The organism is Helicobacter aurati (assembly GCF_003364265.1).
Classification (GTDB): domain Bacteria; phylum Campylobacterota; class Campylobacteria; order Campylobacterales; family Helicobacteraceae; genus Helicobacter_A; species Helicobacter_A aurati.
The window spans coordinates 1-42,235 of the sequence record NZ_NXLW01000018.1; the positions used below are offsets into that span (position 1 = coordinate 1).

General features: G+C 35.0%; 37 protein-coding genes and 1 pseudogene. 21 read left to right on the forward strand and 17 right to left on the reverse strand.

The window, feature by feature from the left end:
* Positions 1 to 24: 24 nt before the first annotated feature.
* The 6 genes from CQA66_RS07810 to CQA66_RS07835 form a co-directional block, all read right to left on the reverse strand.
* Positions 25 to 399: an acyl carrier protein gene (locus CQA66_RS07810; protein ID WP_115582587.1), complete on the reverse strand. Its 375-nt coding sequence runs from the start codon at positions 397 to 399 to the stop codon at positions 25 to 27.
* 8 nt (positions 400 to 407) lie between these two features.
* Positions 408 to 1,472, reverse strand: a complete 1,065-nt coding sequence (locus tag CQA66_RS07815; RefSeq protein ID WP_115582588.1) for a 3-oxoacyl-ACP synthase III family protein — start codon at positions 1,470 to 1,472, stop codon at positions 408 to 410.
* Between the two features lie 23 nt (positions 1,473 to 1,495).
* Positions 1,496 to 1,759: an acyl carrier protein gene (locus tag CQA66_RS07820; protein WP_115582589.1), complete on the reverse strand. Its 264-nt coding sequence runs from the start codon at positions 1,757 to 1,759 to the stop codon at positions 1,496 to 1,498.
* 2 nt (positions 1,760 to 1,761) lie between these two features.
* Entirely contained in the window at positions 1,762 to 2,442 is a 681-nt protein-coding gene (locus CQA66_RS07825) for an acetyltransferase (RefSeq protein ID WP_115582590.1), read from the reverse strand.
* 144 nt (positions 2,443 to 2,586) lie between these two features.
* Entirely contained in the window at positions 2,587 to 4,731 is a 2,145-nt protein-coding gene (locus tag CQA66_RS07830; RefSeq protein WP_115582591.1) for a formyltransferase family protein, read from the reverse strand.
* A 4-nt stretch (positions 4,732 to 4,735) separates the two neighbouring features.
* On the reverse strand, positions 4,736 to 5,491 hold the full coding sequence (locus tag CQA66_RS07835) for a NeuD/PglB/VioB family sugar acetyltransferase (RefSeq protein ID WP_104763408.1): 756 nt from the start codon (positions 5,489 to 5,491) through the stop codon (positions 4,736 to 4,738).
* Positions 5,492 to 5,842: 351 nt separating this feature from the next.
* Here CQA66_RS07835 and CQA66_RS07840 point away from each other — a divergent pair, with 351 nt between their 5' ends.
* The 8 genes from CQA66_RS07840 to CQA66_RS07875 all read left to right on the forward strand — a co-directional run bounded on the left by CQA66_RS07840 (position 5,843) and on the right by CQA66_RS07875 (position 12,061).
* Positions 5,843 to 7,060 (forward strand): Gfo/Idh/MocA family protein, encoded by a 1,218-nt coding sequence (locus CQA66_RS07840; RefSeq protein ID WP_104763407.1) that lies wholly within the window; start codon positions 5,843 to 5,845, stop codon positions 7,058 to 7,060.
* A 14-nt stretch (positions 7,061 to 7,074) separates the two neighbouring features.
* Positions 7,075 to 8,244: a class I SAM-dependent methyltransferase gene (locus CQA66_RS07845; RefSeq protein ID WP_104763406.1), complete on the forward strand. Its 1,170-nt coding sequence runs from the start codon at positions 7,075 to 7,077 to the stop codon at positions 8,242 to 8,244.
* Positions 8,237 to 8,461: an FkbM family methyltransferase gene (locus tag CQA66_RS07850; protein WP_104763405.1), complete on the forward strand. Its 225-nt coding sequence runs from the start codon at positions 8,237 to 8,239 to the stop codon at positions 8,459 to 8,461. Before CQA66_RS07845 ends, CQA66_RS07850 begins: the two co-directional genes overlap by 8 nt.
* A gap of 72 nt (positions 8,462 to 8,533) precedes the next feature.
* Entirely contained in the window at positions 8,534 to 9,505 is a 972-nt protein-coding gene (locus CQA66_RS07855) for an FkbM family methyltransferase (protein WP_104763404.1), read from the forward strand.
* A 23-nt stretch (positions 9,506 to 9,528) separates the two neighbouring features.
* Positions 9,529 to 9,744, forward strand: a complete 216-nt coding sequence (locus tag CQA66_RS07860; protein WP_104763403.1) for a hypothetical protein — start codon at positions 9,529 to 9,531, stop codon at positions 9,742 to 9,744.
* 3 nt (positions 9,745 to 9,747) lie between these two features.
* Positions 9,748 to 11,025, forward strand: coding sequence for a radical SAM/SPASM domain-containing protein (locus tag CQA66_RS07865; protein WP_104763402.1), 1,278 nt, complete (start codon positions 9,748 to 9,750; stop codon positions 11,023 to 11,025).
* Complete coding sequence (locus CQA66_RS07870) at positions 11,022 to 11,876, forward strand: radical SAM family protein (RefSeq protein WP_104763401.1); 855 nt, start codon at positions 11,022 to 11,024, stop codon at positions 11,874 to 11,876. The genes CQA66_RS07865 and CQA66_RS07870 overlap by 4 nt, the downstream gene beginning before the upstream one ends.
* Positions 11,837 to 12,061, forward strand: a complete 225-nt coding sequence (locus CQA66_RS07875) for an SPASM domain-containing protein (protein ID WP_158657029.1) — start codon at positions 11,837 to 11,839, stop codon at positions 12,059 to 12,061. The genes CQA66_RS07870 and CQA66_RS07875 overlap by 40 nt, the downstream gene beginning before the upstream one ends.
* Before the next feature lie 107 nt (positions 12,062 to 12,168).
* On the opposite strand, the gene CQA66_RS07880 is transcribed toward CQA66_RS07875, so the two are convergent.
* The 6 genes from CQA66_RS07880 to CQA66_RS07905 all read right to left on the reverse strand — a co-directional run bounded on the left by CQA66_RS07880 (position 12,169) and on the right by CQA66_RS07905 (position 21,500).
* Positions 12,169 to 12,804 (reverse strand): outer membrane beta-barrel protein, encoded by a 636-nt coding sequence (locus tag CQA66_RS07880; RefSeq protein ID WP_104763399.1) that lies wholly within the window; start codon positions 12,802 to 12,804, stop codon positions 12,169 to 12,171.
* Between the two features lie 140 nt (positions 12,805 to 12,944).
* The gene (locus tag CQA66_RS07885) at positions 12,945 to 13,766 is read right to left on the reverse strand and encodes a hypothetical protein (RefSeq protein WP_104763398.1); all 822 of its coding nucleotides are present in this window, start codon (positions 13,764 to 13,766) and stop codon (positions 12,945 to 12,947) included.
* 7 nt (positions 13,767 to 13,773) lie between these two features.
* The gene (locus CQA66_RS07890; protein ID WP_104763397.1) at positions 13,774 to 18,723 is read right to left on the reverse strand and encodes a two-partner secretion domain-containing protein; all 4,950 of its coding nucleotides are present in this window, start codon (positions 18,721 to 18,723) and stop codon (positions 13,774 to 13,776) included.
* A 410-nt stretch (positions 18,724 to 19,133) separates the two neighbouring features.
* Entirely contained in the window at positions 19,134 to 19,649 is a 516-nt protein-coding gene (locus CQA66_RS07895; RefSeq protein ID WP_244910960.1) for a DUF4149 domain-containing protein, read from the reverse strand.
* Positions 19,650 to 19,909: 260 nt separating this feature from the next.
* The gene (hisG, locus tag CQA66_RS07900) at positions 19,910 to 20,554 is read right to left on the reverse strand and encodes an ATP phosphoribosyltransferase (RefSeq protein ID WP_104763106.1); all 645 of its coding nucleotides are present in this window, start codon (positions 20,552 to 20,554) and stop codon (positions 19,910 to 19,912) included.
* Positions 20,555 to 20,576: 22 nt separating this feature from the next.
* On the reverse strand, positions 20,577 to 21,500 hold the full coding sequence (locus CQA66_RS07905; protein WP_104763107.1) for a class II fructose-bisphosphate aldolase: 924 nt from the start codon (positions 21,498 to 21,500) through the stop codon (positions 20,577 to 20,579).
* Positions 21,501 to 21,845: 345 nt separating this feature from the next.
* On the opposite strand from CQA66_RS07905, the gene CQA66_RS07910 reads away from it, so the two are divergent.
* The 5 genes from CQA66_RS07910 (at position 21,846) to CQA66_RS07930 (ending at position 28,782) form a co-directional block, all read left to right on the forward strand.
* Positions 21,846 to 23,807, forward strand: a complete 1,962-nt coding sequence (locus tag CQA66_RS07910) for a hypothetical protein (protein ID WP_104763108.1) — start codon at positions 21,846 to 21,848, stop codon at positions 23,805 to 23,807.
* 228 nt (positions 23,808 to 24,035) lie between these two features.
* A complete protein-coding gene (locus CQA66_RS07915; protein ID WP_104763109.1) occupies positions 24,036 to 24,470 on the forward strand; it encodes an acyl-CoA thioesterase in 435 nt (144 codons plus the stop codon).
* Between the two features lie 87 nt (positions 24,471 to 24,557).
* Complete coding sequence (locus CQA66_RS07920) at positions 24,558 to 25,778, forward strand: M48 family metallopeptidase (RefSeq protein WP_104763110.1); 1,221 nt, start codon at positions 24,558 to 24,560, stop codon at positions 25,776 to 25,778.
* Complete coding sequence (gene prmC / locus CQA66_RS07925; protein WP_104763111.1) at positions 25,775 to 26,779, forward strand: peptide chain release factor N(5)-glutamine methyltransferase; 1,005 nt, start codon at positions 25,775 to 25,777, stop codon at positions 26,777 to 26,779. The genes CQA66_RS07920 and prmC overlap by 4 nt, the downstream gene beginning before the upstream one ends.
* A 26-nt stretch (positions 26,780 to 26,805) precedes the next feature.
* Positions 26,806 to 28,782, forward strand: a complete 1,977-nt coding sequence (locus tag CQA66_RS07930) for a mechanosensitive ion channel family protein (protein ID WP_158657012.1) — start codon at positions 26,806 to 26,808, stop codon at positions 28,780 to 28,782.
* Between the two features lie 41 nt (positions 28,783 to 28,823).
* Here the strand turns inward: CQA66_RS07930 and CQA66_RS07935 are convergent, their stop codons facing one another.
* Genes CQA66_RS07935 through CQA66_RS07950 form a run of 4 tightly spaced genes read right to left on the reverse strand, consistent with a single transcriptional unit; the run spans position 28,824 to position 32,734 of the window.
* Positions 28,824 to 30,179 carry a 3-deoxy-D-manno-octulosonic acid transferase gene (locus CQA66_RS07935; protein ID WP_104763113.1) on the reverse strand — a complete coding sequence of 452 codons (1,356 nt, stop codon included), beginning with the start codon at positions 30,177 to 30,179 and terminating at the stop codon, positions 28,824 to 28,826.
* 19 nt (positions 30,180 to 30,198) lie between these two features.
* Positions 30,199 to 30,996, reverse strand: a complete 798-nt coding sequence (locus CQA66_RS07940; protein WP_104763114.1) for a zinc ribbon domain-containing protein — start codon at positions 30,994 to 30,996, stop codon at positions 30,199 to 30,201.
* 17 nt (positions 30,997 to 31,013) lie between these two features.
* A complete protein-coding gene (locus CQA66_RS07945; RefSeq protein ID WP_104763115.1) occupies positions 31,014 to 31,772 on the reverse strand; it encodes a Nif3-like dinuclear metal center hexameric protein in 759 nt (252 codons plus the stop codon).
* Positions 31,773 to 31,804: 32 nt separating this feature from the next.
* Positions 31,805 to 32,734: a ribose-phosphate pyrophosphokinase gene (locus CQA66_RS07950; protein ID WP_104763116.1), complete on the reverse strand. Its 930-nt coding sequence runs from the start codon at positions 32,732 to 32,734 to the stop codon at positions 31,805 to 31,807.
* A gap of 141 nt (positions 32,735 to 32,875) precedes the next feature.
* Between CQA66_RS07950 and CQA66_RS07955 the strand changes: the two genes are divergently transcribed.
* From CQA66_RS07955 to ftsY, 8 genes are all read left to right on the forward strand, one after another.
* Entirely contained in the window at positions 32,876 to 33,094 is a 219-nt protein-coding gene (locus CQA66_RS07955) for a DNA-directed RNA polymerase subunit omega (RefSeq protein WP_104763117.1), read from the forward strand.
* 163 nt (positions 33,095 to 33,257) lie between these two features.
* Complete coding sequence (locus CQA66_RS07960; protein ID WP_104763118.1) at positions 33,258 to 35,405, forward strand: RelA/SpoT family protein; 2,148 nt, start codon at positions 33,258 to 33,260, stop codon at positions 35,403 to 35,405.
* Positions 35,406 to 35,448: 43 nt separating this feature from the next.
* Positions 35,449 to 36,687 carry a tyrosine--tRNA ligase gene (gene tyrS / locus CQA66_RS07965; RefSeq protein WP_181882259.1) on the forward strand — a complete coding sequence of 413 codons (1,239 nt, stop codon included), beginning with the start codon at positions 35,449 to 35,451 and terminating at the stop codon, positions 36,685 to 36,687.
* Positions 36,688 to 36,721: 34 nt separating this feature from the next.
* On the forward strand, positions 36,722 to 37,813 hold the full coding sequence (locus CQA66_RS07970; RefSeq protein ID WP_104763119.1) for a nitronate monooxygenase: 1,092 nt from the start codon (positions 36,722 to 36,724) through the stop codon (positions 37,811 to 37,813).
* A gap of 10 nt (positions 37,814 to 37,823) precedes the next feature.
* Positions 37,824 to 39,038 carry an N-acetylmuramoyl-L-alanine amidase family protein gene (locus CQA66_RS07975; RefSeq protein ID WP_115582593.1) on the forward strand — a complete coding sequence of 405 codons (1,215 nt, stop codon included), beginning with the start codon at positions 37,824 to 37,826 and terminating at the stop codon, positions 39,036 to 39,038.
* Positions 39,039 to 39,164: 126 nt separating this feature from the next.
* Positions 39,165 to 40,415 carry an alanine racemase gene (gene alr / locus CQA66_RS07980; RefSeq protein ID WP_104763121.1) on the forward strand — a complete coding sequence of 417 codons (1,251 nt, stop codon included), beginning with the start codon at positions 39,165 to 39,167 and terminating at the stop codon, positions 40,413 to 40,415.
* Positions 40,416 to 40,562: 147 nt separating this feature from the next.
* Entirely contained in the window at positions 40,563 to 41,195 is a 633-nt protein-coding gene (locus CQA66_RS07985; protein ID WP_104763122.1) for a TlpA family protein disulfide reductase, read from the forward strand.
* Positions 41,196 to 41,204: 9 nt separating this feature from the next.
* The gene (ftsY, locus tag CQA66_RS07990) at positions 41,205 to 42,074 is read left to right on the forward strand and encodes a signal recognition particle-docking protein FtsY (protein ID WP_104763123.1); all 870 of its coding nucleotides are present in this window, start codon (positions 41,205 to 41,207) and stop codon (positions 42,072 to 42,074) included.
* Positions 42,075 to 42,137: 63 nt separating this feature from the next.
* On the opposite strand, the pseudogene CQA66_RS09695 reads toward ftsY, so the two are convergent.
* Positions 42,138 to 42,235, reverse strand: a pseudogene (locus CQA66_RS09695) (hypothetical protein); the annotation flags it as partial.

The following is a 42,235-nucleotide window of genomic DNA, read 5'->3' on the forward strand; positions in this document are numbered from 1 at the left end:
CCCCTTAAAAAGAAAAAAAAACACTTAAAAAAAAAAAAAAAAAAAAAATTTTTGAAACCCCTGCAAAAAAAAAAAAAAAAAGCTAAAAATTTTTTCAAAAGCAAAAAAACCAAATTGCCATAGCAATACAGAAATACTAAAGGGGCTGCCCCCCCCCCCCCCGTATTTGCGGGATTCTTTTGCTTGTATCAATAACGCAATATCTTGTAATGTTTTTGTATCGTTTAGTTCGTTAAGGCTTAAAGACACTTGATAGGTTTTTTCTACAAAGGCAATAATGGCAATTTTGCTTAAGCTATCCCATTCTTTAGAATCTTGCAACAGCTCCGTTTGATTAAGAGATTCTTTATCAAGCAAATCAGTAAGCCTTGCTTGCAGTTGTTCTATTTTCTTTTGCATGTTTCTCCTTATATTTCCATAATGGTAAGATAGGGAATCTTTTCTACTTCCATGATGATTCCAGATAATGTTAGCCCTACCCCGAATCCGCCCAAACAAATGGTGAGATTCTGTGTAGATAAAATGTTGGCGAGATTAAAACAGATATTAAGAGGAATGGTAATACCACTACCATTACCAAAGTTTTCTACGATATTGTTGGGCATTTTATAGTGAGGAATTTGTAGTTTGTCCGCTAATTTTTGCAACATAAATTTATTTGGCTGATGAAACATATAGTAGTCTATTTGCTCTTTTGTATATTGCGAGAAAGTCAAAAGCTCTTCTAGCATTAAGGGCACTTGTGCTTGTACAAAGCTAAAAACTGAAGCTCCCTGCATAATGAGATTATCAAGGCTCCTTATATTCCCGTCGCTATCTTCTCGTTCGATACAAGTCTCTTTACTGCTTGGAAGTTTAAATCCTCCTGCTGGAACGTGAATGGCTAATGCTTGCTCTCCAAATGTCTTGTTGTAACAATAAATAGTTTGTTGTGTTTGCGTCTTCTCTAGCACAGTGATACTGCCACCATCGCCCACTAATGGATAGCTATTTCTGTCTCTAATGTTGACTTTTTTACTAAGAACATCTGAATTTGCTAAGACAACCTTAGTAATACTTGGGTTTTCTAAGAGGCTAAAGCCCAAGAACAGCCCATGTAAAAACCCTGCGCAGCCTTGATTTATATCAAAACACAGCATATCTTTCTTAAGTCCAGCTTTGTCTTGGATAAGTACTGAAGTTTGTGGTATCAGATAATCCGGCGATTGCGTTACATAAATCAAAGCGTCTATGGAATCTGGTGTAATGACTTTATCTGCAAAGAGCTTGTGTAATCCTGCAATGATAAAATCCGAAGCGAGCATGTCTTCGCTTGCGATATTATGCGCGTTATATCCCATAAGCTCTTTGAGAACAAGAGACTTTTTAGCGGGGAAGTTGTAGCGCGAGATTTCATCATCAAAATAGCTTTTTTGTTTGGGAAGGATACTAAGAATGGAGGATATCTTTTTGTTAGAGAATGTGAAAGTCATGATGTCGCCTTATCAGTGGTAGTTTAACTGCTTGAATCCCCATAGCTTTGCGCAACAAGCAAGACAATATTCTCTAGGGTATTGAAGTTTTCCGCGATAATTTTGCTGCCATCTATGGAAATGGTAAATTCCTTATCAAGCGCACTAACAAGCGAGATAATGTCAAAGGAATCAAAAATGCCGTCTTCGATAAATGCTAGATTATTGTTTTCATTGAGAGCTTTTTGAAGTTCTATATCTGGACGAAGTTCTTCAATCACTTTAATAACTCTTTGTTGTATGTCCATTATTATGTCCTTTCGTGGGGTTCATTTTCGCCAATAATCGTAGCCGGGTTGCCAAGAGCGATTTTGTTGCTTCGTAGTTTTTTGGAGATGACGCTGTTTGCTGAAACCGTGCAGTTGTTTTCAATATGGGTATGCGGGGTAAGTGTTACTTTGTGCGCGAGAAAATTGCAATTACCTATGCGGGAAAAACCACCAAATGAGACGTAGGAACTAATGAAGTTGTAGCTTCCTACTACGCAATCATGCCCGACTATTGCGTAATTACCAATAATATTTGCGTTGCCAATTTGCGTATTCAGTCCAATGGTTGCAAACGGTGCAATCACATTACATTCCCCAATATATTCTGTATGTGTAATAAAAGCTTTAGGAGAAATAAGATTATAGAATCTTGTTTTATGCTTCAACTCATGATAGATTCTATATCTTGCCTTTGGTTCACCTATGGCTATTACACAATATTCATTATTCTCTTTACTAAACTCATATTCATCATAATATCCCAAGAATAAATGCTCTAACTTATAAGGAGCAAGATTATTGCTTGTAGAAACAAATCCTTTGAATCTAATCGTATTATCAAGACTCATCACATCTAAAAGATATTGATAACACTCACTAGCGAATCCTCCTGCTCCTATAAAGAGTATTTGTTTTATACAAGATGGCGTAGTATCACTCATAAGCTCTTCCTCTTAGAAAGAGATAACAACACTTCAAAAGCATAAAAACAATAAGATTCTTGAATCCTCTGCAAACAACAAGAAATAAAGCTAGATATTTTTTCAAAAGCATAAAAACCATATTGCCATAGCAATACAGAAATACTAAAGGGACTGCCCCCCCCCCCCCGTATTTGCGGGATTCTGAAGAGCAAAGCGATAAAGAGGAAATACGTTTTGAAAGTGCGGAGTGTTTGCGCAAAGTGCTTGATAGATAGCAGTGTTATAGATTTTGCCGCCGATACAGAATCGTTTTATATTGGTGGCGAATTGCTTTTTGAAAGCAAATAAAGAATCTTCGTTATTAAGAGTTTGTCCACCACCCAAAAGGCAATACTGCAGTCCACGTGCATTGGCAATTTCAAAGAATCTTTCAAACAATGCGCTCATTGCATTGAGGTTTTTATTGAGTGTTAAGGGGGCATTAGCCCCTAAGTGATAATACCCGCACAGTGAGTCAAATAAAAAGATTCCCATAGCGCATACTACGTTTTTATAGCGAGCCTCAAGCATAACGCATTCTGGCATGCTGATTAGATTCTGAAAATAGGAATAATCAAAAAAGTAAAATGGATTTGCTTGTTTTTGCTGCATTGCATTGTTATAAAGCGTATAGAACATTTGTGTGTCATAGCTTTGTGTAATATGCAACATTTCTAATGATTTGCGTAATTTGCCTCTCAAACGCGAAGAGTAATTTTGCCAACGTAATGCCGACTTCGTGCTAACTTCAATAACTGCCTTTTGCATACAAAAAAAGTCAAGCACATCTCTAAAGAATACATTATGAGGATAATGAGGATGGAAACGTATAAATTCAGCTACGACACCATGTTTTTTGGCTTGTATGCTCTGCGAAGTGATGGCACGAGATAAGAATTTGCTGTCATTTGAATTGGTAAAATATCCCCCATAACCATAAGGAGAGCTCATATCCACATAAGTAGTATTTGGAATTGGTTGCATAATCGCTGTGTTACTAAAAAGTTTATCTCCCTCTGTGTAATGAAAAGTAAAACGTCTTTCTTTGTCTCGCAACATACTTGTTACATAGCTCTTGGAACTAAAAATACAAAATGGGGCGGCGGCTCTGCTTTGTTTTTGAACAGAATGTGTAGAATCTAACGGATAGTCGACTTCGCAAGAAATTGTAGATTCTAGTAGAGAATCTTGACAAAACATAGAGATTTCATTGGGGACAGAATCTATTTGATTGAAAGATTCTAATGAAGCTTTATTTGTTAGGGTTTTTAATGAATCTTCATGAGATTTGCAAGAATCTTTATTGCATGTTTGTTCGCGTGCTGTATAGGCATTGAAATTATTGTGAATAGGGTTAAGATTAATCGGGAGCTGCAAACTCGGCAATTCTTCCTTTGTTGTGAGTTGTAAAAAGCCTTCTGCACGTTTGCAAAGTAGATGATTTTCATAGGCTAAAACAATATCGTTTACTTGATAGTCTTGAAACATACGTTGTAAGAAAGGATTGTCAATCAACATTGCATGAGTGATTTTAAGAATATGCTCATGGATATGAAGGCTTACCATTTGATTATTCACACTAAAGGCTTTTACTTTATTGAGAATAGTTTGTGTGCTATCAGAGCCAAAATCAAGAAGTAAATCTTTGCGTGAACGTGTGAAATAAGGAATCTCTGCAAGCTTAGATTCTAAAGGCGTACAATTCATAGAATCTATTGTTTGAAAATTCTTTTCTAATGCGAGGAGAAAGGCTTCTTTTTCAGCCAAAAAACACATCTGATAGAGTAGGGCTAAAGGTGTGTTTTCATCATTATATACGGGTACTTGCGAGATGATAGCCCCAGAATCAACTCTATCTGTCATAAGATGACAAGTCGCACCGCTTGCTTGATGATAGAGAATTGCTCCGTTAATTGGGTGCTTGCCTTTGAGATTAGGTAAAAGCGAAGGATGACAATTCACAAAAATATGATGCGGCTTAGCGATTTGTGATATGGGCAAAATATAAGGACAGCCATTTGATACTAAGATGTCAAAGTCAAGCGTTTGGAGCAACGTCAAAAGCTCATGTTTAGAATGAAACTCGTGATAATCCCTTTGTAAGGTTTTTGCAGCAAAGCTTTGAGATTCTAAGCAAATTGCAACATTCGCGCATCGTTCAAGCAGGGCGTACAATACGTGTAGTCGATTGCCAACAAACAAAAAACGGCGAGAATCTTTACTTTTCAACAGAGTTTCATTGCTTGTAAAAATTTGTTGTCTATCCATTAACTTACCTTAAGCTTCTTAGGATAAACAAGATTGAATGGCGTAAATGGTATAGAAGTATTTTGATAAATAGGGCTATGATGAGCCGCTCTAAAGAATTTTGGGCTAGTTGCCCCCCCCCCCCGTTATTGACACGGGTAGAATCTGTATGCGCATAGTCTCGCAAACGTTGTTCTAAAGGATTGCAATATAAGAGGCTATTGTCTGCAATGTGAGTTTTGTGTTTTAATGTCATATTGCTTCCTAAAAAGACTTGATTGCCTATTGTGCAGGCACCGTTTATGACACTTGCAGTGCTAAGATGACAAAAATCTCCAACAATACAATCATGCTCGATTAGAGCTTTGGAATTCACAATAGCCATTTTTCCGATTTGCACATTTGCATTAATGAGTGCCCCGTGCATAATAATACTGCCTTCTCCAATGGAAGAACTGCTCGCTACATAAGCTAATGGGGAAACAAAACTAGGTAATTTAAAGCCCAATGATTTAAGTTTGTGATAAAGGTGCATTCTAGGCTGTGGACTTCGTATTTGCCCTATGGCAACAAAAGCGCTGTATTGTTTTTTTGGAGTATTGAGAGAATGTAGTAGAGATTCATCACCTAAAACATCATATCCGCAAGATGTTTGTATGTTGCTATTAACCAAATACGAATCAATAATGCCTATAATTTCAAAATGTTTGTGCATAGCAATAATATCAAGACAGGCACGAGCATGCCCACCACCGCCAATAATCACAAGCTTTTCTTTCATTGTATTTCTCTAGGTGATTTATAAAGAATTTCTATCTGAAAATGCGTATTTTCAGATATATTTTGCCCTTCTGAAAGGCTTAAGTGTTTTAAAAAACTAATTCGGCTATTCTATTCAAAAAGTACCAACAGATAACAATATCCGCATTTTATTTGTATTTTGTTAAAAACCTCTGCAACTTTATCGGACATTTTTTCTCTAAATATATCTGAAAATACGCATTTTCATAGTTAGATATGGATATAAGGTTGATGTATGAAGTTATTTTTTCTTCAATGGAACGTCATTTTTGCAACGTCAAGCTATCCATTCATGATAGTTTTTCTTTCATAGTATTGTAGCAGGTTTGTAATGTGCCCATTACGATTGGCTTTTATTGGAGGAAGCATAGAATCTGCGATAGGTAGAACCCATTATATTGCTACACAAATGGATAATGAATTTATCCTTGAGGCAGCTTGCTTTAGCACACGAGCGCAAAGCAACGCGCAAAGTGCCGAAATTTTTGGCAATCACAAGCAACCATTAAGAATCTATACACATTATAAAGAGCTTTTAGAAAATGAGCGCGGCAATATAGACGCTATTTGTGTCCTTACTCCCACTCCTACACATAAAGAAATTGTCATAGAATCTCTTTTGCATGGTTTTAATGTTATTTGTGAGAAAACGCTTTGTCTTAACCTTGAAGAGGCACTACAAATTTCTACAATACTGCAAGAGCAAAGAGGATTCCTAGCGGTTATTTATAACTATACTGGCTATCCGATGTTGCGAGAGCTTAGGGCAATGTTGTGTTCGAAACGTTTTGGCAAAATCTATTCTGTACATATCGAAATGCCACAAGAAGGTTTTGTGCGATGTGATGAGAATGGTAGGGTTATCAAACCGCAAGATTGGAGGCTGCAAGATTCTAAGATTCCTATTATATCCCTTGATTTAGGAATCCATTGTCAAAATATCATCTCATTCTTGACTAATTCGTATCCGCTAGAATGTATCGCCATGAAAGCAAGTTATGGGCATTTCAATATAGTCAGCGACATTAATATTCTTGCACGTTATGAGTCTGATATACATGTCAATATGTGGTTTTCAAAAAGCGCGCTTGGCGCAAGGAATGGGCTGCAAGTGAGAATCTACGCGGAAAATTTCAGCGCGACTTGGTTACAAAGCGATCCTGAAATATTGTTACTTAATGATAAGAACGGTAACCGTTCAATCCTCGATAGAGCTTCGCCGCATTGTTTAGAATCAAACAAGCCTAGATACAACCGCTTTAAGGCAGGGCATCCAGCTGGCTTCATTGAGGCGTTTGCAAATTATTATAGTGATGTTGCAAGCAGTCTTAGAGAATATTTGAAGTCTAAAGAATGCACGCATACAAAGGCTAAGAGCTTGCATTTAGAGCAAGCGTTTGCGCAAAGAGATTTTGCTAATCCCTACGTGTTTGGCATTACTGAATCAATACGCGGTTTAGCTTTCTTTGAAAGTGCGCAACAATCTTTGCAAACAAAATCCTTACAACCCGTGCTAAAGTCATTGGCACAACCAACAATGCAAATATAACTAAAGGAGCATTATTGAGTCTTTGTATACAACATACACAAATGTCGCAAGCACAAAGCTTTTTGCGTGAGTTTCTTACAAGTAAGAGTTGCCAACGTTATATCTTTGGGCATAATCAATATTCTCAAAGTATCATTACAGAAGTTACAAAATATGGAATCTCCATAGATGGAATCCTTGATGACTTTACTACTCAAGAATATTATCTATTCGATTCTATGCTAGCAAATGAAAAGAGTACAAATAAAATCCCTATTCTTAAGAGCAAACAACTTTACTCTTATATTACAGAGAATACAAAGCAATCTCTTACAGAGACAAAGCCACGTAGCATTCAATGCAAAGTAGTAGTAGTAGTAGTAACGAGCCAAACCAAGAAAGCGTTGCAGAAGATTTGCGCATTGCAAGGTCAGAGTTCATTATCTAATCAAATCTCAATAGAGCTAGAATATATAGATTATTTTGCCTTTGTTCGTGGTGTGCGCGAATTATTAAGCAAGGACGCATCATTTACGCAGCGATTCCATGATTTAGAAATCTTAGAATTAGAATTTTTTGATGAATTTGCGCAGGCACTTGAAAATAAAGATTCTAATACAAATAAACGAGTGAGTAATTGGGCAGATTTTAGAAGGCATTTTAATACCCATACTCAAGCCTATCAAGATATTTATGAGCAACTAGCAGATAGAGAATCTAAAAGGCAGTTCGAGAATATCCTTAATTTTCGTTTGAATAGCGATTGGTCTTTTATGCGTGATTTTGAGTTTTCACCCCAAGAGCAGTATTTTGAGGATTTTTGTTGTTTAGAGCGGGTAATCACATTCTTTGACATTGGGGCATATCACGGTGAAACTTCTTTAGAATTTATTAAGAGAGCGAGCAATTATCAAGACATTTATTTCTTTGAACCAGAGAGAAATAATTTTATAATAGCCAAGCAGGCATTGCATGCAGAATCTCTCAAGGCTGATAAATGTATTCGTGGTTTTAATATTGGTGTAACAGATAAGGCGCAAGATTATTATATTACTGCGGATAGCACAAGCTCACATCTACAAACTTCCAATTCGACATATACACCAATTACACAACCAATTTGCAATATACAAACTAATTCTCTTGATAATCTCTTGCATTCCCAATCTATTACTCTGACGGGGGGGGGGGGAGACTATGATTAAGTTAGATATTGAGAGTGCAGAGCGATTAGCCATTAAAGGCATGCAGGGTATTATTACACGTTTTACGCCTTTGCTTGCTGTTTCTGCCTATCATCGATATGATGATTTTATAGTTATTCCACGTATGATTCTTGCATTGCATAAAGATTATAAACTGTATCTTCGCCACTATTCGAGTGGTTTGTCAGAGAGCGTCTTTTTCTTTGTACCTAAGTAGAAAGAGTTTGTCTTCTTGAATAAAGCTAGAAGCTACTGCCATAATTTTGTCTTATAAGCTTAAGGAGCTCAAATGATACTTTATCCACAACGTGATAACGATGAAGCCAAGCGATTTTGTCAAGACTTTTTGGAGTATCCTAAGAGACGTTATCTCTTTGGGATAAATGACTATGCCTTGAGTGTGTTTGAAGCATTGCATTATGATATTGTAGGATTTGTGTGCGATAAGCCGCAATCTGACATTAACGGTATTCCTGTTATAACCCCGCATGAAGTACCCAAAGATTCTCTAATTGTTTCTTGTGTCGTGCTTTCCCAAGCTCTTACTGTAGCAAGCAAACTTGATTCGTTTGGATTAAGGAATCTGGATTATTTTGCCTTTGCTACTTATAGCAAGCTTGCTATAAAGCCTGTGGAATTTGTGAGTTGTGATAAAGCTGGCAGACCGTTTTGCCTAGAAGATTCTAAACGTGACATACAAGAGTGTTTTTCGTCTTATTTAGAGATATACAATCAATTAGAGGATGCAGATTCGAAAGCTGCTTATCAGAAATGTGTGAATTTCCGCTATTCAAGCGACATTGCCTATATGCAAGGATTCACTTATACGCCAGACAAACAATATTTTGAGGATTTTATCCCTTTCCATGCGATAGATATATTTGTGGATATTGGCGCATATCACGGCGAAACTACTTTAATGTTTCTTCAACATAATAATCATGCTTCTATTCATTGTTTTGAGCCAGAGAATGCGAATTTTTTGTGTCTGCAACGAAATCTTAAAGACTGTTCTTTAGCGTCTCTTTATAAAATGGGAATAGGCAAGCAAAAAGGACAATTTCATATCTCTACAACGAACGGCTCGGCTAATAGAATCATCAACAATACGCAATCTTGTGAAAGTGTAGAGCAAATAGAGGTTATTGCTTTAGATTCAATGCAAGATTCTTTATTGCATGGATATTACAAAAACAATCAGCAATCAAATGCTTACCAACATAATACTACGGGGGGGGGGGGCAACCTCTTATGTTTATAAAAATAGACATTGAAGGAGAAGAAATGAATGCACTCTTAGGTATGCGAAATCTCATTTCGCTTTATCAACCTATTCTTGCTATCTCTGTGTATCACGACGTAAAAGATCTATACTGCATTCCACAATATATTGCAAAGATTCGCAAGGATTATAGAATCTATTTTCGTCATTATTCACAGGGACTTATCGAATCGGTTATGTTTTTTGTACCAAACACTAATCACATTATGAAAGGATAGTCAATGCCTAATATAGAAGACGTTACGAATCGCATTAAGGCGGAGTTTAGACAGCCTTATAGTAAGGATAGGAAGCCCCTAATTGAGCTCTTGCCCTTACATCAACCACTAACAATGTATATCGACCCGAGTAATATTTGCAATTTCAAATGTAGCTTTTGTTTTCAAAGCAATACGAATGCCAAGAAAGAAATGTACTTAACGCAAATGAGCCTAGAGACATTTACGACTATATTGAAGCAGTTAGCAGAATTTGATAATCCTATTAAGATGATTCATTTGCATGGATTTGGAGAGCCATTGCTCAATCCTCATTTCCCTTTGTTTGTCAAATTGGCAAAAGAATCAAAAGTAAGCGAGCGGATTGCCACAACGAGCAATGCAAGTTTGCTTACAAGAGATTTAAGTCGGGCGATTATAGAATCTGGGCTTGATCAAATACATTTTAGTATTTATGGTTTGAATGATGAAAGTTATAAAATTTTCTCGAAGAAAAGTTTGAGATTTTCCCAAATAGTAGAGAATATCAAATATTTTTATGAGCATAAAACTCTCTATGCTAAAGAGTATGGGCATAATTGTCACGTACATATTAAAATGAATAAGGATTATTTTAGCTCGCAAGACCAAGTACGTTTTTTGGAACTCTTTGGCAATTATGCTGATAGCATCTATCTTGACGGGGTAGCTAATATTTGGCCAGGGATTGATGTAAGTGATAGTCTTCGTTTGAATCTCTCTTTAGAGGAAAAAGAATCTACAACGGTTTCACATCAATACGGGCATAGCTTTAAGCACGGAGCTTTATGTCCTATTGTGTTCTATCAACTTCTTGTTCATAGCAATGGCGATATTAGTCCGTGTTGCGCGGATTTCCAAGCAAAGATGACTTTAGGCAATGTAGCCAATACGACACTTAAGGAAATATGGCAACAAGCTTTATTGCAAAATACACGTTCAACTATCAATAATGCGCCTTCTACTAAGAATACTCACGTAAATACGGGGGGGGGCAGCAAGAGCAAGTTAGCTCTTTTACGCGCATCGCATATCAAAGGACAGAAAAATTCTCTTCCTGTTTGTGCGGTTTGCAGTTACCCAGACCAAGCCGCTACTACTTCATTACAAGAACATATTCACAAGCTAAAATCTCTCTACCTTTTTCCTTTAGAATCGCCCAAGCAATCTTTGCATGCTTCAAACGATTTGCAAACGACACAATCATGCTCGCGAAACACAGACAACAATCATGCAGATTCTACCAATAAAGGAATCTCATGAGTATCGTTAAAGAATATGAAATACTTTCAAGAAGTAAAGATGTTCCTTTGCATAAAACAGCGGGTAGATTCTATTTTGAAAAGCTTTTACAACATTTTAATGAGGGCACTTTACAAGAGGAAATTCTTTCTTTATTTCGTGAAATCACAGACAAACAATATCAAAAACAACTTTTTCAACGATTTGTAGGGATTGTGAATCTTGAAACGAGTGGTTTTTGCAATCGTCAATGTGTGTATTGCCCCGTTAGCCTCTATCATAGACATGATAAAAGCCTTGTAATGGATAAAGAAGTTTTTGCAAAAATACGACAGAATCTAGAATATTTGGAGTTTGAATCAAGCATTAGTCTAAATGGCTACAATGAACCGCTTTTGGATTCTTGTATTGTTTCACATATTAGATCTTTGCGAAGCAGTTGTCCAAAAAGCTTTATAGGCTTTAATTCTAACGGAGATTCTTTGCGACCTAAATTGTTAGATGAACTCATTAGATCTTCTCTTAATCGATTAAATATTACATTGCATACAACTCCAACTGAAAGTTATGACGATACAAAATCATTAGAGAAAATCAAGAGATTCTATCGGAAGCTAGATCTAGAAGTGCCAGAAATACAAGTTGTACCTAATCAAAGCTGTGTAAGCTCCTTGCAGCTTGATTCTTTAAATCTCTGCGTAAATACTATGAATTGGGCGAAAATAGGCAATGATAGGGGAGGAGAAATAGAATCTTTGAGTATTCAATCGCGAATTGAGCCTTGTGTGCGAGTATTCCGTGAAGTTTTTTGGATTATAGAGGGCTTGCACATTTGTGCTGTAATGTCTATTATGATAAAGCAAAGCCCATAGGTGATATACGAACACAAAGTTTAGAAGAAATCTTTTGTGCGAATTATGCTTGGCGCAAGATTCTTTTTTTATATTCTGATAAGCCTAAGCCGTGTAAAACTTGTAGAGATTCTAGCTTTTGCCATGAGGATTCTGCAATGCAGAGACAAGAGATTATAGATAGGCTAGAAGCAAACGATAAATAATAGAATCTTTAACGTAATGTATAAGCCCGTCAATAAACAGCACTCAATAGGTTTTTGCCTATTTTGCTATAAATGAGATAACTTTTAAAATCTATTATTCACTAGATTTAGAATATAAATTTATATCCAAGTGTAAATGTTATGGGATTAAGCACAGATCCTCCATGCTTACTCAAGGATGCTTGCATAATTGGAATATTGGTAGTAAGCTCAAATCTATTATGCTCTCCTACAACAAGTGCCAGCCCAACTCGTCCAATTAAGCCTGCACTTGAGCCCCCTAGATTTTCATCAATAGATGTAGTTGTAAAAAGTTTACCATTTGTAGAATGACTATTAAAGTTACCAGCAATTCCAGTAAATGCACCAAATGATAATGAGTCGGATTGTGTAAAATTAAAGAGAATATCACCGCCTAGTTGTAATTCTAAGTACTGCAGATTTATTGCATTTTTACGATTAATATTTTCTCCATAATTTACACCAAAAAACCATCTCCAGCCTAACATATCACTTATATCATGCTGTGTCCCAAGATTTATTCCAGCTACCCAGTAATGAACTTCTCCAAATTTTTCGTTATTGAATACATTTGAACCCCAAAAAATTTTTCCACTTTCTCCACCATCGAACTTAATATCAGACAATCCATACGAAGCTTCAAGTCCTAAAAAGAATCTTGCTTCTGCTAAAGATGCACTTAAGCTAAAACTAACTAAACCTGCCATTAATAATTTTTTCATAACAATCTCCTTAACAATTAAACTTAAATACTATTGAAAAAATCTTATACAAAAATGATTTTATTACATTTTCTATATTTCTTATTTCGTTAGTAATTTTATTATTGTATTTTTTGGTATTTTTAGTATCGATTTTGATTCTAAAAATAATACCTCGAAATGATATTTATCATATATGGACGTACAGTTATTCTCTCTTTGTAGTCTACATACCCATTATTACCACTTTCTTCGTGTACCATTTCTGTCAATGGCATTACAAATCTTACTGCGATTTCTCCTTTTCTGTTTTCCCCCCACATATTGTCCCAAGCATAGCTTAAGCCTAGTATAAGATTTAAAGAGCCACCAGAAGTCCCACCTGTTCGTTCTGTTTTTTCTTTATCATCAAAAATATCTTTCTTTTTTAATGTGATATTATAAGAATTGCCCCACATACCACCACCAATACCTCCTGTAAATCCAAAACGTTTCACTCTAAAGGTAGCAGTAGCATTAAGAGATAAGTGCATAAGGTCAGACCATACACTAGGAAATTCACCATCTTTATATGTATTTTGATAGTCATAGCCGAAGTTGTCTTTTAGCTTTATGGCATTTGGATAAACATCACTACCAAGCATAAAAGAATAATCAAATCCAATCCATAAGTCAAACTCTAAAAAACTAGAAGGACGAAGCTTTACCCCAGCCTCAACACTTAAACCACCACCTAAACTATTTAAATCACAAGTGCCACTCTTACACATTTGATTGATAATATTGCTACTTGAATTAAAATTTGGAAAAGTTTGAGCTATGTTACTATAATCGACAGGCATTAGTTCTGTTACCTTGCTTATATTAGCGATGCCATTTACTCCACCACCTAAGAAAAATACTGCAAATCTATTACTAGAATCTGCATATAGAGCGTTTATAAATGCTAAAAAAGATATTAATGTAAGATTTAATTTTTTCATATTTCACCTACCTTTTGTTATTTTCTGCTGCTTGAATTCTATTAGATATAGTTTCCGCGATACTAACATCCAAAGGCTTTAATAATGTTTTGTCTACACTGCTATCAATGGCATTATTAATAGATTTTTTGGCACTATTTGATAATGAATTTATGCCAGTTTTTATAATCCCTACTTTAATGTTTTTATTAAGACTATTTGCCATATTATCAATTGGCTTATTTACAAAACCTTTTATAGAATCTAATTCATCTTTTATAATGTAATCTTTTACAAGAGATTTTGGAGCGAATACAGCTTTATTTATAATATCCATCCTTTTTTGGATAATTTCAGCTTGATTTTTTACTTGTTTATTTATGGAATTACTTCTTAGCACATCGCTATTGGCATTAAGAGCAATATTATGGCTGATACTAGATAAAGTATAACCAGAATCTAACCCAATACCGGGCAACTTACTTTTGAAAACATCGCTAGATATTTGAGAATATGATGAACTATTGCTTAGAGTGCTATGTGATATAGAATCTGCGTTTATATTTCCATTATCGCTATCTATATACGCACCTCTTAAAGCAATATTACTGCCTACATTCATATTTATAGTATCTGTGTTTATGCCGCTTTGTAAGTTTGCGTTTTTATAATAGCCAAAGCTTAAATCACCGCTAAAATTAGATGATTTACTAATACCAGCATTTACATTAAATCTACTTTCACTATCTTGCAAACTAGCTATATTTACATCATTGGCTATATTTGCATTTAGAGACTTAGATTCTATGTTTCCGCCTGTTAGATTAAGATTATTATTGATATTAAGATTTAAATTATTAGCATTTAACTTAGCGTTATTGTAGGTATTAGAGCTTAGATTATTTAATCCATTATTAACATCAAAGCTAAAGTTATTGTTAAGGACGTTTTTGCTAAATGAAGCACTAAATGATGCGCCAAAGCTATTAGAATATATCTTATTAGTATCACTTGAAGCTAGTAAATTTAGATTATTTGTGTTTATGCTTGCATTATTCGCATTTAGATTTGAGCCTATTATATTAGTATTATTACTTGCATTAAGTATAAAATCATTAGCATGAAAATTTGACGCTAGATTGCTTTTAGATTCTGTTTTTTTATTTGTTTGATTATTGCTAACATTTGCATCTATACCGTATGAGCCATTATATGTAAGCTTTGCACCTACTGATATATCTTTTTTATTGCTAGAAGATTCGCTAGTATTTTCCGCGCTTTTTAGATTAAAGCTTGTTGTATTTATACTGGCTTCTTTACTATCGATATTTGAGCCTATTATATTTGTAGAATCTTTGGCTTGTATTATTAAGTTATCAGCTTTTATACTAGAGCCTTTATGCGCAATATTTTTACTGCTAGATTCTGTTTTGTTATTGGTGTAGCTACCGCCTAGACTTAAGCCTGCGGTATTTTCTTTTTTCCCTATGCTAAAATCTAAACTCACATCTATTGTATTGTTGTTTTCTGATTTGCTTGTGATATTTAACTCTTTAGCTGCTTTTATATTTATATTTTCACCTATTAGGGCTATATTTCGACTACTAAGATTTGATCCTAGGATATTAGTATCGTTTAGCGAATTTATAGTTATATTATCGCTAGTGATATTTGAGCTAGAGGCAAATGCGCCAAATGAATAATCGATACTTTTATTGTTTTTATGTGTGAAGCCTACCTTAAAGCCAAATGAATCTATTTTGGCAAGATTAATTTTAGTAGCTAATTTTTGTGTAAAATTAGCAGGAATCTTGTTTAAAGCCCATTTAGTGGGTTTTTTCATTAGGATATTTGTAGATAAATCATTTACTTCTTTTGATCTTACGCCTATACTAAATCTATTAGATTGAAATTCTTTTGTAATTGTGCTTTTATATTCATTATCTAGCGATTTTATATCTACATTATTTGCGTTTAGAATTATAGAATCTTTAGCTTTTAAGTCGCTAGATTCTATAATTATATCTTTGCTATTCATTGTTATGCTGTTTGCGTTTAGAGAAGCATTATTATGTATATTGGCTAGATTGCTTTGATTTGTCTTTGTGGTATCTTTGCCTATACTAATACCATAGAATCCCTTATTGCTTTCGAAGCGTAGCCCAGAGGTTTCTATTTTAGTATCTATTATTTTATTATAGCTATTTGCTTTATTGCTTAATGCTATATTATTGTTGGCATTCATGTTTATGGTATCTGCGTTTGAGTTTAGATTATATGCAGTTAGATTATTAGCGGCATTTATAGCTATATTGCTTGCACTAAAGCTTGAATCTATATTTGTTGCTTTAAATACCCGTGTAGTTTCTGTTGTGGTAGTGCTAGAGAAAAACTTGGCTATAGTATCAATTTCTTCTATTTTTGATTTGTTTGTATTTTGGGCTGTATCAATGCTTATATCCCCATTTGATTCTATGGCTAGGCTATCTTGTGCCCTTATATCTGCAGAGACTAGGTTTATGTTATTGCTTGCTTGAAGTGAGATATTTCTGCCGCTAATGCTTGTAGTTATTTGCTTTGTATCTTCATGTGTAGCTACTAAATCACTATACTTATCATTTGTTTCAATGGTGTCAATTCTTAGTGAATCGGATTTTATTATCGTGTCATTTTTGGCATTTATATTCACGCCCGAAATATTAGACTTATTAGAAAATATACTAATGTTATCTCCTGAAATATTAGCCATAGAGCCTAACGTAGTATTACTAGAAGTAGAATCTATATCATCTATATTTAATACTTTTTTAAATAATTCTTTTATTTGTTTAACTCGCTTTGCTGAATTGCTCAATGTGCTCGATTGCATATTTACTGTATTTGCATAAATGGCGATAGATTTCGCATTGATTGCTCCTCCGCTTTGCCTAAAGGTATTCGCATTTAGATCCAATCCTTCTGTAGAAACTAGCTTCCCATTATCATTAATAATGAAATCTGCGTTTATCATCATGTTTTTATCAGAGCTAATGCTAGAGGAGTTAAAGACATGAGTAGAGTTTATGTTAATAGAATTCGCCAATACACCCACTTTTAGGCTGGCATTATTTATATTGCTTTGGGCTGGAAGTCTAAAACCCATATAGTCATTGTTTTGCTTAAGTGTATTAATAGGGGCTATATATGTAGCTTGTGTAGTATTATTGCTTACAAACTGTAAGCCTGCATTTTTTAGATGTCTTTTAAATCCATCTGAAGCAATGAAGCTTTGATAATCGCCTTGATATGTATCTGGCTGGAATTTTATAGAATCAAGTGCTAAAGACACAGCATTATAAGAATTATCTTCAATCAAACTATAATCAATACTTGGAGCAGTAAAGTCAAGCAAGCCATATTGACTAGCACGGGTAAATGATGATGTATCATAAGTGCTTCCACAAAACATATCTGGGTTGCTACGCCATAAAATCGGTGTGCAACTACCATATCTATTATAAATCGTTTTGCTACCATTCTCATAGCTTGTAATGTTTCGCAAAGTAGGGGAGATATTGCTAAAGTTAGCTGCATTGTTATCAAAAGACTGGCTAGCGTAGATAATGCCCGTATCATTGATGAAGTCATTTGCCTCTACTCTGATATTTTTACCCAATATCATGCTCGGGGAGTATGTATTCTTATTGATATATTCATCATAGTTGACAATATCATAAGTATATGTGGTATGTACTTTGTCTGTGCCACCATGAGTGCCAAACGCGCTATTAATAGTAGGATGCCACGACTCAAATTTCTCTTTAGATATAACTCTTTTTTCAATATCAGCAGAGCCTTTACTAAGCACAGAATCTGCAACAATGGCTATATCTTCTTTTGCATGTATGATTGAATGATTTTCAATGTTTTTTGCTTCCATATTGATAGAAGATTCTGAATAAAGCATAGGGGCAATTTTTGTTGATTGCGAAGTTGTGGGATCTAGCTCATCAGCACTTACTTTTAGAATTCCAGCTCTAGTAGTAATCTCTATGGGCTTAGATATTTCTATCTTGCCATTTGCTTTTAATATAAATCCATTATCTCCACTGTGTTGTGATACACTACTGGCTATTACCCCAGAGTTCTTTATCCCTACACCCTCATCTGTGGCTACTATGAATATCTTATTTGATAGCACACTACCTAAATAGGCAACATCTAATGCTAATGCTTCTGATTTCTCTTCATCATTTAGTTTAATAGGTCTATAAAGTAAGGTAATGGGAGAAAAGCTTATTTGATTAGAGCCTAATAGTATGCGAAGATTCTGCGCTTGCAAGGAATCTTTTACTTTCATATTCTTTGCTAATAATGTAAGGCTTGCTACATTTTTCGCGTCTAATGCCTCTACTAAAATCTGCCCTTGCCTTATATTTAGAGAAATTTGCGTGTTTTCATTGTATTCCCTAAGGCTATTGAGCCTATCTAGCTCCTCCTTGCTTAGTGCTCCTGTAGCTAGGCTTATATTGCCCGCATTGATAAAGCCGCAGTTTTTGCAAGTGATTCCATTTGGATTTGCTAGCAACATATCAGCCTTATTTCCTGCAATCTCTATATAGCCTAATAGCTTAGAGATATTGTCTCCTGTTACTTGATTAAGTATTAATTTAGCAGTGGCTCTATCTAGGTTTGGATTTGAATAGATAAATCCCGCAAGATTGGTGTTAGCTAGTACCTCTTTACTAAGGATATTATTGAGTATTAAACCCTCTTGTGCTACATTAAACTCTTGGTAGAAATTATTTGAAATGCCTACTTGGCTGGGTTTAGCAATATTTACTATATCGATATTATTTTGAGAATGAGTTAGATGTGGATTATTTTGCGTGCGAGTAGTATCTATAATAATCTCATTTGCTAAGAGAGATTGAGATAAGACGATAGATAAAACATTTGTAACTAATGCTTTTTTGACAAAAGGTTTAACAATAGACACATCATAACTCTTATTTAGAATAACACATAAACAATAGATATTTTATATTTAGCTGCTTGTATTATCATATCATTAACTTTAAAACATCATTGATTATATCAAAATAAATAAAAATCATTTTGTTACATTTCCTAATTGTGACTATTGTGGTAAATATAAATTGATTTTATTTAATATGCTTTATCTGCAATGTTTTGTTTAGGATTTATGTATTTATGTATTAGTTTCTTGACTTTATATTGTGTGTCATAATTGAAGTTTTAATTGAAATATCCTTTTAATCAAACATTAGATTTTTTATTTGTAATTGATGATTATAAAGATCCGAATGACAAGATATTTTATTTTTATATAGCTTAATTATATTAGTTAACGAAGCAGCTAGAAGCAAACGATAAATAATAGAATCTTTAACGTAATGTATAAGCCCGTCCAATAAAAACAACACTTAGATTTATTAAGAGGATTTTAGATACCCACACGCTTTGTGCGTGCATGGCTTGAAAGTTATCGGCTCGTAGATTCTCTTTATCGAGGATAAAAGGCGTGTAGTACCATACAAATAATGCAATACAAACCACATTAATAAAGCCAAATATGAGCCATATCCTTGCATAATGATGATTAGAAATAACATGAAATAATTCATACGCGATAATTGCTACTAATAAAACTTGCAAGTAATAGTTTAATCGTAAGAAAATTTGCCCCATAATTTGTCCGCTATCAATATTGCTAAATGCGCTTGCTGCTTGCTCGGAAATAAAATCTGTTGCGTGAAAAATAATTGGCGCAGCAAACATACCGCAAGCGATAATGCCACCTATACCGATACCTAGTAGTAAGAGATATAAAGAATCAATAATGCGCAGAATCTTTTGGCTTTGGTTATTTTGTCGCTTGGCGGATTGTTGCATTGTATTCATGATTGTCCCTTTAAAATTGATAAGAATGATTATAGGTTCTTTATGTGAATTTCTATAATCTTGAATAACGAATGAGAAAATTATTTTTGTCGCTCGATACTTGAGCCATCAATCTCTTATTGGTTTAAAATTAACTCTGTGCTATTTGATTGCGTATTTGTTTCGTGTCAAATTTGAATAAGTTATGGATTCCATGAAAGTAGCACTTGTCATAGAATTTACTAAAGACGATGTGATTATCTTAGAATCAAGAATAAATTCTAGCGATTTTGTAAGCTATCGTTGATTGATGTGTTGATGATTTTAGCAAAGCTATCTTGCAAATGCAAGATACGTTGTTTTTTGGCAAAGAAACTATTGACATTGGCAATCAAGTAGGCACTTGATTCCATAATAACTTCATCGATTTGCAAATTATTTTGTTTCATCGTTGTGCCTGTTTCAACAATATCTACAATGCCATCGGCTAGATTAACCAACGGTGCTAATTCAATTGAACCATAGAGCTTAATAACATCGACAGCAATAGCACGTTTAGAGAAGAAATGCTGCGTGATGTTTGTCATTTTAGTAGCAATACGTATGCGCGGCTTAAGGTAATTAATTGGTTTGCCACACTCGCTGCCAAGCACGACTTTGCATTTGCCAATACCAAGATTAAGTAGGCGTACAATCTCAATATCATCTTTTTCTTCTAATACATCTAAGCCGACTACTCCTAAATCAGCAGCACCATAATGCACATAAGTAGGAACGTCTTGATTACGTACTAGCAAAAAGGTGAAATCCTTCGTTTGTAGAATCAACTTTCTATCATTAAAAAGAAATCGCTCTTGGAATACTTGCGAGAATAACATAAGTGTTTCTTTAGCAATCCTACCTTTAGGGAGTGCTATGGTAAGCATAATTTATTCCTTAATAATAGCGTTAGATTCTATTTGCGCTACCTAACACTTGCATACGCTCTACAATAACTTTAGTCATTGCCTGCATGCCAGGGGTAAAGAACTTGCGCAAATCAAATTGTGTATTATCATTGTTAGCGAGTTTGCGGACTTCTGCAATGAAAGCTATTCGCAAATCTGTATCTGTGTTGACTTTGTTGATTCCACCCTTAACCGCTTCTTGTAAGAATGAAAAAGGAACTCCCTTACTAGCCCCTATATCTCCGCCGCTTTGTGTGAAACTTTCCCTTACATAATCTGGTATCGCGCTTGCGCCGTGTAATACAAGCGGAATATGTGTTAATTCTTTGACAAGCTTTAACCGTTCAAAATCAAGCTTTGGTTCGCCTTTAAATTTAAAAGCTCCGTGACTCGTGCCAATAGCCGGAGCTAAATAGTCTACGTTTGTTTCTTTAACAAATTGTTGCGCCTCTTTAGGATTAACTAATACAGCGTCCTTTTCGCTAACCGAAATATTGTCTTCGATTCCCATGAGTCTGCCGAGTTCGGCTTCTACGCCAACACCGCGTGCATGTGCCATTTCTACAACTTGCGCAGTCGTTTCAAGATTCTGAGTAAAGCAATGATGAGAAGCGTCAATCATTACCGAGGTAAATCCAGCTTCTACTGCTTTTTTGCATGATTCAAAGCTTGTGCCATGGTCTAAATGCAATGCCACGGGAATATGAGGATAACGTTTGCTCATTGTTTGTACCATATTTACTGCTATATCAATACCCATATATTTGATTGCCCCTTCACTTGCTTGCACGAAAATAGGCGATTTTGCTTCATTGGCAGCAGTAAAGATAGCTTGTAGCATTTCAAAATTAACAAAATTAAAAGCACCTACTCCATAACATCCTTTGTTTGCAGCAGCAAGAATCTCTTGTCCAAAAACTAGCATAGGCTACTCCTTAGTAGTGGTTAGTAAACATGATATTGTAACAAAAATATATGATTTAATTGCAACGAGTGTTATTAAATAACTTGCTATCGTTGCTAAGTGGTTTGTAGATTATGAGATTAGAGAATCTAAGCTTGCAAGAGATTTGAAGTTTGTTTGTAGGTTCATAGAATCTCTTGTGTCCTGCTGTGAGATATTTATTTTAATTTTACGAGTATTGAGGGAGCTACTTCATTAAATTCTTTATAGAAAATGAATGAAATACTTTGTCTTTGTAAGAATGTAAAAGCATAGTGTTTTTGTTGTAAAATTCTTTTTTAATATAATATTAGAAAAAAGATAGTAATGATTTGGGTGTTTTATAGTGTTACTCTTTTTAGCATCATCGTATTTATTTGGATTCTCAAAGATGGTAGTAATGCAAAATGGGAGGAAGGCACTAGCAGATTCTCCAAGATATGCTATTTCCTTGAGAATAGGATAGTCAGTCTATCAAGAGGCAAATATGCAGTATATTTAGTTGGCTTTGTTTGCTTGCTATGCGCAGTTACACAAGTGTTTTTACTACACTCTGATTTCCCTTATATAGGTCATGACTACACACAAATAGAGTCAAGATTGATTGGTCAATTAATTTACGCAAAGAATAATGGTCTTGCTATTGAGTGGGCTACACCATTGGCAGGAGCAGGGATATTAAGCTATGCTAACCCACAATATATCCAATACTCGCCACTCTATTTCCTTACACTTATTATGCCATTTTGGTATGCCTACAATCTTTTAACTTTTTTGTTTAGTGTAATAGGATTCTTATCTGTGTATTTCTTACTAAAAGTTGATTGCAAATTAAGTTTTGCTTTTTGTTTGTGTGGTGCGGTGTTATTTTCTTGTACGGGCTATTATATTTTTCATTTGCGAGTTGGACATTGGGCTTTCATTTATCATCCTTTAAGTGCCTTTGTCGCATTTCTTTTCTTCTCTAATATGTTGTCATGTTTAAAGTGGCATTGGTTACTACGTATTCTTATTGGCAGTATAGTCTTTACAATGATGATTTTTGGTGGTGCTATTCAGAGCATCTTTTTTTATACCTGTTTTACATTGCTTGGTATGGGGGCATTGTTCTTTGCAGCAACAAAGGATTTCTTAAAGAAATGTTTTAGTATTATTGCTGCCGTGTTATTAGGCTTTATGTTATCTTTGTCAAAAGTAATTCCAATGTTTATGCTAGCAGCAGTTATCGACAGGGGGCGGCCCATGTTGTCTGATGTGCCGTGGTATTATATTTTTTCGCCACTTTATTATAATTTTTTTGTTTCGCCATTGTCATTTCTTGAACAATTGTTGTATTTACGGGCATTCGTGCCAATTAGGTATGGTAATTTATTGTGGGAGAAAGATGTCTCTTTTCCTATTATTGTTGTCCCTTTACTTATTCTTCTTGGTATTAAATACAGAAAGACTTTTAAGGAAACTTTTCGTATTCTTGATAAAGTGGTTAAGTGGAGAATCATTTTATTTATAGTATGGCTTTATTTAGGGGCTGATATGTATTATGATAAAGGTATTATTCACTCCTTATTTCCTTATCTCAATAACACGCATTTGCATTCACGAATGGCAAGCGTACTTATTTTGCCCCTTACTCTTGTATTCTGTGTGTTGCTGCATAGATTCCCTGTTTTTCGACATAATTCTACATATATACTTTGTTTTCTTACTGCATTTAGTATGTTCTTTTATGTTTATCGGCATGCTTTTGTTCTTACTTCTGATATAGCCTATACAACTCATGATATACGAGTCGGCATGCAGAGCTGGCAGAATGTGAAAAGCGGGAATGGAGAATATAAGATTGTTGATATACGCAAGAAATCTGAATGCGATTTAACACAATTTGCTGAAAATAATTTCATGCTCTATTCTTCACAATATCCATACGAGCCCATTTATGGTTATGAAAATTATACTTTCAAAGCCAAGCAAATAGGTTCACCTTATGATATATTAGAATCCAACTTTAAGGATTCCTCTGCGCAATCGCAAGTCAAGCAGTATAATTTCACACATCCACACTCATTACTTTTTTTCAATGAATCTTATCCGCAATTTAGTGGTTTTTCTTTAGAAGAGAAACAAGATTTAGATAGGTTTTTATCTTTTCAAGAAGTGGATTGGAAGTTGCCTGTAATATTTGATATTGCCAATAAAATTTCATACTATTCGTGTATTTTCATCGTCATAGTTACGATAGTTTTAGTATTTTTATCTATAAGAAATTATAATAGACATATTCATATCTGAGATTTTACATTCTATAAATCTTAATTTTATCTTGCCTTAAGCGGATTAAAAGACAATGATTTGTTTATAACTTTACAAGACTTCTTTTTACTATGCTATACTAAAACGTCTGCCGTTTAAGATGGCAACTCTTAAGGTTAAATTTGTGAGTATTTAACAATAACCCATGCAATAATTGAGCAAACAATCAAGAATTATTCTGCAAGAATTATGCTTTGAAGGACGACAATGAAAGTAAATACTTTATCGGATTTTGTATTTTATGACAATACTGATTGTGGGGGTATTATGTATCATGCGGATTATATTACGGTTTGTGAACGTGCAAGATCTATTCTTTTCTTTCGACAGGATGCTTTTCCTTGTGCGCATGAATTTCCCGCAAATGATGGTTTTGTTGTGAAAAATATCGAATCCCATTTTCTTGCTCCGTTAAAACTAGGGGATTATTATGAAGTCAGAACGCAAGTTTGTGCTATAAAAAACACTTCCCTTATACTGCAGCATGAGATTTATAGAATCAAAGAGATTGGCTCTCCTGCCCAAGCTCCTTTGCTAACGTTTAGAATGTCTGTGGTGATGGTGTATGTTGATAGAGATAAAAAACCAAAAAGAATTCCACAAAGATTACGCGATATTTTCTCTCTTTTACCTGCCAATTAATGCCTACGCGTTAGGAAAGAATCAACATGTATTTAATAAACTATAATACACTTAAAATAAGCTTATGTAATGCCAAAGGAGAGACATTTGTATAGTATTATTGCATTATATTTTGCCATTTATCTTTTGCCTATAATCATAGTGAATGTTTTACAAATTTATCATATTAAATCTTATGCAACACAAGAACCTGTTATTCTCAATCAACATGACTATTCTATTGCCGCTACGTATGCCATCATAAAATGCAAAATAACAATCATACAGCATATTGTCAATATGATATTCTTGATACTTTGGCTATTGTTTGGCATTGAATCTTTATCTCACTTTGTCGTATCGATTGGTGTGAATGGCGCATTCCAGCTTGATTGGTCTATACTTATGTGTTTTATGGCAGTCAATCTAGTTCTAAACTTACCCTTTAGTTTTGTTATTATGAGAGTGGATACGGTGTTTGGATTCAATAAGCAGTCTTTAGCCTCTTTTTGTGTAGACACTGTGAAAACAACTATTATTAGTGGAATATTTATTGGTGTAATATTTGCTCTTTTATTATGGGCTATGGAAACTTTTGCTCTTTGGTGGGTTGTAAGCTTTGTGTTGGTGTTTTGTTTTATTATCCTCATACAGTTTATTTATCCAACTCTTATTGCACCTATGTTCAATAAGTTCACACCACTTCAAAATGAGACACTTAGAGAAAGAATACATAATCTTATGCTCACAGTTGGATTCAAAAGCAATGGTATTTTTGTTATGGATGCAAGCAAACGAGACGGGAGGCTCAATGCTTACTTTGGCGGTCTTGGTAAATCTAAGCGGGTTGTTCTGTTTGATACTTTGCTCGATAAGATAAGTGAAGACGGACTTATAGCAATCTTAGGGCACGAATTAGGGCATTTTAAACACGGAGATATTATTCGCAATATTATATTGGGCGGATGTATTTTCTTTTGTTTGTTTGCGATTATGGGATTATTTTTTCAGGATATTTGTGTGTATATAGGACTCCAAGAAACGCATAGCAACATTCTTATTGTTGCTATATTGCTTCTGCCTGCTCTAACCTTTTTTATTACTCCGATTCAGAGTTATTTTAGTCGCAAAGCGGAATATAGGGCGGATTTGTTTGGCGCATCATGCGCGAGCAAAAAAACATTGAGCGAAACACTTATACGTTTAGTCAATGAAAATAAAACTTTCCCTTATTCTCATCCCGCCTATGTCTTTTTTTATCTCTCACATCCGCCACTTATTGATAGGTTAAATGCTCTCAAAGATTATGAACGAAAGGAAACTCAATGATAGACATTGACCTGCTTTTACGTATTGCAGTTGCATTCCTCAAGGATATAAATCTTGAAGAATTTAAGCAACTTGTTTGTCAAACAGAATACCTTCTGACAGATATTAATTCCTTTGAAAATGATAAGATTCCAAAAGATTGCGACATAGAGAATAAATCCACCTATGCGCCCATAGATTCGATGAATGATTATAATAAGTTTATTATTTATAGCCCAAGATATGAGGCTGAACTGCTGCTTTGCTATGTGCTTAACTTCACAAGGGCTGAACTGCATGTAAGATATAAAAAGGAAATCAACGATCGTGATAAGCAAAGGTATTTTAAACTTCTTGCAATGCGCAAAAATGGAACGCCTCTGGAATATTTAATTAACAAGGCAAGTTTTTTTAATGTTGAGCTTTATGTAGATAACTCTGTCCTTATTCCACGTAATGAAACTGAAATTCTTGTAGAGAAAGCGATAGAATTAATACAAAAAGAAAATATTACAAACTTTATTGAAATAGGCACGGGTAGCGGTGCTATAAGTATAGCAATACTAAAAACTTTCTCCAATATTCGTGCAGTTGCCACAGATATAAGTGTTCAAGCCCTCAATGTTGCTATGTATAATGCAGAACAACTCGGGGTAAGTCAGAGATGTGATTTTATAGAATCTGATTTACTAGATTGTTGCTCTCTATCTAATGATACATCGTTTCCATTATTGCTTGCTAATCCTCCTTACATTGCTACGCAATACCCACTTAATCAAGAAGTGCTTTGCGAACCACATATTGCGTTATTTGGAGGAGAGAAAGGAGATGAGATTCTAAAAAAGCTTATTATACAAGCAAGGCAGAGAAACATCATGTATCTTATTTGTGAAATGGGCTACGATCAAAGAGAAAGCATGAATGAGATATTAGAGCAAATGGGGTATGCTGTAGAATTTTATAAAGACTACGCAGGATTTGATAGAGGATTTGTAGCCACTTTACAACAAGATGTATTATGATTCCATTTGAGATTCTAAGGAAGAATATGCGAAAGATATTTAGACAAATACTACACTGTTTCATTTTAGTTAGCAAAAAACAATGGCTATATTCTCTAGGTTTGTTATTTATCTTGAGTGCTTTTTTACAGGCTCAAACCAATACAACATCGCAAGAAATAAGCTACAATAACATAGATTCGCATGAAAGTCTTGATAGTTTGGTTGAAGCAATCATAGAGTTGAATGCGCATATTCATGCCCTGCAAGGACATACTCTTGAAAAGCCAGAGAATAATACGACAGGCAAACCCTACGACTCTCTTCATCAAGAAGATTTGCTACACCAAAAAGAAATTCTCTTAGAATCTCTTCCTTTGCATATTATCAATAATAAAAAACCACTCATTTTTAATACTGAAACCAATGCTATTGCTTATAAGCAGCGCGAATTAGAGTTTAATGAAGCTACAGTGTTGCATGATGATTTTCTTGTTTTACAAAGCACTATTGCTATGCAAACTTTACAGGCGCAAAAGATTTTTTTTACCACACTGAACGCTCTGCGTAAGCATCTTGATTTTTTTTCACAACAAGCAAAGGCTATTGAGATTCTAAGCCCAAGTATTGCAAGTCTCAAAAAACTCCCTGATGATTTTGGCATTCCCGACTCTTTATCAAAGCAGCAGCAAAAAACTCTTCATACGGCGAAAGAGCGGTATGTAAACACTCTTGCGAGTTATATTGAAATAATCTCTTACTTAGAGCTCAAATCGGCTGAATTACTGCCGCAAAACACAATGATCAATCTTACAATGCAATGGATTTTAGAGGACATCGCAAACTTTATCCCTATTAATCATTCTAACTTGCTAGCAGCAAAAATTCTTGTTTCTCTTATAATATTTTTTGTCTTATGGGTATGGCGCAAAGTTATCGCAAAGCTTATTATGTTTTTGATGGATTTTATTGTGCATATTTCACAGCAAGATAAAACTTTGCATACCGAGATTCAAAAAGGTATTCTCAAACCCATATCACTTTTTCTTCTTGCGTGGAGCATTAATGTTTCTATTGGAATTTTATATTATCCGACGTTAGAACCAGAAAGCATCACAAATTGGTTTGTGATTTTTTATATCATTAACATTGCATGGCTTTTTATTGCAATAATTAAAAGTTATGGCGCGGCAATTATTAATACGATTGTGCAAAAATCAACCGACGGATTTCGTAAAGAAATCATTAATCTTATTCTTAAGATTCTTTACACCATTGTTTGCATTATCGCAATTCTTGTTATTCTCAAGAGATTAGGATTCAATGTTTCTGCTATTATCGCGTCTTTGGGACTTGGAGGGCTTGCTGTTGCTTTGGCGGTTAAGGATATGCTAGCGAATTTCTTTGCGTCAGTTATGTTGCTATTGGATAATTCATTCTCACAGGGCGATTGGATTGTGGCAGGTAATGTTGAAGGTACTGTTGTTGAAGTAGGCTTAAGAAGAACGACAATACGGACTTTTGATAATGCTCTGATATTTGTCCCAAATTCCGAAATTGCCAATAAGGCAATTATCAATTGGAGCAGGAGAAAGGCTGGACGTAGAATGAAAATGGTCGTTGGTGTTACTTATGATGCTATTCCCTCTAAGCTTAAGACTTGCGTGGAGCAAATTGCACAAATGTTAGAGAATCATGAGGGAGTGGCAAAGGGAAGTGATGATTCAGAAATTCTCGATGAGAAAGATCATAAATTACTCTCTATGCGTAAGGATATTATTTCTATCAATGATTATTTAGGTTATAAGGGTAGTTTGTATGTAAGTGTAGATGAATTAGCAGATAGTTCTATTAATATTGCCATAGATTGCTTTACACGAAGCGTGAGTAAAGCGGAGTTTATACGCGTGAAAGAAGATATAATTTTTAGAATTATGGATATAGTTAGTGCCTGTGGTTTGAGCTTTGCATTCCCTAGCCAAAGTGTTTATGTAGAGAGTTTCCCTCCAATTCACAATGGATAGTAAAGTTCATGTACATAAGGCTACATAAAGCTACACAGGGCTTAAGCAAGAATTGCTTGCAACATGTTGTTGATTGTTTGGGTATTGATATGGGAATGATGTAGGTTCTGATAATCTAAGAGAATATCAGGTAATTCATTAGAATCAATAAGATAATAGTTTTGAATGCAGGCAAATAATGTATGCTGATTAAAAATTTCTTTCCCGCTGATAAGAATATTATGAAACATTGCTGGTTCTAAAGGGTTATGCCCGCCAATAGATTCAAAACTACCACCTAATATCACTATATCACTGATTGCATAGAGATTGATGAGTTCGCCTAATGTATCGATAAGTAAAACTGGAGAGTGTAAGTCGTCCAAGAAAGAAGAGTGATTGATACATTGCGGATTATTAAGTGTTTGCGTCTTGTAATTATCAATAGAATCTACATGTAAATTACTCCAACGTGTCGTTTCAAATTGTTTAAGGCAGAGGTTATAAACAAGCTCAAAACGTTCGGGATGACGAGGGGCAATAATAAGTAGGGGATTAGACGACTCTATGAAAGCATTATAAGGACACTGCAATGCTGGGTTCTCTTGATATTGTTGTGACATTGTGTCGTGATAGACATTGTGGGGGGTAAATGTTTTGTGTTGTTTAGAATCTTTTGTTGGTTGATGATACTGTGCATGAAATTTTCTAAAGGATTCTAGGATAACTTCCTCTTCTTTAGCGTGCGTACTTGCAGCAAGTACAATCAGCCTTTTTGGTTTTATGTATAATGCTGTTGGTTGTATGGGCGTAAGAATCTTGATATTTCCAATAACATTGATATTTTTTGCGCAAAGACGTTGTAATCTTGCCGCATCGCGTGCGCTTTGTGCTAGTATAGAATCGACATAGAAAAAAAGACTGCGGTAAAATGTTTTAAGCTGTAAATATCGCTTAAAACTACGTCTTGAAATACGTGCATTAACAAGCTTTGTGTGTGCGTTCGTCTTTTTTGCATAATAAAAAAGCATTAACCATAGCTCTGCTTCGAATACCAAAAGCTTTTTACAAGTTGGCGCAACGAAAGGCAAAAAACTTTCGAAAGGTAGGTATTCAATGCAGACATTTTCTTTTGTTCCAAAGAGTTTATGTGCTTGGGCGAATCCCGTGTTAGTAATGACGCTTATGAATATGCGTTGATAGGCAGAGATAGAATCAATAATCGGGGCTAATGAATTGACTTCCCCCAAGCTGCAAGCATGCAACCAAAAATCATAACGTTCCTTAGAATGATTTTTGGGAAATAAGAATCTTGCTTTTAAACTACACTTATATTTTGTCTTCAAAGAGAGAATAACGATAAACGGAAGAGCCGTAATATGCGCCAAACAAATCAAAATATAGTAAACAGGTATCATTAAGATATTCTATTAATGATTAGGAGTTCGTTCTTTCTTCTTGCGTTGTGTTGTTTGTTTCTTGAGATGCGGCATTATCATAAATTTCTTTATCATAGAGAATCCTACCGCAATGCGGGCAATGTACAATTTCATACCCTTTGCGAATATCAATGAGGTTTTTTTCATTTAATCTAATAAAACATCCACCACAGGCATCTTTATAGAGGGAAATAACGCTAGTGTTGCCTGCCCATTTTCTGATTTTCTCATAAAGTCTTAGCAGGGTGGGTTCCATATCAAGAGCAATTTGCTGTCTCTTTACACTCACTTCGTCTTGGCTGTGTTTAATAGAGCTGATTTCATCATTAGAAGCTTCCTGTAAAGCGGTAATTTCTTGATTGGCTTGTTCAATATTAGAATCTAAAGTAATAATTTTTTGTTTGGCTTGTTCTACGAGAGATTCTATATTAGAAATTTCATTGTTAAATCCTAGAATCTTTTCGCGTAAAATATCCTCTTCCATACTAAGATTCTTAATTTCTTTTTCGCTTTTGCTATCTTTGAGTTTTTCTTGTACTTTTTCAATCTCCTTAGCAATCATCTCTAACTCTTCGTTGGTTTTAATCAGAAGCTCTTGTTTATCTTGTATCATTTGCTCTAATTCTTGCCTTTCCTTGACAAATTGGGCTTTCTCTTGTTCTTTTTTGTGAATCGGGGCTCTTTTTTCGTCAATTAAAGGATTAAACTTTGAAACTTCCCAATCAAATTTATTCACTTCGATGAGCTTGTATAGATTCTTATTTTGTAAGCCTTCGTGTGGCGAGCTATTGTTCATTTGTCTCTCCTTTCAAATCAAATATAGCAAAAGGGGTTATGCGAGTCTGTAATTATAGCTTGAATATTGTTTTTTTGTAAAGTTTTTGCGAGCAGTGTTGCAAAGATACGTTCGCTCTCAAAGTGTGGCACATCGATAAAACTAATTCCGTTGCTATTGGCAATCATGGCGTCATGGTATTTTATATCTCCTGTAATAATGCAATCATTTCTACTTGCAAGACAATGCGATTCTGCATTACTTCCACAAGTAATAAAGAGTTTAGAATGACCCCCTAAGGAATCTGCACCTTTCGAATAGCGCAAGGTATCAAGATTAAGTACATGTTTAATGTGCGTTGCTAAAGAATCTAACGTAATATTATGTGTTGTAGTGTTGTTATAAATCAAACTAAACTCCTTGTTAGATTCTAAAGTAAATCCTAATTTATCTAGCCGCAATGAATCGGCGAAAGCTTGATTGAGATGTGTTGTATCAAAATTAGTGTGCATAGCAATTACGGCGATTTTCTTTTGCAAACATTTTGCAATAAGATTACTTGGATAGGTGTCTAAATGCAAAGTTTTTAATGGCTTAAAAATAACGGGATGATGTACGATAAGCAAGCTTGATTCACTAAGGAAATCTAACACTTGCCAATCGAGTTCAAGGCTAATGTAGATTTGCTTACATGGCATAGCAAAGCTGCCTATATTTAAGCCAGAATTATCCCATGTAGCCTGCAATGTAAAGGGGCTTATTGTGTTGAGTATCGCATATATATCTGCCACATTCATGCAATGCCTTATGATTTTAGTCTCAATATTGGTCAAATAAATAAAGAATTGACGCTTTCATTATGATAAATCCTACGTACAACTTCTGCGAATAGTGGTGCAACGCTAAGAATTTGAATCTTTGGACTTTGTGTATGTAGAGGGATAGAATTGCTTAGGACAACCTCATCTAATACGCTCTTGTTGATTCTATTGTATGCTTCGCCGCTTAACACAGCATGCGTGCCTATTGCCATAACGCTACTCGCACCTCTTTCTTTTAAGACATGAGCGGCTTTGCACATAGTTCCTGCAGTATCTATCATATCATCAATCAGAATCACGTCTTTATCGTGTACATTCCCAATGATATTCATTACTTCACTTACATTTGCTTGTTCTCGTTTTTTATCAACAATTACTAGGTCAAGCCCTAGTTGATTGGCAAAATATCTTGCTCTGGATACTCCACCAATATCGGGACTAGCAATAATAGGGTTGCGTAGATTCTTGTGTCGTACATAATCACGAAAAATAATAGCCCCATAGAGATTATCCACAGGAATATCAAAGAATCCTTGAATCTGCCCCGCGTGTAAATCCATTGTAATAATACGATCAACGCCGGCACTTTGTATAAGGTTTGCTACGAGTTTGGCAGTTATAGGAACGCGCGGAGCAGCTTTTCTATCTTGTCTAGCATAACCAAAATAAGGAATAATCGCATTAATAGAATTTGCGCTACTACGTTTAAAGGCATCAACCATAATTAATAATTCCATTAAATTATCATTAGTGGGGGCGCAAGTAGGCTGCACGATAAAGACATCTTTGCCTCGTACAGATTCACTAATTTGGACATTAATTTCGCCATCGCTAAAACGCGTTAAGACAGTCTTGGAGAGAGCACAATCAAGATTGGATGCTAATTCTTTGCTAAATTCTGGGTGCGCATTGCCTGTAAAGATTTTAAAGCCTTTCACTCTATGGTTCCTTATATAAACTAGCCTCTGATTGTAGCACGGTATCCCTTAAAATCTTATAGCAAATAATAATTTTCTACTAAAACTTTGTCTTTTGCGATATAATAGCCCTTTAATTTTTGGCTAGTGGAGTATTAAATTATGCGAATAGAACAAATTATTTCAAAAGCCTTAGAGCGAACAGACAATGATAGATATAAACTTTCTGTATTGGTTTTTTCTCGTGTTAAAGAATTAAGCAACGGCGATAAGCCTTTAATTGTCTGTTCTGAAGAATATCTTAAAAAGATGGAGCTATCCGATATTGCATTACAAGAAATTGCTGAAGGAAAAATAACTTTAGCACAAAATAGCTTCTAAATATTTTAGAAGGGAGAAGTTCTTGATAAAGCCTGATAAGATACACAATTATTCAAACGTGTTAATCTAAACAATAGCATTGTCAGGACTTTCACACAGCAAAGGATTCCATTTATTTCTCAATACGTTTGGATTCTAAACAATTTCAATGACAAGGTTTAAGGTGGAACTCTTTACAACTCTTTCTGAAATCAATTCTGTTGATGCCGCCCTTTCTCAATTGCATTCTCTCAAACCTCCTACACCAAAGATTTTGCAAGCCATAGAAGATGCGCAAAAGTTTCATATCGGGCAGTTAAGAAGAAGCGGTATTCCCTATGTTGTCCATCCTATTTGTGTGGCTTGTATTGTTGCTTATTATGGTGGGGACGAATCAATGATTTGTGCAGCTTTATTGCATGATGTTGTAGAAGATACGCTCTGTGAAATTGATTATATTTATACGAAATACGGGGATTCTGTAGGCAAACTTGTTGATGCTTTAACAAAAATTGTTGAAATTCGCAATGAAGAATTGCCTTCCGCTACAAGCAATGAAAAGTTAGCTGCCCAAGCCCTTTCATTTCGGAAGATTTTACTTGCGAGCGTTGATGATGCAAGAGCTTTAGTTGTCAAAATTAGTGATAGAATGCACAATATGCTTACCCTTGATGCTCTTAGCACTAAAAAGCAGATGCGCATCGCCGAAGAAACTTTGGTGGTTTATGCTCCTATTGCCCATAGGCTTGGAATCTCGTCGCTAAAAAATGAATTAGAAGATAAAAGTTTCTATTACTACTATTCGGGCGAATATAATAAGATTCAAGATTATATAAACAATGAAAAACAGAATCTTGGGCTAAAGTTAAATCATTTTAGGGATAAGATAAGTACATTATTGCTTAATAATGGTTTTTTACGTGATAGCTTTGAAATTCAAGGTCGAGTGAAACGACCGTACTCTATTTATCTAAAAATGCAGAGAAAGGGTATTAGCATTGATGAAATGCTAGATTTATTGGCTATACGAATTATTGTGAAAACATCACTTGATTGCTACCGAGCATTAGGGATTGTGCATTTAAACTTTAAGCCTATTCCTTCGCGTTTGAAAGATTATATTGCTTTACCAAAGGAAAATGGGTATCAGACTATACATACAACCGTATTTGACGAAGGGGCAGTTTTTGAAGTGCAGCTTCGCACATTTGACATGCACAAAAGCGCAGAGTTCGGGGTAGCTGCTCATTGGAAATATAAAAGCGGTGGAATTGCCCCCAATACGGAATGGTTGAAAAATATGCAATATGGAGACAATACTATCGAGGAATTTTATGAGTTAGCAAAAAATGATTTATACAGCGAAGATATTGTTGTATTTTCTCCTAAAGGAAAAACTTTCAACTTGCCTGTGGGTTCTGTTGTGCTTGATTTTGCCTATGCTGTGCATAGTGGGCTAGGAGATAAAGCTAAAACAGCCTATGTTAATCATCAGCAAGTGTCCTTGTTACAAAAACTTAAAAGCGGTGATATTGTGCATATCGTTACAAGTCCACAAGCAGAAACACGTTGCGCATGGATAGATTCTGTGAAAACATCTAAGGCTAAAACGCATATGCGCACAAGGTGCAACAACAAGATGAAGGAAATTGATAAAAAGGTTGCATTCAATATTCTTAGTACGATTTTTGAAAAAGAGCACAAGATGTTTTATGATTTTGTTGCAAAGCATAATCTTGAAGATAAAATCGAACGTGCCGCAACGGATTTAGTGTTCTTGAAAGATATTAAGAATCAAATCAAGAGAGAACATAATATTGACAATAACTTTTTTGCAATGCTACGTTTTAAAACCGTCAAACTCAAGCCGTTACAATTTGATAGTTTAGTTATTTACACTAATCGCAATATTAACGAAGCCCTTTTTGATTCATGCTGCCACCCAAAGTATGGTGATTCTATTGTTGCAATAAAAAAGGGGCAAAAAGCTATCGTACATCACAAGCTTTGTGAAAGCGCAAATCAAGAAATTAACAATGGCGATAACCAACTTTTTATCAAATGGACAAAAAATACTAAATCTCGATTTAAAATTATTGTGAAGCTTGAAGACAAGAAAGGGGCTATGGCGACGTTCCTCTCTGTGCTTGCTAAATATCAATATAATGTAATTAGCATTTCCTATGATAGTTATAAAAATACTTTTTCGCCATTATGTAGGGTACTTGTAGAATCTGATAATAGTGATAGCAAATTTTTGCACGATGTAATTAAGAATAAATTTAATATTACTGAGATTTCTAGTTTAAAAGATGCCTATCAAGGTTCATGATACCTGAATATGCCACAGCAAATTTCTAGTTTTAAGGATAAAAATGAAATCAAACCAAGATACTGCTTTGCAACACAAAATTCAAGAAGCGATGATTGAGATTCAAAGAGGTTGTGTAGAGTTTATTGGAAAAGAGTATATTGAATCTCTCGTTGCTAGATTCTATCAGACAGGCGAAAGGTTTATAGTCAAAGCCGGGTTTGATCCTACAGCACCTGATTTACATTTAGGGCATTCCGTATTGCTAAGAAAGTTAGCCACCTTTCAGCAATTTGGTGGGCGAGTAAAGTTTTTGATAGGAGATTTTACAGCAACAATAGGCGATCCATCAGGCAAAAAAGAAACAAGAAAGACTCTGACTTTTGAAGAGGTTGCGGAGAATGCAAAGACCTATGAAATGCAGGTTTTTAAGATTCTCGATACGCAACTTACAGATATATGTTTTAATAGCAAATGGTTGGGTAGCTTGGGTAGTGCTGGTATGATGCAACTTACAGCACAATATTCAGTAGCGCGTATGATGGAAAGAGATGATTTTGCAAAAAGATTCAAAGAAAATCTACCTATATCTATTGTTGAATTTATGTATCCATTATTACAAGGATATGATTCGGTAGCCCTTAATTGTGATATTGAGTTAGGTGGCAATGACCAAAAATTTAACTTGCTTGTAGGACGTGCCTTGCAACGTTCTTATGGCTGCGGAAAGGAACAAAGTGTCCTTACCATGCCACTACTTGAGGGGTTAGATGGTATACATAAGATGAGCAAAAGCCTTAATAATTATATTGGTGTTATTGAAGAAGCAAAAAGCATGTATGCAAAAATTCTTAGCATTTCAGATGTATTAATGTGGCGTTATTACGAATTGATGAGTATAAAAAGTTCAAAAGAAATAACAGTATTAAAAGATAGTGTGGCTAATAATTCCTTGCATCCTAAGGCGGCAAAAGAAGCATTGGCATTGGAGATAACAACGGTTTTTCACAATGCAGAACTTGCGCGAGAAGCACAAGAAGAATTTCAGCACATTTTTCATCAGAAAGGAATCCCTCATGATATAGATTCTATTAATGTACAAGTTGGTACTTGGATATGTAAAGTCTTGTTAGACTTAGGTTTTTCTCCATCTAGTTCGCAGGCAAGGCGAGATATTAAGGCTGGAGCATTACAAATCAACGAAGAAAAAATGCAAGACGAAAGTTTTGTATTTTCCCAAAGAGGACAATATGTTATAAAATTAGGCAAACGAAAATTTGCTAAAATTATTGTTACAGATTAGTCGCGCAAACAATATAGTTTATATAAGGTAGATAATGAAGCAATTATTCCAAAGTTTAAAAATAGGTAAATATACAATTAAATATCCAATTTTTCAAGGTGGCATGGGTGTAGGCATTAGCTGGGATAGGTTAGCTGGCAATGTATCCAAGGAAGGCTGTTTGGGTATTATTTCTGCAGTTGGAACAGGATATTATAAAAACATGCAATTTGTAGAAAGAATCCTTTCAAGCAAACCATTAGAGGCTATTAATTTTTATAGTAAAAATGCTCTTAATGAAATCTTTAAAAATGCAAGAAAAATTTGCGGAAACAATCCTTTAGGTAGCAATATTCTCTATGCTATCAATGATTATGGCAGAGTAGTTAGAGATGCTTGTGAAGCCGGCGCAAATATGATTATTTCTGGAGCGGGATTGCCTACAAATATGCCTGAATTTACTAAGAATTTCCCAGAGGTTGCGCTTATTCCCATTGTTTCTTCAGCAAGGGCACTAAGGATTATATGTAAGAGATGGAGTGAGAGATATAAACGTGTCCCTGATGCAGTTGTTGTAGAGGGACCATTAAGTGGCGGACATCAAGGATTTAAATATGAAGATTGTTTTAAAGAAGAATATCAATTAGAGAATCTTGTTCCAAAAATTGCCGAAGAAGCTAGACAATGGGGAAATTTCCCCGTTATTGCAGCAGGAGGAGTATGGGATAGAGGAGATATCGATACGATGCTTGCCCTTGGGGCAAGTGGTGTGCAAATGGGGACAAGATTCTTAGGTACTTATGAGTGCGATGCGCAAGCTTATAGAGATATTATGCCTAGCATTAGACAAGAAGATATTGAATTAGTCAAATCTCCCGTCGGATTTCCTGCAAGAGCCTTGAAGATAGGTGTTCTTGAGCGATTAAGAGAGGGGAATGCACCCAAAATCAAATGTATTAGCAATTGTGTTTCTCCTTGTCATAGAGGCGAAGAAGCAAAGAAAGTTGGCTATTGTATAGCTGATAGTTTAGGTAAAGGACACTTGGGGGATAGAAGAGAGGGGTTATATTTTAGCGGAGCAAATGGCTATCGCATTAATAAAATTATGTATGTAAAAGAACTTATTGATGAATTGACTCGACGTTAAGTGAGAATTTATGCGCTATGTCCTGCTTTTGTTATTGTGCCTTAGTGGGATATATGCCAACACTTTACGTATTGTTGGTGCTGTGCCCTTTGGAAGTTCTAGTTTACGATTGGAAGCCAATCGTAATATACAAAAGAAAGATATTAGCGAACACAAATTAAATGATATTAGTACATTTATTGATATTTATGGGGTATGGGTACCGACGGGTAAAAAGGAATACAATTTTCCCAATAAAACACAAATAGTTGTTGCACAAAACAATAAACAACGTTTGCGAATACTTATTACTCTTACGTCTAAAACTGAATTTGAATATAGAATCAACAATAATTTTTTTTACATTGTTATTAAAGAAAAGGGCAATAACAAATTGAACGTTCCTATAAAGACAAACAAGCAACAAACAAGCAACAAACAAGCAACCACAAAGCCAGCACCCAAACCTACCCCCCCAGCACCTCTTCCATCGACTCCCCCTATGCCCGCCAATAAAAGAAATCAACCAAATCCTATTCTTGTTTCCAAAACAAAGCCCAATCAAGAATCACGTTCTCAAAAGAAGATTATTATCCTAGACCCTGGGCATGGTGGCAAAGATTGTGGTACGCAAGGCGTAGCAAAAACCTGTGAAAAAACTATTGTGTTAAGTGTTGCACAGCTTACAGCTAAAGAACTTGATAAGCAAGGCTACATTGTGTATATGACACGTAATAGTGATGTATTCATAGAATTACAAAGAAGGACAGAGATGGCAAATGAGATTCAGGCAGATTTATTTGTATCAATTCACGCCAATTCTATGCCAGAAGGTTCTACAAAACAACCAAAAGGAATAGAAACTTATTTTCTTTCTACTGCAAGGACAGAACGCGCTGTGAATGTAGCTGCTACCGAGAATCAAGGTATAGCAGAATATTCTCCCACCATGATAGCCTCATTTCTTACCTCGCAACGTATTATTGCTTCAAATAAATTGGGTATGGATATTCAGTCCGGAGTGTTGAAAGAACTTAAAAAAACATATAACGAAAATCTTGATGGTGGGGTACGTGAAGGTCCATTTTGGGTATTAGTTGGCGCACTCATGCCTTCTGTGCTAGTAGAGATAGGCTATAATTCACATCCCATAGAAGCGCAAAGACTTAAAGATCCAAAATATCAAGCTCTGCTCGCTAAAGGCATTGCAAATGGCATTGAAAGCTATGTAAAAAAGAATCCTTAAATATTTTGAGTTTTGCAATGTATTCATTGGCAAAAAATAAGTAATTTTTATAAACATTAATTTTTATGCGCATCTTTTTAAGAATAAGTTAAAATAATTACCTAAGCTTAAAATAAAGGAGTATCAATGAAAACTAGATTGATAACGACGAGTTTTATTTGCGCAATAAGTCTTACAGGCATTATAGGTAATTTGAGTATTGCCTCACCCGTCCTAAGTAACAATACCACTGTAACGAGAGACAATACCAATTCTTTTATGGAAGTTGATTTAGGGGCGTTTAAGAAGAACTTACAAGTTACTAAAAAGATAGCTGGCAAAGCTAAAGTTTGCGCTGTCCTTAAATCTAATGCGTATGGAGCGGGTATAACTAATGTTTTACCTGTTGTTATGGAGGAAAAGATTCCTTGCGTAGCCATTACAAGCAACGAAGAAGCAAGAGTTATTCGCGAAATGAAATATAAGGGTGAGATTCTAAGGATACGAACTGCAACAATGGGAGAAATTAAAGACGGATTGAAATATCATATCACTGAAGTTATGGGGAATTTGGATCAAGCACAAGAGCTAAATAATCTTGCAAAAAAAATGGGCAAGAAATTTGCTATTCATATTAAGCTTAATTCTGGTGGAATGGATAGAAACGGCATTGATTTAAGTACTGAAAAGGGTAAGAGAGATGCGATAAAGCTGGCTACTCTGCCAAATTTACAAATAACAGGATTAATGACGCATTTCCCTTATGATGATGTTCCTAAGGTTAAGGAATTGGTAAAACGTTTTGAATCCGATACGCAATTTCTTATTAAGCATGCAAAGTTAGACAGAAAGAAGCTTACATTACATGCAGCAGCTTCTTATGCAGCAGTCCAAGTCCCAGAATCAAGATATGATATGATACGTCCTGGTAAGTTGATTTATGGTTATGGAGGAGGAGATTCTAGCTTGCCGATAGAGCAGATTATGAGCGTCAAGTCTCAAGTAGCTGCTATTAATGAATACCCTAAAGGCAGTACAGTTAGCTATGATGGGACCTATACTTTGAATCGAGATTCTAGGCTTGCCAATATTCCTATGGGATATTATGATGGGTATGCAAAGGCTTTTAGTAATCAAGGACAAGTTCTTATTAGAGGGCATAAGGTGCCTGTTGTTGGAAGGGTTACAAAGAATACTTTTATGGTAGATGTAACTGATTATCCAGATATTAAAGCAGGGGATATAGTTGTGCTTTTTGGAAAACAATGCAATAACGAAATCACTCAAGCCGAAATAGAAAAGGCAACAGGCACAATCCTCTCTGAAACGCTTGGATATTGGAGCAGTGCCAATCCTATTTTTGTGAAAGATAATCAAACAAAAGAAGTCTGCCCATAAAGCAAGCTCAATGTCTTGAGAATCACTTTGACTTTGATAGTTAGAATCTTGGCATAGCTGTTTGTTCATAGAATGCACAAAGCAAGATTCTAAAGTGGCTCAAAAACAATGTTATAATTAACAGATTTATTTGTGAAGGGTTATATATTGCGAGCATATTTTTGTTTGTTGTTAGTATTGGCTTTGTTGGCTGTCGGTTGTTCTCATCAAGAAGAAGATTCTGAAAATATACAACAAGAATCTTACCAATTTGAGAATCTCCACACCAAACAATTTCTAAACATTATTCTTGAAAAACAAGAATCTACTTTATTCCCTCTCAAAATTCTTTTACAAGATTCAACAAATCAAATGTTTGCGGATAAAGTCATACTGCTTGCAACCCTTCCTCCAGAATGTACTTTTTGCTTACCTGTGCTAACACATCTGAATAACCTTGCAAGTCGATTGCAATCATTACAGGTTGTTGTCCTTAGTACAGAATACATTAATGCAAAATTTTATCAAGATTTACTTGGTTCGAAAGATTTACATTTTCGATTTCTAGTCAGTAGCGAGACTACTCTATTTTCCTTGTTGGATTCGTTCAAAAGGGAACTCAATATTGAAATAAAGGACATAAAATCCCCTTTCTTTTTGCTCATTGATAAAGAATTGCAGGTCATAAAAAGCTATGAAGGTCCTATTTTAGAAGAGGTGCTTGATAGTGATATTACGTCCCTGTTATCGGAAACACAACACGTAGCAGATCGCGATGTATCAAACCATAAACAAAATTAAGGAATATTTATGTTTTCATTTTTTAAAAAAACATCTGAAAATATTGCTAAGTTCTTAGGCAGGAAAAGCGTCAAAATTACCAAAGAGCAATTAGAGGAAGTTTTAATAGAATCTGATATTCATTACGAAATAATAGAAACAATGCTTGCTAATTTAGGACAAGTAGTAACGAAAGAGGAATTGCGTGTGGCGATTACACGGTTTTTTCGCGGGCAAAGTTATTATGATACAGTGAAATTTGAAGAGATTACTGATAAACCTGTGGTTTATCTTATTTTTGGTGTTAATGGAGCAGGGAAAACCACAACAATTGCGAAATTAGCAAAAAAATTTAAAGATTCTAATAAAAAAGTTATACTTGGTGCAGGAGATACCTTTCGTGCAGCAGCCATTGAGCAACTAGTCCTTTGGAGTGAGAAAATCGGTGTAGACATAGTAACGACTAAGCACGCACATGATCCGAGTGCTTTAGCTTTTGATACTATTAATGCAGCAAAATCTCGCAATATGGATTATGCAATCATTGATACAGCGGGCAGATTACCCAATCAGACAAATCTTCGAAATGAGCTTGTTAAAATCTCTAAAACCTGTTCTAAAGCATTAGATTCTAAGCCATTCCATAAGATTCTTATCCTTGATGGGACACAGGGTGCTTCTGGTATTGAACAAGCGCGAATATTTCATGAAGTGTTAGAGTTAGATGGTATTATTATGACAAAGATGGATGGCACAAGTAAGGGCGGGGCAATTTTAAGTATCATTTATCAATTTAAATTACCCATTTTGTTTTTAGGAGTAGGAGAAAAAGCAGAAGAGTTAGTCCCATTTAGTGAATCTGATTTTATTGAAGGATTGTTAGATTCTATTTTTGAGTAAAACTTTAGTGAGAATATGTTGCAATTTCTATCATTAAATCTTATTTCTTTCTCATTCTAGCACATACAGAATAAGCGGATGATTCTTGGCAATTTCAAAGCTTGCTTTTAGATTCATTCCCTCCAACATTTCAAAAGTAAAACATTCTTCTGCTCCAACTT

Excerpts from the sequence above, each read along its gene's own strand:
- CQA66_RS07810 (WP_115582587.1), bottom strand. The coding sequence starts at position 399 with ATGCAAAAGAAAATAGAACAACTGCAAGCAAGGCTTACTGATTTGCTT.
- CQA66_RS07815 (WP_115582588.1), bottom strand. The coding sequence starts at position 1,472 with ATGACTTTCACATTCTCTAACAAAAAGATATCCTCCATTCTTAGTATC.
- CQA66_RS07820 (WP_115582589.1), bottom strand. The coding sequence starts at position 1,759 with ATGGACATACAACAAAGAGTTATTAAAGTGATTGAAGAACTTCGTCCA.
- CQA66_RS07825 (WP_115582590.1), bottom strand. The coding sequence starts at position 2,442 with ATGAGTGATACTACGCCATCTTGTATAAAACAAATACTCTTTATAGGA.
- CQA66_RS07830 (WP_115582591.1), bottom strand. The coding sequence starts at position 4,731 with ATGGATAGACAACAAATTTTTACAAGCAATGAAACTCTGTTGAAAAGT.
- CQA66_RS07835 (WP_104763408.1), bottom strand. The coding sequence starts at position 5,491 with ATGAAAGAAAAGCTTGTGATTATTGGCGGTGGTGGGCATGCTCGTGCC.
- CQA66_RS07840 (WP_104763407.1), top strand. The coding sequence starts at position 5,843 with ATGTGCCCATTACGATTGGCTTTTATTGGAGGAAGCATAGAATCTGCG.
- CQA66_RS07850 (WP_104763405.1), top strand. The coding sequence starts at position 8,237 with ATGATTAAGTTAGATATTGAGAGTGCAGAGCGATTAGCCATTAAAGGC.
- CQA66_RS07855 (WP_104763404.1), top strand. The coding sequence starts at position 8,534 with ATGATACTTTATCCACAACGTGATAACGATGAAGCCAAGCGATTTTGT.
- CQA66_RS07860 (WP_104763403.1), top strand. The coding sequence starts at position 9,529 with ATGAATGCACTCTTAGGTATGCGAAATCTCATTTCGCTTTATCAACCT.
- CQA66_RS07865 (WP_104763402.1), top strand. The coding sequence starts at position 9,748 with ATGCCTAATATAGAAGACGTTACGAATCGCATTAAGGCGGAGTTTAGA.
- CQA66_RS07870 (WP_104763401.1), top strand. The coding sequence starts at position 11,022 with ATGAGTATCGTTAAAGAATATGAAATACTTTCAAGAAGTAAAGATGTT.
- CQA66_RS07880 (WP_104763399.1), bottom strand. The coding sequence starts at position 12,804 with ATGAAAAAATTATTAATGGCAGGTTTAGTTAGTTTTAGCTTAAGTGCA.
- CQA66_RS07885 (WP_104763398.1), bottom strand. The coding sequence starts at position 13,766 with ATGAAAAAATTAAATCTTACATTAATATCTTTTTTAGCATTTATAAAC.
- CQA66_RS07895 (WP_244910960.1), bottom strand. The coding sequence starts at position 19,649 with ATGAATACAATGCAACAATCCGCCAAGCGACAAAATAACCAAAGCCAA.
- hisG (WP_104763106.1), bottom strand. The coding sequence starts at position 20,554 with ATGCTTACCATAGCACTCCCTAAAGGTAGGATTGCTAAAGAAACACTT.
- CQA66_RS07905 (WP_104763107.1), bottom strand. The coding sequence starts at position 21,500 with ATGCTAGTTTTTGGACAAGAGATTCTTGCTGCTGCAAACAAAGGATGT.
- CQA66_RS07910 (WP_104763108.1), top strand. The coding sequence starts at position 21,846 with ATGATTTGGGTGTTTTATAGTGTTACTCTTTTTAGCATCATCGTATTT.
- CQA66_RS07915 (WP_104763109.1), top strand. The coding sequence starts at position 24,036 with ATGAAAGTAAATACTTTATCGGATTTTGTATTTTATGACAATACTGAT.
- prmC (WP_104763111.1), top strand. The coding sequence starts at position 25,775 with ATGATAGACATTGACCTGCTTTTACGTATTGCAGTTGCATTCCTCAAG.
- CQA66_RS07930 (WP_158657012.1), top strand. The coding sequence starts at position 26,806 with ATGCGAAAGATATTTAGACAAATACTACACTGTTTCATTTTAGTTAGC.
- CQA66_RS07935 (WP_104763113.1), bottom strand. The coding sequence starts at position 30,179 with ATGATACCTGTTTACTATATTTTGATTTGTTTGGCGCATATTACGGCT.
- CQA66_RS07940 (WP_104763114.1), bottom strand. The coding sequence starts at position 30,996 with ATGAACAATAGCTCGCCACACGAAGGCTTACAAAATAAGAATCTATAC.
- CQA66_RS07945 (WP_104763115.1), bottom strand. The coding sequence starts at position 31,772 with ATGAATGTGGCAGATATATATGCGATACTCAACACAATAAGCCCCTTT.
- CQA66_RS07955 (WP_104763117.1), top strand. The coding sequence starts at position 32,876 with ATGCGAATAGAACAAATTATTTCAAAAGCCTTAGAGCGAACAGACAAT.
- tyrS (WP_181882259.1), top strand. The coding sequence starts at position 35,449 with ATGAAATCAAACCAAGATACTGCTTTGCAACACAAAATTCAAGAAGCG.
- CQA66_RS07970 (WP_104763119.1), top strand. The coding sequence starts at position 36,722 with ATGAAGCAATTATTCCAAAGTTTAAAAATAGGTAAATATACAATTAAA.
- CQA66_RS07975 (WP_115582593.1), top strand. The coding sequence starts at position 37,824 with ATGCGCTATGTCCTGCTTTTGTTATTGTGCCTTAGTGGGATATATGCC.
- alr (WP_104763121.1), top strand. The coding sequence starts at position 39,165 with ATGAAAACTAGATTGATAACGACGAGTTTTATTTGCGCAATAAGTCTT.
- ftsY (WP_104763123.1), top strand. The coding sequence starts at position 41,205 with ATGTTTTCATTTTTTAAAAAAACATCTGAAAATATTGCTAAGTTCTTA.